Genomic DNA, 57,671 nt, shown 5'->3' with positions numbered 1-57,671 from the left:
CACCGCCAGCGCCGCGAGCGCCGAGGACTTCAGGTCCTTGTTGACCGTGAAGATCGCGACGAACAGCAGGCCCGGCAGCACGGTCTCCACCATGCCCCGCACCCCGCCGAACGCCTCGAACAGCGCCGCCTCGGTGACGGCCCGGCTGTCCGCCTCCGGGCCCGTCGGCACACCGGGCGCCGGGCCGTCGGACGGCTCGGCGGTGTGCACCGCGGCGGGCGGGTGGTTCGGGGATGCGTCAGTGGTCGGTCGATCGGTCGACGTCACCGGCTACTCCTGTCCGAGCGGTCGGAGTTCGTACTTCGGATTGAAGAGCACCCGGCGCCCGTGACTCATCGAGACACGGCCCGAGGCGATCAGCTTGCGGCCCGGTTCTATACCGACGATGGAGCGGCGGCCCAGCCACACCACGTCGAGGGCGGCCGAGCCGTCGAACAGCTCCGCCTCCAGCGCAGGCACCCCGGCGCGCGGCCGCAGCGTCACATGGCGCAACGTGCCGGTGACCTTCACGATCTGCCGGTCGTCGCAGTCGGATATCCGGGTGCAGCCCGTCGCCTGTGTGTCCTCCCGCAGCTCGGCGGACTGCAGCTCCTCCTCGGAGGAGGACAGTCTGTCGAGCATCCGGCGGAAGCGGCCGGCCGGCTTCTCGGATCGGGTCCCAGCACTCATGAACCCAGCGTACCGGTGCCCACCGACACCGCTCACGGCATGCACACACCCGTTCCCGCCGCCCCGCCCGGGACCACGCCACCCGCACGGGGCGCCCCGGACCGGCTACGGCTCGAAGCGGTACCCCATGCCCGGCTCCGTGACGAAGTGCCGCGGATGCGACGGGTCCGCCTCCAGCTTGCGGCGCAGCTGCGCCATGTAGACCCGCAGATAGTTGGTCTCCTTGCCGTACGACGGCCCCCAGACCTCCTGGAGCAGCTGTTTCTGGCTCACCAACCGGCCCGCGTTGCGCACCAGCACCTCCAGCAGATGCCACTCGGTGGGCGTCAGCCGGATGTCGCGGCCCCCGCGGTTGACCTTCTTCGCCGCGAGATCGACGGTGAACCCCGGCGTCTCGACGACCACGTCCGCCTCCGCGGGCCCCGTCGGCTCCGCCCGGCGCACCGCCGCCCGCAGCCGCGCCAGCAGCTCGTCCATCCCGAACGGCTTGGTGACGTAGTCGTCGGCGCCCGCGTCCAGCGCCTCGACCTTCTCGTCCGACGTCTGCCGGGCGGAGAGCACCAGGATCGGCACCCGCGTCCAGCCCCGCAGCCCCTTGATCACCTCGACGCCGTCCATGTCCGGCAGGCCCAGGTCCAGCACCACGACATCGGGATGGCGGGCCGCGGCCAGCTTGAGGGCCGTGGCCCCGTCGGGGGCCGCGTCGACCTCGTACTTGCGCGCCTTCAGGTTGATCACGAGGGCCCGCACGATCTGCGGCTCGTCATCCACCACGAGCACCCGGTTCACTGACGTTCTCCTCGCGATGTCGGGACCCCGGGCACGTGGCCCGGGAAAAGGATGGGGATACCGGCGGCGACGGCGCCGACCGGACGGTGCGGAACGGGGACGGCTTCCCCGGGCGAGCCACGTCCCTCGGGCCACCCGCCTCTCCCGCTCATGTGAAGGCCCCGGCCGTCGAGGACCGGGGCCCGGCGGCGGGCGGCCGGTCCTCCGCCGCCCGCAGCGTGAGCACCATCGTCATCCCGCCACCCGGGGTGTCCTCCGCGGCGAGCGTGCCGCCCATCGCCTCGGTGAAGCCGCGCGCCACGGCCAGCCCCAGGCCCACGCCCGCACCGCGCGGCGCGTCGCCGTACCGCTGGAACGGCTCGAAGATCCGGTCCTTCGCCTCGTCCGGGACGCCCGGCCCCCGGTCGACGATGCGCAGCTCCACCCGGTCGCCCAGCGCACTCGCCGCCACCAGCGCCTGCGCCCCCTCGGGGCTGTACTTCACGGCGTTCTCCACCAGATTGGCGACCGCCCGCTCCAGCAGCCCCGGATCGACCGCGACGATCGGCAGCGCCTCCGGGATGTCCAGCGTCACACTGCCGTCCGGCACCCCGCCCAGCGCCATCGGCACCACCTCGTCCAGGTCGATCTCCCGGATCAGCGGGGTGACGGTGCCGGTCTGCAGCCGCGACATGTCCAGCAGATTGCCCACCAGGTGGTCGAGGCGGTCGGCGCCCGCCTCGATGCCCGCCAGCAGCTCCGCCTCGTCCTCCGGCGACCACGCCACGTCATCCGAGCGCAGCGACGTCACCGACGCCTTGATACCGGCCAGCGGGGTGCGCAGATCGTGGCTGACCGCGGCCAGCAGCGCCGTCCGGATGCGGTTGCCCTCCGCCAGTTCCCGGGCCCGCGCCGCCTCGCCCATCAGCCGCTGCCGGTCCAGGACGACGGCCGCCTGCGCGGCGAACGCCGCCAGCACCCGGCGGTCCTCGGCCGGCAACACCCGGCCGCTCAGCGCCAGCGCCATGTGGTCACCGACCGGCATGTCGACATCCGCGTCCTCCGGGCGACGCAGCGGCGCACCCTTGGCCGGTTCGCCGACCTGCCCCGCGCACGTCCACGGATCGACGTCGCTGTGCCGCTCCAGCAGCGCCACCGCGTCCATCGCGAACGTCTCCCGCACCCGCTCCAGCAGCGCGTCCAGACTGGTCTCGCCGCGCAGCACGCTCCCGGCCAGGAACGACAGGATCTCCGACTCGGCCCGCAACCGCGCCGCCTGCTGCGTACGGCGCGCCGCCAGGTCCACCACGGACGCCACCGACACGGCCACCGCGAAGAAGATCACGATGGCGACGATGTTCTGCGGATCGCTGACCGTCAGGGTGTGCGTCGGTGGCGTGAAATAGAAGTTCAGCAGCAGCGACGCGACCGCCGCCGACGCCAGCGCCGGCAGCCGCCCGCCCAGCAGCGCGGCCATCACCGTCAGGAAGAGGAACAGCAGCACGTCGTTGGCGAGCCCCGGCCCGTCGTTGGCGATGCCCGGCCCGTTGTCTACGCGGTACAGCAGCAGCGACAGCAGCATCGGCGCCACCACCCCGACCAGCCACCCGGCCACGATCCGCGCCCGTCCCAGCCGCGCACCACGCGCCACCGGCAGCCCACGGCCCTTCGCGACCTCGTCGTGCGTGACGATGTGGACATCGAGGTCCGGCCCCGACTCCCGGGCGACCGTCGCCCCCACCCCCGGCCCGAACACGTACTGCCAGCTCTTGCGGCGGCTGGAGCCCAACACGATCTGCGTGGCGTTCACCCCTCGCGCGAACTCCAGCAGCGCCGCCGGGATGTCGTCCCCGATGACGTGGTGAAACGTCCCCCCGAGGTCCTCCACCAGGGTGCGCTGCACGGCCAGTTCCTTCGGCGACGCGGACGTCAGCCCGTCGCTGCGCGCGATGTAGACGGCGAGCACCTCGCTGCCCGAGCCCTTGGCCGCCATCCGGGCGGCGCGGCGGATCAGCGTACGGCCCTCGGGACCGCCGGTGAGACCGACGACGATCCGCTCCCGTGCCTGCCAGGTGCTCCGGATGGAGTGCTCGGCGCGGTACTGCTGCAGATACTCGTCCACCCGGTCGGCGACCCACAGCAGCGCCAGTTCACGCAGCGCCGTCAGGTTGCCGGGGCGGAAGTAGTTCGACAGCGCGGCATCGACCTTGTCCGGCTGGTAGATGTTGCCGTGCGCCATGCGGCGACGCAGCGCCTGTGGCGACATGTCGACAAGCTCCAGCTGCCCGGCGCGCCGCACCACCTCGTCCGGAACGGTCTCCTGCTGCCGGACGCCGGTTATCGACTCGACGACATCCCCGAGTGACTCCAGATGCTGGATGTTGACGGTCGAGATCACCTCGATGCCCGCCTCCAGCAGCTCCTCGATGTCCTGCCAGCGCTTCTCGTTACGCGAACCGGGCACATTGGTGTGCGCCATCTCGTCGACCAGCGCGACCGCGGGACGCCGTTCGAGCACCGCGTCGACGTCCATCTCAGTGAAGGTGGCGCCGCGGTACTCCATCTCGCGGCGCGGCACCTGCTCCAGACCGTGCAGCATCACCTCGGTGCGCGGGCGACCGTGCGCCTCCACGAACGCCACGACGACATCCGTGCCGCGCTCCACACGCCGGTGCGCCTCGGACAACATGGCGTAGGTCTTGCCGACGCCGGGCGCCGCACCGAGATATATCCGTAGCTTGCCGCGTGCCATGGCCCCATTGTCTTACGTCAAGCCCGCCCCCACCGGGCTGAGCCTGCTCCCGACAGTACCCACCACCCACCCCCCGACGGCCCCGGGAACGGGCCCGGGCGCCGGTTTTGACGGGACCCTGATGGGCGAGACGGGCGTGTCGGACGTGACGGGGCACGGGCACGGTTCAGCTGCGGACGTCGGCGGGAGCGCCGGGGTACCGGCCCGGTCCCGGGACAGCCCCACGACCGCGATCCGGCACCGGACACGCTTCAGCAGCCTGCGCCGGGCGAACCGGGGTCACGCGCTCGGCGGCGTGCATGCCCTCCTTCCCGGCAGCTGGACACTGCGCCGCGGCTACGGGGAAGCCATGGCCATCCGTACTGACCGAAGCAGCCGGGACCACGGCGCGGCGGCGGGCGGAGGACGTGGCACCGATGCCTGGATCTCCCGGCGATCGCCTCGGAGCAACGTGCCCCTCGTCAGCGGCGGGGAAATCACCTCTCCGCTTCACCAAAAAGCGACAAAGCGATACGGCACTCAGCTCAGCCAATGCCCAGGGCGCAGCAACGTCGACGGAATCCGGGTCATGGCATTCCCTTTCGCGGCATCGAGCTGCGCCTGCGTGAGGAACAGACAATCGGTGAGGTCCGCGTCCCGTATATCGGCATCGCGGAAGTCCGCCCCGATCACATCCGCCATCCGCAGATCGGCACCCGAAAGATCGGCGGCGATGAGATACGCGCCTCTGAGGCTGGCGCCCCGCAACCGTGCCCCACGCAGCCGCGCGCCGATCAGGTCGGCACCACGGTGATCCTTCTTCCGCCCGGGCACCTCGGCTCGTACCAGCTCGCTCGTCCGTAGCAGCAGGCCGTTCGCCCGCTGCCGAATCGCCGCCACATCGGCCCGGGTGATCTCCTCCGCGCTGCCACGCGTGAGCCCGTCGATGTCGTCGAACGCCCGGCGCAACTCGCCCCGCATCGTTCGTGCCTGCGGCCGGGCCAGCGCCTCGGTCAGATACCGCAGCACCTCATGGAGCTGCCGCATGACGGGGAACACCGCGAACATCCGGCGAGCCGTCTCCGGACTCTCCCGCCAGTCCCGACCCGCGAAGGTCACCTGCGAGACCTTCTGCCCCGCACCGAAACAGTCGAAGACCGTGCATCCGGCGAAGCCACGCTCACGGAGCTGATGGTGGATGCCGCAACGGAAGTCCTCCCGCAGGTTGGCGCAGGGTGTGCCCGCTGCCTTGCCGACCGCGAAGTCGGACGAGGTCTCGAACGGCAGGGCGACACAGCACAGCCCGAAACAGTTCGCACAGTCCGGCTTCAGCCCTGCGGCATCCGCGTCCAGCACCGGCAGTTCACGCTTCTCGGACACCGTCCGCCATCTCCCACCACAAGAAGGCGTCACCGATCGCCACGCCGAGGAGCGGGCATTGTTTCCGAACCGAGGGGTGGCACGCCTCTGCTTTTCCTTCGGGGCCCTCCCCCTCCCCCTCGCCCACCCACCACCACCGCCACGAAAGCGCAAAGACGAAGCGCCACCACAGTTCACAAGACCAAGCTCAGCAGGTCACGAGGCACCACCCACGAACACAACCCGCACATCACCGACGCGGATACCGCCCCCCCCCGACCCACCAACTCACGCCCCGCCCTCACACGCGCACCTCAACTCACGCCCGCTGCCCGCCACTCCCCATCACCCGGCATTCCACGGCCAGGCCGACCCCTCGACGTCCTTCGACGCCCCACCGACTTCCCGGGTCCGCCCTGGTCGGACGCCGCCTACTGCTCGGCCCCCTGGCCGCCCGCCTTGATCACCCCATCACTCAGCTCAAGCACCCGATCCGCCAGACCGACGAGGTGCGGGTCATGGGTCGCGACCAGCGCCGTCACGCCCTCGCTGCGGACCACGGCCCGTAGCAGCTCCATCACCTCTCGCCCGGTCTCGGCGTCCAGTTGCCCGGTGGGTTCGTCCGCGATGAGGAGAGACGGCTGGTTGGCGAGCGCCCGGGCGATGGCGACGCGCTGCTGCTGCCCGCCGGAGAGCTCACCGGGACGCTGCTTCATGTGATCGGCGAGCCCGACGAGGGACAGCAGCAGCTCCACCCGCTCCTCCCGCTCCCGCGACGCCATACGCCGCAGACGCAGCGGCACTCCGACGTTCTCGGCCGCGCTGAGGATCGGTATCAGCCCGAACGTCTGGAAGACAAAACCGATCCGGTCGCGCCGCATCTCCAGCAGTCCGCTCTCGTCCAGGTCGGCCAGGGCCGTCCCGTCCACGGTGACCTGCCCCGCGTCAGGGGTGTCGAGCCCGCCGATGAGGTTGAGGAGCGTCGTCTTCCCCGAACCTGACCGGCCGCGCAGGGCGACGAGTTCACCCCTCGGCACCTCGCAGGACACCCCACGCAGTGCGTGCACCGCTCCCGCGGCCCGCCCGTAACTCCGGTGCAGGTCCCGCACCACGACCATGGGCCGATCCGACACCTCGACCGCGGTCCCCGTCCCACCGACCGTCACCGCACCGGTGCCCGGCCCCGCATCACCGCTCCGCGCCAGGCCCTTGCGGAACTTCCCTCTCCCACTTCCGACCACCATCTCCACTCCCCCGTCCCCTCCACGCACTCCCTGCGCGCACGCCACTCGCCCTAAGCACCACCCGGGCCTTCCCCCAACAGGCCCCGGGCATCGGAACCTTCCCCGTCCGCAGCTCATCTCGCGACCCACGTCGCGGGGAGGCGGCCACCGACGGCGTCAGTATGCGTAGAGCGCGATCGGCAGGGCAACGCCTGTGGACAACTCACGCAACAGCCCGGACGAGGCACCCGAGTAGCGGCCACACGGACGAACCGCCCGACACGCCACCACGGAGTCACCCCGTCCTCACCGAGCCGAGAACAGCCCAGCCCAGGCCACCGCGCCTCCCCTCCTACCCTTGACCCTGACACCGTGTGAGGCCATGCACTGAGGGGCGTCATGTTCACCATCGGAGACTTCGCCCGGCACGGCCGCGTGTCCATCCGCATGCTGCGCCATTACGACGCACTCGGACTGCTGCGCCCCGCCCATGTCGACCCCGTCAACGGCTACCGCTTCTACGAGGCGGCCCAACTCGCCCGCCTCAACCGTGTCCTCGCACTGAAGGACCTCGGCTTCACGCTCCACCAGGTCCAGGAAATCCTCGACGAGACCGTGAGACCCGAGCAGTTGCGCGGGATGCTGCGGCTACGGCAGGCAGAGCTGGAGGCAGCCATGACGGCGGCAGCGGCACGGCTGGTACGCGTCGAGACGAGGCTCCGGTCGATCGAAAGCGAAGGACATATGAGCCCCGACGAGGTAGTGGTCAAGCGCACTCCGCCGGTACGCGTCGCCGAACTCAGCGCCACGGCCGACAGCTTCGCCCCGGAAGCCATCAGTCCCGTCGTAGGACCGCTCTTCGACGAGCTGTGCCAACGACTCGACCACGCAGCCGTGACACCCGCCGGCCCGCCGATCGCCTACTACGAAGCGGCCCCCGGTTCCGGTGAGGCGGTACTCGTACACGCCGCGATCCCCGTCACGGTTGCACCCGGCGGCCCGCACGGGTTGACCGTCGTGGACCTGCCCGCGATCGAGAACGCGGCCACCGTCGTGCACCGCGGATCCATGGACGCCGTCCTGCCCACGGCCCAGACACTGGCCCACTGGATCGACGCCAACGGCTACCGCTCCACCGGATACGCCCGCGAGCTCTATCTCGCATGCGACGACGACCCCGCCCACTGGGTCACCGAACTCCAGGAACCCATCACCCGTCGCTGACAGCCGCCCGTCGCTGACAGCGGCAGCAACGGTGACAGTCACCTCACCGCCGACCGACATCAGGACACCACCCACCGACAGTGACTGCACCAGCAACAGCCACACGTCGCACACACGCAGTGACGCAGTAACACCAAGCCGATATATCGACTCTGCGCCCCGCGCCCCTCCCCAAGCCGCGCTCCCTCCGAACGCACGGATGCCCGTGCCCGCACCCTCTCGGGTGCGCTCACGGGCATCCGTCTCTCCGCGCTCAGTCGCAGCGACCACGCAGCCGGGGCGCAGGCAGCCCCCCGGCCCGGTCGGCCTCGCGGTCAGCGGATCTCGGTGATCTCCGGGCCGCGCTCCAGGCGCTCCACCCCGCCGCCGAAGCGGGAGCCCTCGGCCGGCTCCTGCTGTACGCCGTCCGGCACCATCTGGGCGTCGTCCGGAAGCTTCAGGACGATGGGGTCACGGGGCGCCATGGGGGCGTCACCGCGGATGACGACGGTGTCCTGGAAGATGTGCTCCAGCACGCTGGCGGCCTCCGGCTGCACCGCGCCCTGGCCGGAGATGACACCGCGCAGGAACCACCGCGGGCCGTCGACGCCGACGAAGCGCACGACCTGCACACCGTTGGTGCCGTCGGGCAGCTGCACCGGAACCTGGGCGCGCAGTTCCCAGCCGAGGGGACCCTCGACCTCGTCGATGACGCCGCCCTGCTGCGTGATGCCGGAGGCGATCTCCTCGCGGACCTCGCCCCAGATGCCTTCGTTCCGGGGTGCGGCGAACGCCTGCACCTGCACGGCGCTGTCCTGGAGGACGACGGTCGCGGCGACGATCGCGTCACCGGCGACCTCCACCCGCAGCTCCATGCCGTCGACCCCGGGGACGAAGAGTCCTCCCAGGTCGACGCGGCCCTCGCCGGGGTTCTTGACCTCGGAGACGTCCCAGGGGCCGTCGGGACGGGGCGCGGGCGGCAGGGCGACTCGCTCGTCGTCCGCGTCCGCGTCGGTCTCGCTCACCGCGGTCTCGTCGGCGAGTTCCGTGTCCTCCGCCGGCTCGTGCGCGCTCTCGTTCTTCTTGCGACGTCCGAACACGTCACTGTCCTTCCCAGTCGGCACCGACCGATGCGTATTCATTCCCGCCCGTGGAGCCGCCCACCGCCGCGTGACCGCCGGTGGAACCGAATCCCCCCTCGGCCCGCGCCGAGCCGGGAAGTTCCGCCACCTCGTGGAAGCGCACCTTCTCGACCTGCTGGACGACCAATTGGGCGATCCGGTCGAACCTCTCGAACCGCACGCTCTCGCGCGGATCCAGATTGACCACGATCACCTTGATCTCTCCACGGTACCCGGCATCGACCGTCCCAGGGGCATTCACCAGCGCCAGTCCGCACCGGGCGGCGAGACCGGACCGGGGGTGCACGAAGGCGGCGTACCCGTCGGGCAGGGCGAGGGAGATGCCGGTGGGCAGAACGGCGCGCTCACCCGGGGCGAGGTCGGCGGCCTCGGTGGTCACCAGGTCGAGGCCCGCGTCGCCGGGGTGCCCGTACGAGGGGACGGGGACCTCGGGGTCGAGACGGCGCAGCAGCACGTCGACGGGGTTGCGGCGTTCGCTCACGGGTTCACCTCGAAGGCGCGGGCGCGCCTGATCTGGTCCGGGTCCTCCATGGCGGCCCGGATCTCCTCGCTGCGGCCGTTGTCGATGAAGTGGTCGACCTTGACCTCGATGAAAACGGCGTCGGCGCGTACGGCGACGGGGCCGTCGGGGCCGCCTATCCGGCCGACGGCGGTGGAGTAGATCTTGCGGCCGTGGACGGCGGTGACGCGCGCGTCCAGGTGCAGGACGGTGCCCAGGGGCACGGGGCGCAGGAAGTCGGTCTCCAGGCGGCCGGTCACCGCGATCACGCGCAGCAACCAGTTCAGCGAGCCCAGGGTCTCGTCGAGCGCGGTGGCCAGCACGCCGCCGTGGGCCAGGCCGGGAGCGCCCTGGTGGGCCTCCTTGACGGTGAACTCGGCGCGGACGCTCACGCCCTCGCCGGCGCGGGCTTCCAGGTGGAGGCCGTGCGGCTGCCCCTCGCCGCAGCCGAAGCAGCGGTCGTAATGGGCGCCGAGGAGTTCGCCGGGGGCCGGTGCGTCGGGGTGCCGGACCGGGGCGGCGGCGCCTTCCGGGGGCGTCAGCCGCGTCCTGGGTTCGTCAGTTCCACTCACGAGGGGAGACCCTACCCGCGCGCGCCGAGGGCCTGCGCCGCCGTGCCAAGCTTGGTGCATGCAGTCGTACGAAGAACGTCTCACCGCGCCCCGTTCCTGGTGGCTTGTCGCCGCGCTGATCGGTGTGGCCTGTGCCCTGATGCTGCTCCCGGTGGGGACGCTGCCGATGCTCGGCGGGCTGATCGGCGGGGGTGCGCTGTCCGCCGTGGTGGTGAGCGCGTACGGGTCGGTGCGGATCCGGGTGGTCGGTGACGCGCTGATCGCGGGGGACGCGAAGATCCCGGTGGCGGCGCTGGGTGAGGCGCAGGCGCTGGACGCCGAGGAGGCGTTGGCCTGGCGGATGCACAAGGCCGATGCGCGGGCGTTCATGCTGCTGCGCAGCTACATCCGGACCGCGGTGCGGGTGGAGATCGTCGATCCGTCGGATCCGACGCCGTACGCGTATCTGTCGACGCGGGATCCGGAGCGCCTGATGGCGGCGTTGGCGGCCGCGCGCGTCTGACGAGCGGCGGAAGGCTACGCGGCGTCCTGCGGCCCGGGGAGCGGGCCGGGGGCCGCGGCGCCGGGGAGGGCGTCCCAGGAGATCTGGTGGGCGCGCAGGTCCTTGCGGACGGTGTCGGCGAGCTTGCCCGTCTCGCGGCGGTTGAGGAACGCGCCGACCGCGGCGCCGACCATGAACGGTGTGAGGTTGGGCAGATTGCGCAGCGTGCGCTTCATGATCTGCTGCCGCAGCTCGCGTTTGGCCTGGCCACCGAGGGCGAGGTTGAGCGTGGCGGGCCGGGCGACGTCGATGCCGCGCTCCTCGGTCCAGGAGGTCAGGTAGGCGAAGCCGCGCTGCCGGGCGGTGCCCTGGGCGCGTCGGCCGTAGACCTCGTGGAGCTCGGCGATGAGTTTGATCTCGATCGAGGCGACGCCGACGATCTCGGCGGCCAGCTGGGTCGGCATCGCCGGTGGTACGGGCAGCACGGCGGCCGCCCCGACACCGGCGCCGACGGCAGCGGTGGCCCTGGTGGCGCCCGCGACGAGTTTGTCGGCGAGTTCCTCGGGGGTCAGGCCGGGGAACTGGGTGCGCAGGGTGGCGAGGTCGCGGACGGGGATCCGCGGGGCGATGGCGATGAGCCGGTCGGCGAGTGCGGCGAGCTGGGCCCGGGCGCTGCCGCCACCGCGTACGGCGCCTTTGCCGATCGTGGCGGCGAGCGAGGCCACCCGGCCCCGCTCCTGCGATGAGCCGGCCGTCCGCTCCGTGGGGAGGGCGGTGGGGTCGGCGGGCACGGGCGCGTGTTCTCCACGTGGTCGTGCGCCGGCCGCCGGTCCTTTCCCGCCCTTGAGGCCCTTACGGAACGGGTTCACGCCTGCCACGGCGCCGACCGGACTCAGGCCGCGCAGTCGCGGCAGATCGGGTTGCCGTTCTTGTCCTCCGCCGCGAGCTGGCTGCGGTGGTGAACCAGGAAGCAGCTCATGCACGTGAACTCGTCCTGCTGCTTGGGCAGGACCCGTACGGCGAGCTCCTCGTTGGACAGGTCGGCGCCGGGGAGTTCCAGGCCCTCGGCCTGCTCGAACTCGTCGACGTCGACGGCCGAGGCGGACTTGTCGTTCCGCCGCGACTTCAGTTCTTCGATGCTGTCCTCGTTGAGGTCGTCATCGGTCTTGCGTGGGGTGTCGTAATCCGTAGCCATGTCGCTCTCCCCCTCTGGGTGTCTGCGGTGTCTCAGCGCTCGTAACGCGTGAGAGGCCGGACTTGTGCCCGACCTGAGGCGGAGATTTTGCCTCACATCAAGGTCTGTTACTCAATCGACACCCAACCGCACCCGGAAGGGGTGATCGGTTTGGATGGCGAACTGGACCGTACACGGTCCGAATGCCGCATCGCGCGGATGCCAACCCGTGTACTTCCCGTGATCAGGGCTCCGGGAAACCCGGATTTTCCCGGCTTTTTGCCGGGCATTTCGATCACGGAGAGTGGAGGGACGGAATGCGACCGCTGTGAGCGATCACACATGGAAAGGGCGGCAGGCAGGCCGTCCGAATTCCGCGCAAAGCGAACTCGGCGAAGGATGACCGCCCCGCCCTCGTTCCGTCAAACCGCGCTTCGCCCTTATGGCGCTGTACGGCCGCCCAGCGGGCGTTCGTACACGCATACGCCCGATGAGGTACGGGAGCCCCCGTCCGCGCCCCAGCGGGCCGCACAGGCCGCCCGCGCCGCCCCGCAGGTCCACCGGGGCGGCGGTCACCTCACAGCGGGAGTACGACCCGCATCGTCAGGCCGCCGCCCTCACGCGGCTCCGCCGTGATGGTGCCGTCGTGCGCACGGGCCACCGAGCGCACGATGGACAGCCCCAGACCGACACCCTTGTCACTGCCGGTCCGCTCCGTACGGAGCCGCCGGAACGGTTCGAAGAGGTTCTCCACCTCATAGGCGGGGACCACCGGGCCCGTATTGGAGACGATCAGTACCGCACAGCCCGGCTGCGGCTCGGTGGCGACCTCCACCCAGCCGCCCTCGGGGATGTTGTAGCGCACGGCGTTCTGTACGAGGTTGAGCGCGATCCGCTCCAGAAGGACGCCGTTGCCCTGGACGAACACCTGATGGCGCGCCCCACGGAACTCGATGCCCTTCTCCTGCGCCTCACCACGGGCCTGGTCGACGGCCTGGGAGGCGACCTCGGCGAGGTCGACGGGCTTTTTGTCGACAATCTTGTTCTCACTGCGGGCGAGCAGCAGCAGTCCCTCCACGAGCTGCTCACTGCGCTCGTTGGTGGCCAGCAGCGTCTTGCCGAGCTGGGTCAGCTCCGGTGACGCGTCCGGGTCGGCGAGCTGCACCTCCAGGAGGGTGCGGTTGATCGCCAACGGGGTGCGCAGCTCGTGCGAGGCATTGGCGACAAAGCGCCTTTGTGACTCGAAGGCCCGGTCGAGACGGTCCAGCATCTCGTCGAAGGTGTCCGACAGCTCCTTCAGCTCGTCGTCGGGCCCGCCCAGCTCGATCCGGCGGTGCAGATCGGAACCGGCCACCCGCTGCGCGGTGCGGGTGATCCGCCCCAGGGGCGACAGGACCCGCCCCGCCATGGCGTACCCGAAGGCGAACGCGACGACCGTCAGGCCGAGCAGCGCCAGCAGCGAGCGGTTGAGGAGGGTGTTGAGCGCGAAGGCGCGCTGGTGCTGGATGCACTCGCCGACCGCGCGGTTGAGCTGCTCGACATCGGCCACCGACGACAGACCGCTACAGGTGCTGCTGGAGATCCGCAGGCTCTGCGCGTCGATGATCTTGAACGGCAGTTGGTTGCCCGCGCCCAGGGCGTCGGCCGCGAGGATGTAGATGATCGTCAGCAGCACGATCCCGGCCATCAGGAACATGCCGCCGTACAGCAGCGTGAGCCGTATCCGGATGGTCGGCCGCAGCCAGGGGAAAGGCCGGACGTTGACCGGTTTCGGGTCCCAGGTCGGCTTGGGCGGGGTGGGGGGTGGCGTGGGGGTCGCCTTGGAGAAGGGAGGCATCTGCTCAGATCCGGTATCCGGAACCGGGGACAGTGACGATCACGGCTGGTTCACCCAGCTTGCGGCGCAGCGTCATGACCGTGACGCGGACGACGTTGGTGAACGGGTCGGTGTTCTCGTCCCACGCCTTCTCCAGCAGCTGCTCCGCCGAGACCACCGTCCCCTCGCTGCGCATCAGCACCTCCAGGACCGCGAACTCCTTGGGCGCGAGCTGCACCTCCCGGCCGTCCCGGAAGACCTCGCGGCGATTGGGGTCGAGCTTGATCCCGGCCCGCTCCAGGACGGGCGGCAGGGCGACGGTCGTACGGCGCCCCAGGGCGCGCACCCGGGCGGTCAGCTCGGTGAAGGCGAACGGCTTCGGAAGGTAGTCGTCGGCGCCGATCTCCAGGCCCTCCACCCGGTCGCTGACGTCACCGGAGGCGGTGAGCATCAGGACGCGGGTGGCGATGCCCAGCTCCACGACGCGGCGGCAGACGTCGTCACCGTGCACGAGCGGCAGGTCACGGTCGAGGACGACGACGTCGTAGTCGTTCAGCTCGATCCGCTCCAGGGCGGCTGCGCCGTCGTAGACCACGTCGACGGCCATGGCCTCCCGGCGCAGTCCGGTGGCCACCGCATCGGCGAGCAGTTGCTCGTCCTCGACGACGAGAACACGCACGTCGCAATCCCTTCCGCAAAGCCCCGCCAGGCAGGGCACAACAATGTCTCAGAGCCCTTCCATCCTGCCCCGAAGAGCCATAAACCGGCGGTAAGGGGGGCTCGCGGGGCGCGCGGACCCGGATTCGCCGGATTCGCGGGCGGGTTGAGGTTTCCCTGAGGTGGGGCGGGGGGAGGACGACTGCACACCCTCGATCACGCCCCGCCGGGCCTCTCTTGACGACCCTCCGCAGGGACATGTCGTGATCGACCCACCCGTCGGCACATCAGTGCCAACCCGGACCCACGACGAGGGGGCGCACCATGGACGCGTTCACCGCAGGCATTCTGCAGCGCATACGGAACACCGAAGCCGTTCTGGACCGGGCTCGTGCGTCGGGCGACGACTACCTCGTCGACGTCGAGCAGGCGGAGCTCGAGGACCTGCAGCGCCTGGCCAGCGAGTACGGAGTGGAGGTCGGCGCGGTCCGCGCCTGACGTCCACCGCACGCCACCGCGCCCCGGTCACCGCAAGGTGCCGGGGCGCAGTCGTGCGCGGCGCCGTCAGTCGTGCCAGGCGCCCAGTTCCTCCAGCAGCGGCTGCAGCACGCCGAAGACCTCGGGCGACGCGGCGACGGTCAGCTCCTGGGAGGCGGGCTCGCCGGGGCGGCCGCCGGTGAGCGCCCCGGCCTCGCGGGCGATGAGTACTCCGGCCGCCAGGTCCCACGGGTTCAGGCCACGCTCGTAGTAGGCGTCGAGGCGGCCGCACGCCACATCGCACAGGTCGATGGCGGCCGAGCCTCCGCGCCGGATGTCGCGGACCTGCGGCACCAGCGCGCGCACCACCTCGGCCTGCCCGATACGGCGCTCGGTGAGATAGCCGAAGCCCGTTCCGACCAGGGCCTGGGAGAGCGGGGGCGCGGGCCGGTGGCGCACGCGCTCCCCGTTGTTGAACGCGCCGCCTCCCAGGACGGCGTGGTAGGTCTCCCCGCGCATCGGGGCGGCCACCACGCCGACGACGGTCTCGCCGTCCTTCTCCGCGGCGATGGACACCGCCCAGGAGGGCAGTCCGTAGAGGTAGTTGACGGTGCCGTCGACGGGGTCGATCACCCAGCGCACCCCGCTGGACCCGGTGACGCTGGCGCCCTCCTCGCCGAGGAAGCCGTCGTGCGGCCGGTGCTCGGTGAGGAAACCGGTGATCAGCTTCTCGGAGGCGATGTCCATCTCGGTGACGACATCGATGGGGCTGGTCTTCGTGGCGGCCACACCGAGGTCGGCGGGGCGACCGTCGCGCAGCAGTCGGCCGGCCCGGTCGGCGGCCTCCAGGGCCAGCTGGAGAAGTTCGTCGTACAGCGGATCGGACACGGGGCTCCTTGCTCGGTCGAGCGGCAGGCGGGGGCGGACGGCGGCGTGGCGGCGCCCTTGTGGGGCGCTGCGCCGCACGGAGGGCTGGCCGTGGCGGGGCGGGCGTGCCCTAGGGGGCGACGGCGCCGGTCCAGTCGGCACCGGCGGCCGCCGGGCGGGGGGCGCGGGCCGGGCAGCAGCCGACGGGGCACAGGTCGTGGGAGGCGCCCAGCGCGCCCAGGGCGCAGCGCCGGGGGTCCTGGCCGCGTTCGGTCGCGGCGCGCTCCAGGACGAGGTCGCGGACGGCGGCGGCGAAGCGGGGGTCGGCCCCGACGGTCGCCGACCGGGTGACGGGCAGGCCCAGCTCAGCGGCCTTGGCGGTGGCCTCGGTGTCGAGGTCGTACTTGACCTCCATGTGGTCGGAGACGAACCCGATGGGCGCCATCACGACGGCCGGAACGCCCTGCCGGTGCTGTTCCTCCAGGTGATCGCAGATGTCGGGTTCCAGCCACGGGATGTGGGGGGCGCCGCTGCGCGACTGGTAGACGAGGCGCCAGGGGTGGTCGATACCGGTCTCCGCACGCACCGCGTCGGCGATCACCCGCGCCACGTCCAGGTGCTGGGCGACGTACGCGCCGCCCGCCCCGTCGGAGGTGTGGTCGGCCGGGGTGCCCGAGGTGTCGGCGGCGGCGGTGGGGATGGAGTGGGTGGTGAAGGCGAGGTGCGCGCCGTCCCGGACCTCCTCGGGGAGCGCTGCGAGAGAGGCGAGCACGCCGTCGATCATCGGGCGGACGAAGCCGGGGTGGTTGAAGTAGTGCCGGAGCTTGTCGACCTGCGGGACGGCCAGCCCCTCGGCCTTCAGGGTGGCGAGCGCGTCGGCGAGGTTCTCGCGGTACTGGCGGCAGCCCGAGTACGAGGCGTACGCGCTGGTGGCGAGGACGGCGATACGGCGGTGGCCGTCGCGGACCATGGCGCGCAGGGTGTCGGTCGTGTGCGGCGCCCAGTTGCGGTTGCCCCAGTAGACGGGCAAGGCCAGGCCGTGATCGGCGAAGTCCTTGCGCAGCGCGTCCAGCAGGCCGCGGTTCTGGGCGTTGATGGGGCTGACGCCGCCGAACAGGAAGTAGTGCCGGCCCACCTCCTTGAGACGCTCACGGGGGATGCCGCGGCCGCGGGTGACGTTCTCCAGGAACGGGACGACGTCGTCGGGGCCCTCGGGACCACCGAAGGAGAGCAGCAGCAGGGCGTCGTAGGGAAGGGGATCGCACTGTTCGGGCATGCCTCGATCCTGCCACCCTTCGCCGCGACACGACGGGCAGGTCCCGTGGCCCCGGGTGCGGCACGGGGCCGCGTGGCCCCGTGGGTGACGCGGCGCTCTCCGCCCGGTACGGCGGGGCGTCACAGCGGCGTGTCCCGGGGGTGCCGCACGGAGGTCGCCCCTCCCATGGGACGGACGGAATCGGGGCCGCACCGGGCGGCGTCGGTCGGGGCGAAGGGCCGGAAATACGGAGGCGACCGCTCCTCCGGCCCCCGTAAGCTGTATCGGCCACATACATCCCTTACCGATCTTCGGTCCTCACCCGGCGGAGCACCCTCGTTGCCCAGTCCCTACCGCGCCATCTTCGGCCCGCCCGGCACCAAGTCCTTCTCCGCCGCCGGACTCCTGGGGCGGATGCCGCTGTCGATGCTGGGCATCGGCGTGGTGACCATGGTTTCGCAGCTGACCGGCCGCTACGGCCTCGCCGGGGCACTGTCGGCGACCCTCGCCCTGTCCGCGGCGCTCCTGGGGCCGCAGATCTCCCGGCTCGTCGACCGCCACGGACAACGCCGGGTGCTGCGCCCGGCGACGCTGGTGTCGGTGACCGCCGTCGCCGGACTGCTGCTCAGCGCGCAGCAGCGGTGGGCCGACTGGACCCTCTTCGTCTTCGCGGCGTGCGCGGGGTGTGTGCCGAGCGTCGGCTCGATGGTGCGGGCACGGTGGGCGGCGCTCTACCGCGGTTCACCGCGCGAGCTGCACACCGCGTACTCGTGGGAGTCGATCGTCGACGAGTGCTGCTTCATCTTCGGTCCGATCCTCTCGATCGGGCTGTGCACGGCCTGGTTCCCGGAGTCGGGACCGCTGCTGGCGGCTGTCTTCCTGGTGGCCGGTGTCTTCTGGCTGACGGCGCAGCGCGCCACGGAGCCGGTGCCGCATCCGCGCGTCGCCCACACCGCGGGATCGGCGCTGCGGTCGCCGGGGTTGCGGGTGCTGGTGGTGACCTTCGTGGCGACGGGTGCGATCTTCGGCTCGATCGACGTGGTGACCGTCGCCTTCGCCGAGGCGGACGGCCGCAAGGGCGCGGCCAGCCTCGTCCTCGCCGTCTACGCACTGGGCTCCTGCGTGGCGGGCGCCGTGTTCGGACTGCTGCACCTGAAGGGGCACGCATCCCGCCGGTGGGTGGTGGGCGTGTGCGTCATGGCGCTGAGCATGGTGCCGCTGCAACTGGCGGGAACGCTGCCGCTACTGGCCGTCGCACTGTTCATCGCGGGCCTGTCGGTCGCACCGACGATGGTGACGACGATGGCACTGGTCGAGGAGCACGTCCCCCGGGAGAAGCTGACCGAAGGCATGACGTGGACGAGCACCGGCCTCGCGGTGGGTGTCGCCCTCGGCTCGTCCGCCGCCGGCTGGGTGGTGGACGCCGCGGGCGCGAGCCACGGCTACCTCGTACCGTGCGCGGCCGGACTCCTCGGCGCCGCGGTGGCCCTACTCGGCTACCGCCGCCTCCGCCCGACGGCCCCAGCGGCTCACCCTGCCGGGTCTGCCGGGGTGGTGCAGCAGGGCGGGGCTGAGGGGGGCGCGGAGCAGTCGGATTCGGGTGGGGAGCGGGTGTTGTAGGGGGTGGGACCTCGGGATGGGGTGCTCGGGGGCAGGAGTTTGCTTCGGGGCGTTGTGGGTGTGACTGGGTGACGGGTGGCTGGCGGTCGGGCGACTGTCACTTTCGCGTAAGTCGCTTTGTCGATAGCGATGCGCAGCGGCCTGACTGGCACACCTGACACCCATGCAATGCCGTGCACGTACAGCGGCGCGCAGCGTACGGAGGCAGGTCAGCGACAGCGACAGCGACAGCGACAGCGACAGCGACAAAAGGCAACCCTCACCGGAAGGCCGTGTCGACAATCCCCCACCACCAGTGAGACGGCGGCGACAGTCGCTCACCTAGGGAAGCCACACACAACGCCGCCCCAGGAAAGCCCACCTCCGCCGACACATCGACACAGTCACCACGCCACCTCATGACGCACAAGCCGACGCAACATGTCCGGGAGGCGACAGCTTCCACCCATTCCACATCATGTGATTCCCGTCACCTCCCCTGAGCTGACCAGTAACGACTGGCATCATGCGCTCAACTCAGACCGACGGCGGCCCCGTTGAGGGACTGCCCGCGCAGGGGAGGGGACGTCACCATGGCAGGCAGCAACACCCTCAGCGGCTCAGGAGGACGCGGCAGCGGAACGCCGTGGCGGAACTGGGCGGGGAACGTCACCGCCCGGCCCGCCCGCACTGTGGCACCGGCGAGTTCCCAGGAGTTGGCGGCCGCCATTCGGTCCGCCGCCGAGGACGGGCTGACCGTCAAGGCCGTCGGCACCGGCCACTCCTTCACCTCGGCAGCCGCCACCGACGGACTACTGATACGCCCGGAGCGCCTGTGCGGGATACGCGACGTCGACCGCCAGGCCGGGACGGTCACGGTGGGGGCCGGTACCCCTCTGCATCAGCTGAACCGCACGCTGGCCGCGCACGGACTGTCGCTGACCAACATGGGCGACATCATGGAGCAGACCGTCTCCGGGGCGACCGCCACCGGTACACACGGCACCGGTCGCGACTCCGCCTCTCTCGCCGCGCAGATCACCGCGCTGGAACTGGTCACCGCCGACGGGTCGGTGCTGCAGTGCTCGGCCGAACAGAACCCTGATGTCTTCGCCGCGGCCCGGCTCGGTCTGGGGGCGCTCGGCGTCGTCACCGAGCTGACCTTCGCGGTGGAGCCGGAATTCCTGCTGACCGCCCGCGAGGAACCGATGCCGTTCGACGAGGTGACCGACCGCTTCGAGGAGTTGACCACCGAGAACGAGCACTTCGAGTTCTACTGGTTCCCGCACACCGGCAACTGCAACACCAAGCGCAACAACCGCAGCCAGGGGCCGGCCGCACCGCCCGGGAAGGTCAGCGGCTGGATCGACGACGAGTTGCTGTCCAACGGCGTCTTCCAGGCCGCCTGCACTCTGGGCCGCGCCGCGCCGGTCACCATCCCCACCGTCGCCAAGCTCGCCAGCCGCGCCCTGTCGGCGCGGACGTACACCGACATCCCGTACAAGGTGTTCACCTCACCGCGCCGGGTGCGGTTCGTGGAGATGGAGTACGCGCTGCCCCGTGCGGCCGCCATCGATGCGCTGCGCGAGCTGAAGACTCTCGTGGACCGGTCGGACTTCAAGGTGTCGTTCCCGGTGGAGGTGCGGTGTGCACCGGCCGACGACATCGCTTTGTCGACTGCGTCCGGGCGCGACACCGTGTACATCGCGGTGCACATGTACCGGGGCACCTCGTACGGCGCGTACTTCGCGGCCACCGAGCGGATCATGACGGCGCACGGCGGCCGTCCGCATTGGGGCAAGCTGCACACCCGGGACGCGGCGTATCTGTCCGGCGTCTATCCGCGGTTCGGTGAGTTCACCGCGGTACGTGACCGTCTCGACCCGGAGCGACTGTTCGGCAACGCCTACCTGCGGCGGGTACTGGGCGAGTGACAACGCGGCCGCGGCTGCTCACCGGGGAGGGAGAGCAGGCCGCGGCCGCGTCGGGTGGGTGCTGTCAGGAGGGGTTCGGGTCAGGCTCCTGGGCGGCGGGCTTACCTCCGGCGTCCTGGCCGGTGCTGCCCGCGTCTCCGGCGCCGCTCTTGTCCCCGGCCGGCCCCGTCGGGTCGGGTGTGGTGGGCTCGGTCGAAGGGGTGGCGCCGTCGGACGGCGTGGGCGCGGGGGTGGTCGCGGACGATCCGTCGTTCGCGTCGCCGCCCGGGCTCGGCGTGCTGCCGTCACCGGGGCCGGTGGTGGCATCCGGCGCACCGGTAGGCGTACCGCTGTCGCGCTCCGTGCCGTGGGAGTGATCCGGACGGGGCGAAGCCGGGGCGTTGTCGGGAGCCGTACCGTGCTGGCTGCCACCGGTGTAGGTGAGGCGGCCCAGGGTGGTACCGGAGCCGCCGCTCGCGGTCTCCCCCGTGAGCAGTTCGACGCCGGTGACCACACCCATGGCGAGCACGAAGACACCGACCGCGCCGAGGACCGGCCGACGCCAGCCGCGCAGCCGGGTCCCGTACGTGGCGGTGACGGTCTCGTCACCGGGGAACGGCTCCGCCTCGGCGCCGTCGGCAGGGCCGTCGGGTGAGGTCGCCGCCCTCAGGGCAACGGTGCGCTCGTCGAGACGCGGCACCAACTGTGTACGGTCCGTGGCACCCGCCGGGCGCCCCGTGCACAGGGCGCGGGTCGCCTCGTCGGGCGGAGTGGCCGCTCCGGGGTGGAGCAGACGGGTCGCCGCGTCGTCCCCGGTGGGTGGTGTGGCATCCACCCGGGGCAGCAGTTGGGTGCGGGCCCCGTCCACCGGGGCAGCGGGTTCCGCGGAGACGGCAGTGACCGCGTCCGGTGCCCCGTCCCGGTCGAAGGTCGGCAGCACCATGGTGGCCGCGGCATGCGGGCCGTCCTTCCGGCCGGTGCGGGTGCCACGGGGCCGGGGGCGAGTGGTGATCGTCGCCTCCTTGATCTGCTCCCCCGTGCGCCGGAACAGATGCTGGAAGATCGAGCCACCGGTGGTGGCCACGACACTGACCACACCGGCACCGATGATCGTTCCGTAAACGCCGAGCTGACCCGCGAGGAAGGCGGCGACGGCCGCTGCGAGAGCACTGCCCGCGACCTGAGGAACGCTCAGGTCGATCCGTTTCTCCTTACCCTTCGGGTCGGTTTTGGTTTCTTCGTCCATCTCCAGCCCTTGATCGGTATTTCGATCCGTCTTGCACTCCAAAGATACTTTTGTGCGAAGTGAATGGTTCCGGATCTGGCGATTCTGTGAACCTTGCCACCTGTCGCTGTGGTAGAGAGGTCGACAAGGCGACTCAACTCCGTTGTCGCACCACAACTTCAGCGGCGCGGCGGTGCACTTCAGTGGCCCGAATGGAGTACTGTGGCGAGCCCTGGCCCCGGGATCCCGTCCGGCTGCCCGGACTCACGGGGAGAGGGGCCCAACTGGTGGCACCCGCCCTGGAGCGCCGCCGCTCGGCACGGGTGATCGGTCCCAGGGCAGGCGATACGGACACCGGCGTTGCGAACAGGTAACCGTCTCGCTTCGGCGTTTACGGACTCCGGTCCGATCCGCCGGGCAACTCGACAATGTTGTGGCAGGCTGCACCCCGGGCAGGCCACACTCGACCAGCGGAAGCAGCGACGCACGTGACGTCGGCAGGCACCACCCGGGAGGTCCCCATGCCCGAACTGCGTGTCGTGGCCGTCTCCAACGACGGCACACGGCTGGTGCTCAAAGCTGCGGACAGCACCGAGTACACACTGCCGATCGACGAGCGGCTGCGCGCCGCGGTCCGCAACGACCGCGCGCGCCTGGGCCAGATCGAGATCGAGGTCGAGAGCCATCTGCGGCCACGGGACATCCAGGCGCGGATAAGAGCAGGTGCGTCCGCCGAGGAGGTCGCCCAGCTCGCCGGGATCCCCGTCGAACGCGTCCGCCGCTTCGAGGGGCCGGTTCTGGCCGAGCGCGCCTTCATGGCCGAGCGGGCCCGTAAAACTCCCGTCCGGCGCCCCGGGGAGAACGCCGGGCCGCAGCTCGGTGAGGCGGTGGCGGAGCGGCTGCTGCTGCGCGGTGCCGACAAGGACAGCGTGCAGTGGGACTCCTGGCGCCGCGACGACGGCACCTGGGAGGTGCTGCTGGTCTACCGCGTCGCCGGTGAGCCGTTCTCCGCGGCATGGACGTACGACCCGCCCCGGCGGCTCGTCCAGGCCGTCGGCGAGGACGCGCGGGCGCTGATCGGCGAGGCCGACGACACGCCCGAGCCCAGCTTCCCGTTCGTCCCCAGGATCGCGCGGCTGCCGCGTGACCGGCCGCTGGACCGCGCCCTGGACCGGCAGACGCCGGACCGCGGCGAGCGTGCGGAGCGCGTCACCCCCGCCGAGGAGGAGACCGAACCGCAGGTCGCCGAGGAGGCCACCGCTGAGCGAGAGCGGGATTCGCTGACCAGCCTGCTGGAGGCGGTGCCGAGCTTCCGGGGCGACATGGTCGTACCGGACAGCGTCACGGCGCCGGTCGACGAGCCGATGGACGACGAGGTCGAGGAACCGGCCGCACCGGCGGCCAGTGCGGGCGCCGGGTCCGCGTACGCCGATGTGCTCATGCCACGTGCGGTCGCCGGGCACCGTGACCGGCTGACCGGCACCACCGACCGGCAGGCCGAGGCCGACGGTGTCCGCCCCGGGCGCCGGGCCGCCGTGCCGAGCTGGGACGAGATCGTCTTCGGCACCCGGCGCAAGAAGCAGGAGTAGCGCCACCACGCCCCACGATCCGCCCGCCCCGTGCACACGACGGGGCGGGCGGATCGCTACGTGGTGGCTCAGCCGGGCTGTGCGCCGGTGGCGACGGGGCGGGACGAGTCCGCGGTCCAGCCGCTCCACGAGCCGATGTACAGCGCCGCCGGGACGCCCGCGAGCGACAGGGCCAGTACCTCCTGGGCGCCGGAGACGCCGGAACCGCAGTAGACGCCGACCTCCGCGTCGCTCTTGGCACCGAGTGCCGCGAACCGCTTGGCGAGTGCGGCGGCCGGGCGGAAGGTGTGGTCCTCGGTGACGTTCTCCGTCGTCGGGGCGGAGACGGCGCCGGGGATGTGGCCGCCGACGCGGTCGACGGAGGCCGCCTCGCCCCGGTAGCGCTCGGCGGACCGCGCATCCAGCAGGACGCCGCGACGGGCCAGGGCGGCCGCCTCGTCCGCCGTCAGCTGCGGCAGGCCGCCGGGCTCGGGCGTGAAGTCGCCTTCCTGCGGCTGCGGGATCTCCGTCGTGACCGCCCCGCCGGACGCCGTCCACGCCGCCAGTCCGCCGTCGAGCACCCGCACATCGCGGTGCCCGGCCCAGCGCAGCAGCCACCAGGCCCGCGCCGCGGCCCAGCCCAGTCCGGCGTCGTAGGTGACGACGGGGCGGTCGTCCCGTACCCCGGCGCGGCGCATGGCGGCGGTGAAGACGGCGACGTCGGGCAGGGGGTGGCGGCCCTCGTCGCCCGCCGGGCCGGCGAGGTCGGCGTCGAGATCGATGAAGACGGCGCCGGGCAGGTGCCCCGCCTCGTAGTCGGGGCGGCCGTGCGGTCCCTGGAGCTGCCAGCGGACATCCAGGAGGACGGGCGGGTTGTCGCCCGCCGACTCGCTCGCGAGTTCGGTAGCGGTGATGATGTCATTCATGGCACTCATCCTTGCGTAGGGACGGCTACGTACGGAAGGCGGACGCACACCCTCCGTATGACGGAGGAGGCCCCGCCCGCTCCCGCCACGGTATCGGGGTAACACCGCCGAAATCGGGCGTTCTCCGGAACGGAACGGCCAGTCACGGCGCGGTCGGAGGGGCCCCCGGGGCGCCTGGTGCGAGCATCTGCCTCGGGTCCCGCGCCCGTCCCATGGCCACCACCGCGATGGACCGAGGAGTGAGTGACGATGACGACCGAGGCAGCGACCCGGCGGTTGACCGGTGCGCCCTGCTGGGTGAGCCTGCTGACACACCGCCTGGCCGCGACGCAGGAGTTCTACGGGGCACTGTTCGGCTGGGAGTTCCGCCCGGGACCGCAGCACCTCGGACCGTACCGTCACGCCGTTCTGGACGGGCGGGAAGTGGCCGGGCTCGGCGAGCCCGCGGCCGACCGCCGGTTGCCCGTCTCCTGGACCACCTATCTGGCCACCGAGGACGTGGACGCGACCGCGGAGCGGATCCGGTACTGCGGCGGGACGGTGGGCGTGGGGCCGCTGGACACCGGGGGCGCCGGGCGGATGGCTCTCGCCTGTGACCCGCAGGGCGCGGTCTTCGGCATCTGGCAGGGCCGTGCGGCGACCGCCACCGCGGCCGCCGGAGAACCGGGCACCCCGGTGTGGAACGAGCTGATCACCCGCGAGACCCACTCCGCCGGACCGTTCTACGAGCATGTCTTCGGCTACGAGTCCCAGGCAGTGGTCTCGGCCGACTTCGACTATCTGACGCTGCGCCTGAAGGGCCACCCCGTGGCCGGCCTCCACGGGGTGGGCAACGCGCTGCCGCGTGAGGCGGGCCCACGGTGGATGACGTACTTCGCGGTGTCGGACACCGACGCCGCGGTCCGACGGGTCGAGGGGCTCGGCGGCCATGTGGTCCGGCCGCCTCGCGACTCCCCCCATGGCCGGTTGGCCACGGTGACCGACCCCGGGGGCGCCGCCTTCACCGTCATCCGGCCCGCACCCGAGGGTATTGGGGCGGATACCTACGAGTGAGGCGTGGGTTCGGGGTTGGCCATGCCTCCGGGGCTCGCGCCCTGCGTTCGTCGACTATCCGTCGGTCAGTGGTCAGCGATCAGCGACAGGCAGGAACCATTGCGGCCGGAACCGCCCCGGGCTGGGTCGGGGCCATACCTTCCTGGGCGCGTCGCATGGGGCGGGGCGGTCACCAGGCGGCGTTGCGCAGGAGCGCCAGGGGCGACGGCAGGGGCATGATGCGGATGATGAAGGCGTAGAGCACTGCCGCCGAGCAGAACAGCGACCGCGAGGCTGAAGCCGATCTACTTCATCTTCGTCTGGTGCAGCAGCATGAAGCTGGCGATGACAGTGACCATCACGACGGCGGCGCTGGTGACCGCATTTGCCGATTTGTCGACCCCGTCGAGAACCGCCCACCCAGCGAGTACGGCGTCCATCGCCGTCTCCTTGATGCGACTGACGACGAAGACCTGGTAGCCCATCGACAGGCCGGAGAGGATCGGGAAGAGGAACAGTCGCCCCCGGGAGCCGACCGCGTAGCTGGCGCCCTCCCCGAAGCCGAACACCGTGGAGGCCCAGCCCCACGGGGCGGAGACGACCGGCAGCTTGCCGTTCTGGTGGGCAAGGTAATCGGCGCCCTGCGCGACGAGGCCGGTGGCAGCGTCGGAGACCGTCAGATCAACTGCGGCATGGCGGAAGGCCCCGTCCCCCTCCAGGCGACGCCCCCAGAGGTCCCGCGGACCGGCAGACTCCGGCAGTACGGTCAGGCCGGGTCCACCGGCAAGACGTCCGGGGAGAGGGCGTCCGCGTGTGCGGCGGCGCTGGTCACCCGGCGCAGGTGGTGGCGGCGGCAGAGCACCTCGTAGCCGATGTCGCCCGCGTGCTGGTTCACGTCGCCGACGACGACCTGCTCGCCCTCGACGACCATCTCGCCGCCCACCGTGCGGGCGTTGTGGGTGGCACGCGCGCCGCACCAGCACATCGCCTCGACCTGGAGCGCCTCGATCCGGTCGGCCAGTTCGATCAGCCGCTGGGATCCGGGGAAGAGCCGGGTGCGGAAGTCGGTGGTGATGCCGAAGGCGAAGACGTCCAGCCCCAGGTCGTCGACGACACGGGCGAGTTGGTCGATCTGCTCGGGGTGGAGGAACTGCGCCTCGTCCACGATCACGTAGTCGACCTTGCCGCCCTTCGACATCTCACCGACGAGATGGGCGTAGAGGTCCATGTCCGGGGCCGCCTCGACGGCGTCGGTCACCAGCCCGAGCCGGGAGGAGAGTTTGCCCGCGCCCGCCCGGTCGTCGCGGGTGAAGATCACGCCCTGCAGGCCGCGCGCCGAGCGGTTGTGGCCCATCTGGAGCGCCAGGGTGCTCTTCCCGCAATCCATGGTGCCGGAGAAGAAGACCAGTTCGGACATGGGGAGAGGGGGACCTTTCGGACGGGCGGGGTGCGGTGGGCGGCAGGCCGGAACGGGGCGCCGCGCCGGTCCGCCCGGCGCCCCGGAGGGACACCGGCCCGGGCACGCCTGAGTGCGGGCCCCTCGGGCTCGCGACGGCAGGGCGGGGACGGGAGCGGCGCGGCGGAACGTCGCGGATCGGACGGGGACTTCGCAGGTCAGGTGCGGACTTCCAGCAGCGGGACGAGCTGCTCCACGGGCGTCATCGACCCGTGCATACCGACCATCCTCGACTCACCGGGCTCACGCTCACTCGCGATGATCACCATGTCGGCGTGGGCGGCGGCGACGACATCGCCGATACGGCCGCGTACCCGGTCGTCGATGTGCGGCCCGAACCAGCCCGCCGCGATGGCCTCGTCGCGGCTCGCCACCCACATCTGCTCGCCGACGACCTCCCGCCACACGGCGAGAACGTCGCCCGCGGCGCCCGGGTGGGCGTAGACGTGGCGGGCGCGGCCCTCGCCGCCCAACAGGCGGACACCGGCGCTCAGTTCCCAGTCCTCGTCGAAGTCGATACGCGACTCCGGGTCGAAGGGGATGTCGATCATGCCGTGGTCGGCGGTGATGTAGAGGGCGCTGCGCGGCGGGAGTTGTTCGGCGAGGCGCTGGGCGAGCCGGTCGACGTACATCAGCTGACCGCGCCAGGCGTCGGAGTCCACGCCGTAGCGGTGGCCGTTGCCGTCGACCTCGGCGTAGTACGTGTAGACCAGCGCGCGGTCGGCCGCGGCGAGTTGGGCGGCGGCGAGGTCCATGCGCTCCTCGCCGCTGAGGCGGCCGTGGAAGGTGCCGCCGCTCAGCGCGATCTTGGTCAGCGGGGTCTGCGCGAAGTGCGGCGCGGAGACCTGGCAGGTGTGCACGCCCGCGGCGTCGGCCAGCTGGAACACCGTCGGATACGGCTGCCAGGCGTACGGGTCGGTCCACGGCTGCCAGCGCAGCTGGTTCATCAGCGCGCCGGAGGACGGGTCCTCGCAGGTGTAGCCGGGCAGACCGTGGGCGCCCGGCGGCAGGCCGGTGCCGACGGAGGCGAGCGAGGTGGCGGTGGTGGAGGGGAAACCGGCGGTGAGCGGGCGGCCGGTGCCGTTGCAGGAGGTGTCCAGGAGGGACGTCAGGAACGGCGCCTCGTCCGGGTGGGCGCGCAGCAGCTCCCAGCCGAGACCGTCGATGAGGAAGACGCAGGCCCGGTCGGCGGGCGCCAGCTCCATCGACGTCGGCGGGCCGGACACGCCCTGACCTGCGACGACAGCGGGCAGCAGATCGGCGAGCGAGCCGGTGCCGTAACGGGGCAGCGGGGCGGTCAGCGGGTCGAGCGGCTCGGGCTCCGGCCAGGCGGGGGCGGTGTACCCCATCAGCGGGCGCTCGTGGTGGCCGCGGTGGCCTCGGAGAGCGCCTGCGCGAAGGTCAGCGTCTCGCGGACGGAGTCGGGGCCGTCACCGGCCTCGCTGACCCGCAGCGAGAGATCGTCGGCGGTGGAGGAGCCGGTGTAGCCGTGGTCGGCCTCGCAGTTGGGGTCGCCGCAGGTGGCGGGCTCCAGGTCGAGGCGGGCGACGGCGCCCCAGCCGATGGTGAGCACGACCTCGCGGGGCAGCTGGCCCGGGGTGTACGACTCCGGGTTGGCCACCACGCGGCTGAGCACCACCGAGGAGATCCGCCCCAGCTTCACGGACTCGGTGGAGGTCGTGGCGTACGGGGACGGGGAGGTGGCGTCGGCGGCCTGCTCATCGGTGTGGCTGACGATGAAGCGGGTGTCGGTGAGGACGAGGACGGTCACATGGCGGCGGACCTCGTTGGCGTCGAAGGTCGTCTCCTGGTGCACCAGGTACGCCGCGACCGGCTCACCGCCGACGGCGGCCTGCACCGCCTCGGCCACGAGGGCCGGGTAGTAGCCGCTGCGCTCGATCGCCGCGCGCAGCCCCTGGGTCGTCGTACCGGTCTTAGCCATGTCCTCCATCTTACGGGCCCCCAAGGGGGCAGCAGGACGCCCGGGACGAGCCGGTCCGCGCCCGCGCGGAGCGGACCCGGCGCGGGCGGTCAGTAGACGGGCAGGCGGCGGGGGCCGAGGTCGGTGGTGGCGGGCGGACGGGCGAGGCGGACGGAGGCCCCGAGGACGGACAGGCCGTGCGGGGCGACGACGACCGGCTCCAGATCGACGCCCACCACCTCGGGGTGGTCGTCGACCAGCCGGGAGACCCGCAGCAGCACATCGGCCAGCGCGGCGGTGTCGACCGGCTGCGAGCCGCGCCAGCCGAAGAGGAGCGGGGCGGCGCGGATCGACCGGATCTGGGCGTCGACGTCGCGGTCGGTCACGGGGATGAGGCGGTGCGCGATGTCGCCCAGCAGCTGGGAGGGGGCGCCCGCCAGGCCGAACGAGAGGACGGCACCGGCCGCCGGGTCGATGGCGGCGCGCACCACGGTGTCGACACCGCGCGGCACCATCTTCTGCACCACGGGCGCCAGCTCCTCCGGGGTGCCGAGGGCCGCGGTCAGCTCGCCGTAGGTGCGGCGCAGGTCCTCCTCGTCGGCGATGTCCAGACGGATGCCGCCCAGGTCGCTGCGGTGGCGGAGGTGGGGGGCGGTGGTCTTGAGGGCGACGGGGTAGCCGAGCCGGGCGGCGGCGCGGACTGCGGCGTCCGGGCCGGGGGCGGGCAGGGACGGTTCGGTGGGGATGCCGTAACGGGCGAGCAGGGCGGCGGCGTCCTCGGTGGGCAGCGGGACGGAGCGCCCGGCGGGCGGGTCGAGGTGGTCGAGCAGCCGCGCGATGTCGGCTCCGGCCGCGGCCTCCTGTATGTCGTCGTACGCGGGGACCCGGCCCGGCTCGGCGGCCTCCCGGCGCCAGGCGGCGTACCGCACGGCCTCGGCGAGGGCCCGCACGGCGCGCTCGGCAGCGGGGTACGCCGGGAGCGGGACGCGGGCGGAGGGGTACGGGGTGGCGGGATCCGTGGCGGGCGCCGGGTCCGCAGGGTGGGCGCCCGGGGGCGCGTCCTCGGCCGGGGGCGCCGCTTCGGCCGTCCCCGGGGCGGCCAGGGCCATGGCGAGCGCGTCCATGGCCAGGTGGGCGACGGCAACCGGCTTGGCGGGGCCCGCGGCGGCCGCCGAGCGCAGCGCCGTCGCCAACTCCTCGACCTCCCCCTGGGTGGCCGCCTCGCCCTCGGCGACCCAGGGGATCGCGGTGACGACGACCGCGTCGCAGCTCTCGCGTGCCAGTTCCTCGGCGAGGGCGGTGTGGAAGTCGTGCGCGGTCGCCGCGGAGGGCAACACCCGGGGGCGGCGCGGGCGCAGGCCCTCGGTCAGACAGGCGTCGTAGGCGAGGAGGGAGAGCGCCTCGGAGTTGCCGAGGACGGCGACGCGGGCGCCCGCGGGGAGCGGCTGGGAGGCGAGCAGCAGTCCGGCGTCGAGGAGTTCGGTGACCGTGTCGACGCGGATGACCCCGGCCTGCCGCATCAGGGCGGCGACGGTGCTGTCCGGGATGCGGACGGTGGGGACGGTGTGCCCCAGGGGCGCGGTGCCGTGGTGGCGGGCGCCCTTGGCGACGACGACCGGTTTGACGGCGGCGGTGCGGCGGGCGAGGCGGGTGAACTTGCGGGGGTTGCCGATGGATTCGAGGTAGAGGATCGCGACGTCGGTGTCCGGATCGTCGTACCAGTACTGGAGCAGGTCGTTGCCGGAGGCGTCGGCGCGGTTACCGGCCGAGACGAAGGTGGAGATCCCGGCGGGCGAGCCGTCCCCGGGGCCGCGCTCGTGCAACCCGCTGAGCAGGGCGATGCCGATCGCGCCGGACTGGGTGAAGAGCCCGATGCGGCCGGTGGCGGGCATCTGCGGGGCGAAGGAGGCGTTCAGCCGGACGTCGGGGGCGGTGTTGATCAAGCCGAAGGCATTCGGGCCGATCAGCCGCATGCCGTACGAGCGGGTGCGGCGCAGCAGGGCGCGCTGGCGCTCGCGCCCCTCGGTACCGGCCTCGGCGTACCCGGAGGAGAGGACCAGGACGCCCTGGACGCCGTGTTCCCCGCAGTCGTCGATCACCTCGGGGACGTGGTCGGCGGGGACGGCGATGACCGCGAGGTCGACCGGGCCGTCGATCTCCCGCAGGGAGCGGACGGCGGGCACGCCCTCGGGGTCGAGGCGGTCCGTCCCCTCGGGGAAGGCGTGGTTGACGGCGTGGACGCGGCCGGTGAAGCCGGAGTCGAGGAGATGGCGCAGCGCGGTACGGCCGACGCCGCCGGGGGTGCGGCCGGTGCCGATGACGGCGACCGAGCCGGGGGCGAGGAGGCGCTGCATGGAGCGGGCCTCGGCGCGCTGCTCGCGGCCGCGCATCACGGCCATGGACTGCTCGGTCGGTTCGAGATCGAATTCCAACCGGACGACGCCGTCCTCGAAGGTCCGTTGCTGGGTGTACCCGGCGTCCGTGAACACCTTGATCATCTTGGTGTTGGCGGGGAGCACCTCGGCGGCGAACCGGCGGATGCCGCGCTCACGGGCGACGGCGGCGATGTGCTCCAGCAGCGCGGAGGCGACGCCGCGGCCCTGGTGGGCGTCCTGCACCAGGAAGGCGACCTCCGCCTGGTCGTCCCCCGGGTCCTTGGCCGGCAACCCCCGGTGGTCGATCCGGTCGTAGCGGACGGTGGCGATGAACTCGCCGCCCACGGTGGCGGCGAGGCCGACCCGGTCGACGTAGTCGTGGTGGGTGAAGCGGTGCACGTCGCGGTCGGAGAGACGCGGGTAGGGCGCGAAGAAGCGGTAGTACTTCGACTCGTCCGAGACCTGTTCGTAGAAGGCGACCAGGCGCTCGGCGTCGTCCGGGGTGATCGGGCGGATCCGGGCGGTGCCGCCGTCGCGCAGCACCACATCGGCTTCCCAGTGGCTCGGGTACGCATGATCGGGCGGCTGCTGCATGCGGACAGCGTACGACCGGCCACCGACAACCGGCCCGGTGCGCGCGGGGCCGGGCGCACGGCGGGCCACGGGCGGGCGAACGGCGGCACCGGCGGACCCGCCCGGACGTGGTGCGGAACACCGGAGGTGGGGCTTCCGGAGCACCGGGGACCGCGTGAGAGACTGGTCTAGACAACCGTTACGACTTGAAGGGCAACACCATGGCTGAGCGCCGCGTCAATGTCGGTTGGGCCGAGGGGCTGCACGCCCGTCCCGCCTCGATCTTCGTCCGTGCGGCCACCGCCGCCGGCGTTCCCGTGACGATCGCCAAGGCCGACGGCAACCCCGTGAACGCGGCCTCGATGCTCGCGGTGCTGGGCCTGGGCGCCCAGGGCGGCGAGGAGATCGTGCTCGCCTCGGACGCCGAGGGTGCCGAGGCCGCGCTGGAGCGTCTGGCGAAGCTGGTCGCCGAGGGGCTCGACGAGCTGCCGGAGACCGTCTGAACCGGGACGCCCCCGCCTCCCCGTATCCGGGGAAAGGCCCCGCCGCCACGACCGGAACCGGTCACCGCGGCGGGGCCTTTCGCGTACCCGGCGACGCAATGCCGCCCACCGCGCGCCGCGGCGGCGCCACTCCCCCACCCGTAATTCCCCGGCCCCATCGGCGCCCCACGGCCGAATAGTTGAATACGCCGCCACGCGGTGCGGGCAATTCCCGGATGGCGTGTTTTATCGGAACCCGATTCCGTGATTTCCCGTACGGGCCGAAAGGATTCCGCCATACGTCGGCCGCGCCCCTCACGCGCCCTGGGCGGAGCGCACGCGCCCGCTGCCGACGGGGCGCGGCCCGGGGCGCGCCGCGGTCTGCCGGTGCCGTGGGCGGTAGGCCGGGAGGGACCGCGCCACGTGCGAGGCCATCAGGGCGCGTGCCGCCTCCGCGTCGCCCCGGGCCACCGCGTCGAGCACCGCGCCGTGGTCGTCCCAGGTCTCCGCGTACCGCGCCGGACGCTCGACGACATACATCCAGTCGATCTTCCGCCGCACCTGGGTCAGCAGCGCGGTCAGCCCCGGATTGCCCGCCGCGCGGGCCAGCGTCTCGTGGAACCAGCCGTCGAGCCGGGGCAGGTCACCCGGGCAGTCACGGTGGGCGCGCTCCCTGCCGAGCCGCACCACGCCCCGGAGGACCTTCAGCTGCGCGTCGGTGCGGCGGGCCGCCGCGCGGGCGGCACCCATCGGCTCCAGGAGTGCCCGCAGGTCCAGCAGATCGGCCGCCTCCTGGGCGGTGGGCGCGGCGACGCAGGCGCCCGCGTGCCGCCGCGCGGTGACGAATCCCTCCGACTGCAGGGTCCGTAACGCCTCACGGACCGGCACCCGGGAGACGCCGTACCGGGTGGCCAGAATGTCCTCGACGAGTCGGCTTCCGGGGATCAGCGTGCCGGAAACGATGTCGTCGCGAATCGCCGTGGAGATACGCTGCACGGAAATCTCGCCTTGCGTCATCGTGGGCACCTCCACCGTCCTCCCCGGAAAACGCCGGTGCACGGCGCCTTTTCCGCGACTCTATTCGACGGTGGCGGCTCCTTTACCGCCTTCACACATTCATGGAAATCTTTTGGTGAGTGCGTTCCCCTGCCCCGGGAAATCCGGCCATCCGCCGTACGGCACCGGACACGACGGAGCCCCGGACACCCTGTCAGGGCGGTCCGGGGCTCCGGGAAGTGCGGGGTCAGACGTTGACGCCGTGCGCGCGCAGATAGGCGATCGGGTCGATGTCCGAGCCGTAGTCGGGGCCGGTGCGGGCCTCGAAGTGCAGGTGCGGGCCGGTGACGTTGCCGGTCGCGCCGGACAGCGCGATCTGCTGATTGGGCATCACCTGCTGGCCGACCGAGACACCGATCTGCGACAGGTGGCCGTACTGGGTGTACGTACCGTCGTTCATCTTGATGACGATGTTGTTGCCGTACGCACCGCCCCAACCGGCCTCGACGACGGTGCCCGCGCCGACAGCGTGCACGGTGGTGCCGGTGGCGGCGTGGAAGTCGATACCGGTGTGGGTGCCGGAGGACCACAGGCCGCTGGACGCCTTGTAGGCGGTGGAGACGTACGAACCGGTGATCGGGGCGACGAAGGCGTTGAGGCGCTTGCGCTCCTCCTCGCGGGCGGCGCGGACCTCGGCGTCGTGCCGCTTGTCGGCCGCCGCCTTGGCCGCCTGCGCCTGCTTCACCGCGTCGGCCTCGGCCTTCGCCTTGGCCTCGGCCGTCTCGGCGACGGCCTGCTGCGCATCGGCCTGCGCCTGGACGCGCTCGGCGACCTCGTCACCGAGGACGACGGCGCGCTGCAGACCGGTGTCGTGCGCGGCGCCGGAGGTGGCGGCCATCGCGGGAGAGGAGACGGAGGCGACGACGCCGGTGGCGGCGAGACCGGCGATGCCGGCGATGTTGCGGGTCGTCCGGGCGCTGCGGCTCGGACGGCGGTGCTTCCCGGTGGCACGGGTGAACGCCATGTGCTGGCTGGTCCTTTCCTTCCTTCTCGCCTACCGGGTTAGCTGACGGGTTCGGAGCAGGAAGGTCTCCTACGGGTTCCTCCGGAGAGGTACCCGATTCACCCCAGGGGACGTGTGGGTCCCCGGCTCCCCTGGCTCGCGCCGTACGGGGACTCGGCGATGACTGTCCGGTGCCGCGGTTGCGGCGTGCTGCTGACGGACAGCGCGCTCGACGCTAATCGCGGAAACTTTCAATCGGCAAACAGAATCGCCATATTGTGCGTTACACCACACCGGATCCACGGAACCGGAAGTGGACATTCCGCAGCACAAAGGGGATTCTGAGGACGCTTCCACGCCCTCGGAATCCCCTTTTGCCCCGCTGTGCCGGGTTACTGCGACGGCCGGACCACGCCGCCGCCCCACGGTCCGTCAGCCGCTGACGACCGTCACCTCGCCGATGCCCAGCGCCCGGACCGGCTCGGCGATCTGCGCCGCGTCACCGACCAGCACCGTCACCAGCCGGTCGGCCGGGAAGGCGTTGACCACGGCGGCGGTCGCCTCGACCGTGCCGGTCTCGGCCAGCCGCGCGTACAGCTGCGCCTGGTAGTCGTCCGGCAGATGCTGCTCGACCTGGTCGGCGAGGGTGCCCGCGACCGCCGCCGCCGTCTCGTACTTCAGCGGCGCGACGCCGACAAGGTTCTGCACCGCGACGTCCCGCTCGGCGTCGGTCAGCCCCTCCGCCGCCAGGGTGCGCAGCACCTTCCACAGGTCGTCGAGGGCCGGGCCGGTGGACTCGGTGTCGACCGAACCGCTGATCGCCAGCATCGAGGCGCCCGTGGAACCGCCGGGCGCGTCCGGCGCCGACGACCGCAGCACCTGACCGAAGGCCCGCACCCCGTAGGTGTAGCCCTTCTCCTCGCGCAGCACCCGGTCCAGACGCGACGTCAGCGTGCCGCCCAGGCAGTACGTGCCGAGAACCTGCGCGGGCCACTGGCGGTCGTGGCGGTCGGCGCCGATCCGCCCGATGAGCAGCTGCGTCTGCACCGCGCCGGGGCGGTCGACGATCACGACACGGCCGGTGCCGTCCGCGGTGATCGGCGTGACGGCGACCGGCTCGGCGGCCGAGCCCTGCCAGGCGCCCAGCGTGTCGGCGAGCGCCGCGTCCACGTCGACGCCGGTGAAGTCACCGACGATCACGGCGGTGGCCGCCGCGGGCCGCACATGCGCGTCGTAGAACGCCCGGACGGCCGCCGCGTCGATGCGCCCGACGGTCTCCTCGGTGCCCTGCCGGGGCCGCGACATCCGGGACGACGCGGGGAACAGCTCCTTGGAGAGCGCCATCGCGGCGCGGCGCCCCGGGTTGGCCAGCTCGTGCGGGATCTCGTCGAGGCGGTTGCGCACCAGGCGCTCCACCTCGCTCTCGGGGAAGGCGGGGGCGCGCAGCGCGTCGGCGAGCAGCCCCAGGGCGCGCGGCAGCCGGGAGGCGGGGACCTCCAGGGAGACGCGGACACCGGGGTGGTCGGCGTGTGCGTCCAACGTGGCGCCGCAGCGCTCCAGTTCGGCGGCGAACTCCTCGGCGTCGTGCCGGTCGGTGCCCTCCGACAGCGCCCGCGCCATGATCGTGGCGACGCCGTCCAGGCCCGCCGGCTCGGTCTCCAGCGGCGCGACGATGTCGACCTCGACGGCGACGACCTGCTGGCCGGGGCGGTGGCTGCGCAGCACCGTCAGGCCGTTGGGCAGCGCACCGCGCTCGGGCGCCGGGAAGGCCCACGGCCTGGGCGCCCCGCCCCGGGGCTGCGGGTGGAAGGTCATCTCGCTCATGGCCAGGTCCTCGCGGGTGGTGGCGTCGCTCACCGGTCCGCCTCCTCGTCGTTGTCGGCGCTGTCGTCGGCGGCGGTCGGCTCGTACACCAGCACCGCGCGGTTGTCGGGGCGCAGCCGGGCCTGGGCGACGGCCTGCACCTCCTCTGGCGTGATGTCCAGAACACGCCCCACGGCGGTCAGCGCCAGCTGCGGGTCACCGAACAGGACGGCGTAGCGGCACAGTTCGTCGGCGCGGCCGCTGACCGTCGCGAGGCGGTCCAGCCACTCGCGCTCCAGCTGGGCCTGCGCCCGCTCCATCTCCTCCGGGGTCGGCCCCTCGGCGGCGAACCGGGCCAGTTCCTCGTCGACGGCGCTCTCGATGTCCGCGACCTCCACGCCACCGGACGTCTTGACGTCCAGCCAGCCCAGGGACGGCGCACCGGCCAGCCGCAGCAGGCCGAACCCGGCGGCGACGGCGGAGCGGTCGCGGCGCACCAGGCGGTTGTAGAGGCGCGAGGACTCGCCGCCGCCCAGGACGGTCAGCGCGAGATCGGCGGCGTCCGCCTCCCGGGTGCCGTCGTGCGGCAGCCGGTAGGCCGCCATCAGGGCACGCGAGGGCACCTCCTCCTCGACGACCTCCCGCAGCTGGCCGCCCATCGTCACCGGCAGCTCACCGCTGCGCGGCGGCCGCTTGCCGTCGTGCGAGGGGATCGACCCGAAGTACTTCTCGATCCAGGCGAGCGTCTGCTCGGGATCGATGTCGCCGACCACCGACAGGACGGCGTTGTTCGGCGCGTAATAGGTACGGAAGAACGCCCGCGCGTCCTCCAGGGACGCCGCGTCCAGATCGGCCATCGACCCGATCGGCGTGTGGTGGTACGGGTGACCCTCCGGATACGCCATGGCCGTCAGCTTCTCGAAGGCCGTGCCGTAGGGGACGTTGTCGTACCGCTGACGGCGCTCGTTCTTGACGACGTCGCGCTGGTTCTCCAGCGACTCGTCGTCGAGCGCGGTCAGGAGGGAGCCCATGCGGTCCGCCTCCAGCCAGAGCGCCAGCTCCAGCTCATGGGCGGGCATGGTCTCGAAGTAGTTGGTGCGCTCGAAGCTCGTGGTGCCGTTCAGCGACCCGCCGGCGCCCTGCACCAGCTCGAAGTGACCGTTCCCCTTGACCTGCGCGGACCCCTGGAACATCAGGTGCTCGAAGAGGTGAGCCAGGCCCGTACGGCCCTTGACCTCGTGACGGGAGCCGACGTCGTACCAGAGGCAGACCGCTGCCACCGGTGTCAGAGGGTCTACCGAGAGCACCACGCGCAGGCCGTTGGCCAGCCGGTGCTCGGTCGCTGTCAGGCCGCCGGAGCCGGCTTTTTCTGTGGCCGTGTGACCCATGGGCATGTACGTCCCTTCGATCCGCTTGCGAAGAAGTCCTGTCACTGTATGCAACCGCGTCGGCATCTGGCGAAGTTCCCGTCCGACCGCCCCCGTACGAGCGTCGGGCGGCGCGCCACGGCCCCTGGGAGGGGAGTCGCGTCCGGCGTTGTCGGTGGGGCGGTCCACAATGGTCCGCGTCGGAGTCAGCAGACTCACCGGTCGATCCCCCACCGGTCGGACCGGCAGCTGTTCACCAACGGCTGGTCGACCCACACATCGGTAGTAGACGCAGCAGAAGGAGCCGCAGCCGCGATGGCCCGCCGCAGCACGAAGACCCCGCCGCCGGACGACTTCGAGGAGAGGATCCTCGACATCGACGTCGTCGACGAGATGCAGGGTTCCTTCCTCGAGTACGCGTATTCGGTCATCTACTCCCGCGCCCTGCCGGACGCCCGGGACGGCATGAAGCCCGTACAGCGCCGCATCCTCTACCAGATGAACGAGATGGGGCTGCGCCCCGACCGCGGCTACGTCAAGTGCGCCCGCGTCGTCGGCGAGGTCATGGGTAAGCTCCACCCCCACGGCGACGCCTCCATCTACGACGCCCTGGTGCGCATGGCGCAGCCCTTCTCGATGCGGCTGCCCCTGGTGGACGGCCACGGCAACTTCGGCTCGCTCGGCAACGACGACCCGCCCGCCGCGATGCGGTACACCGAGTGCCGGATGGCGTCCCCGTCGTCCCTGATGACGGAGTCGATCGACGAGGACACCGTCGACTTCGCGCCGAACTACGACGGCCAGGAGCAGGAGCCGGTCACCCTCCCGGCCGCGTACCCGAACCTCCTGGTCAACGGCGCGTCCGGGATCGCCGTCGGGATGGCGACGAACATGCCGCCGCACAACCTCGGCGAGGTCATCGCCGCCGCGCGCCACCTCATCAAGCACCCCAACGCCGACCTCGAGACGCTGATGCGGTTCGTACCGGGTCCCGATCTGCCCACCGGTGGCCGGATCGTGGGGCTGGGCGGGGTGCGTGACGCGTACGAGAAGGGCCGCGGCACCTTCAAGATCCGCGCCACGGTCGCGGTCGAGAACGTCACCGCGCGCCGCAAGGGCCTGGTCGTCACCGAACTGCCCTTCAGCGTCGGCCCCGAGAAGGTCATCTCGAAGATCAAGGACCTGGTCGGCTCGAAGAAGCTCCAGGGCATCGCCGACGTCAAGGACCTCACCGACCGCGAACACGGTCTGCGTCTGGTCATCGAGATCAAGAACGGCTTCAACCCGGAAGCCGTCCTGGAGCAGCTCTACAAGCTGACGCCGATGGAGGAGTCCTTCGGCATCAACAACGTCGCCCTCGTCGACGGCCAGCCGCTCACCCTGGGCCTCAAGGAGCTGCTGGAGGTCTACGTCGACCACCGCTTCGAGGTCGTACGGCGGCGCAGCGAGTTCCGCCGCGGCAAGCGCCGCGACCGGCTCCACCTGGTGGAGGGCCTGCTCACCGCCCTTGTCGACATCGACGAGGTCATCCGTCTGATCCGCTCCAGCGAGAACAGCGCCCAGGCCAAGGAGCGGCTGATCGAACGCTTCTCGCTGAGCGACATCCAGACGCAGTACATCCTGGACACGCCGCTGCGTCGGCTCACCAAGTTCGACCGCATCGAGCTGGAGTCGGAGCGCGACACGCTGCGCAACGAGATCGAGCAGCTGACCCGCATCCTGGATTCGGACGCCGAGCTGCGCAAGCTGGTCTCCGGCGAACTCGCCGCCGTCGCCAAGAAGTACGGCACCGAGCGCCGCACGGTGCTGCTGGAGTCCGCCGGTACGTCGGTGGCCGCGGTGCCGCTGGAGGTCTCCGACGACCCGTGCCGGGTGCTGCTGTCGTCGACGGGGCTGCTGGCCCGGACGGTCGGCGGGGACACCCCGTTCGACGCCGACGCCAAGCGCGTCAAGCACGACGTCATCGTCTCCGCCGTGCCCGCGACCGCGCGCGGTGAGGTCGGCGCGGTGACCTCGACGGGACGGCTGCTGCGGCTGCCGGTGATCGATCTGCCGCAACTGCCGGAGACGGCGGCCGCCCCCAGCCTCGCCGGTGGCGCGCAGCTGTCGGAGTTCCTGACGCTGCAGGACGGCGAGACGCTGATCTGCCTGACCACGCTCGACGAGTCCTCACCGGGCCTCGCGCTCGGTACGGAACAGGGCATCGTCAAACGTGTGGTGCCCGACTACCCGGCGCACAAGGACGAGTTGGAGGTCATCTCCCTCAAGGAGGGTGACCGCATCGTCGGCGCCGTCGAACTGCGCACCGGTGAGGAGGACCTGGTCTTCATCACCGACGAGGCGCAACTGCTGCGGTACCCGGCCTCGCAGGTCCGCCCGCAGGGCCGCCCGGCGGGCGGTATGGCGGGCGTCAAGCTCGGCGCGGGGGCCAAGGTGCTCTCCTTCGCCGCCGTCGACCCGGCGGCCGACGCGGTGGTCTTCACCGTCGCCGGATCCCACGGCATGCTCGACGACTCGCTGACGACGGCCAAGCTCACACCGTTCGACCAGTACCCGCGCAAGGGCCGCGCCACCGGCGGCGTCCGCTGCCAGCGCTTCCTGAAGGGCGAGGACTGTCTCACTCTCGCCTGGGTCGGCGCGGCCCCCGCCCGCGCCGCCGACGCCAAGGGCGCCCCGGTCCCCCTCCCGGAACCGGACCCCCGCCGCGACGGCTCCGGCGTACCACTGGCGAAGAAGGTGACGGCATTGGCGGGCCCCGCGTAGGGGCGCCCGGCACAGCCGGTGGCTCGGCTGCTGGCTGCTGGCTGCTGGCTGCTGGCTGCTGGCTGCTGGCTGCTGGCTGCTGGCTGCTGGCTGCTGGCTGCTGCATAGGGTCGGCGGCGTTGCTGAGCCGCTGAGGCGACAGTCACGTTGAAGGGGCGCTCCCACTCCGTGCGGGTGGGGGCGCCCCTTGTGCTGTACGGGTGAGGTGGCTGTGCGGAGGCGAGGGGCGGGGCGGGCGAGTCGTCGCTGCTGCTGTTGCGCTTGGGGGTTGTTGGTTCTTCTTCGTGGCGGTCGTTACGCCTCTTGGCCGTCCTGGTCATCGCGATCGGCTACGTAACGCAGGACGCCCCACATGGCGCGTTCCAGGAGGTCGTCGTGGGCGGAGGTCGCGGACGCGGGTGGTGTGGAGGCGGGTGGTGTGGTGTGAGGCGGCGGTGCGGTGACAGTCACTGCTTCCGTCATCCTGCACGCACTCAACTCACCCTGCAGTGACTCCGCGTCGATACCGCTGCCGATGAGAACAAGCTGTGTGCAGCGTTCCTCACCACGCTCCCAGGACGTCGGGTAGAAGCGGAGAAAGTCCCCCACCGCGTGCACCCCGAACTTCTGCCTGCTCCCCGGGACATCGAAGTGCACGAACCCCTTGATGCGGTACAGACCTGCCGGGCGACTGTCGAGGAAGTCCATCAGCCGACGCGGGTGCATGGCGACGGACGAGGTGAACTCCACACTCTGGTAGCCACTGTGCAGATGCTGCCCGTGGCAGTCACCCGAGCAAGGTTCACCGTCGACGTGGCCATGCACCTCATGGGACTGCGACTGTCGCTGGCCCTCGGACAACTCGTCATACGCACGCGCGCTGCTGTCTCCCGCCGCCACCAAGTCATGCGGAGGTTCAGGAAGGTGGCTGTCACGGGACGCTGCGCCCGGCTGGTAGTCACTCTGCGAACCACTACGCGTCACTGCTTCCCCGCCACGTTGCTGCGCAGCGCGGTAGTCGGCCGTTTCGCGCAACAGGTCTTCGAACGACAGCTGCTTCACCGCGGGGTCACAGTCATCTCCCGGACCACGGTCGAAGAACATCTCCGGGGAAATACGTCCGTACGCCGCACAGATCACGGGCCGCCCCGGTGCCAGCTCGCCCAAGGTGGTGGTGAGCCGTCGGCGCTGCTCGTCACCGATGCGGTCAGCCTTGTTGAGGACGACGAGGTCGGCGATGCCTACATGCCGGTCGAGTTCGGGATGGCGGCTGCGTGTTGCATCGAACTCGGCGGCATCGACGACCTCGACCAGGCCGCCGTAGACGATCCGGGTGTTCTCGCTGGCGAGGATCATGCGAATGAGTTCCTGGGGCTCGGCCAGGCCGCTGGCCTCGATGACGATGACGTCGATACGGGCTGCGGGCCGTGCGAGACGCTCCAGGTACTCATCCAGCTCACTGGTATCGACCGCGCAGCAGAGGCATCCGTTGCCGAGCGAAACCATCGAGTCCACCTGGCCGGCGACCGTCATCGCATCGATCTCGATGCTCCCGAAATCGTTGACGATCGCGCCGATGCGCGTGCCGTCCCCTGCCGCCAGGAGATGGTTGAGCAACGTGGTCTTGCCCGATCCCAGAAAACCGGCGAGGACGACAACCGGAATCTGCTGCGTGGCCAAGGGGGCGCCTCCATGGTTCGGAGGCCGGACCGCGACACGGTGGCGGACCGAGCGGACCGGCGGAAATCAGGCTGCCGATCGTAACGGACCCCAGCACTGCACCCAGGCGACGCATCTCGACCGACGACGCGAAGACACCGCATCCGCCGTCATCAGCTGAACCCTCTGCGGCCCGTGTTTTCTCTCCACGGCCAGCGACAAGGCAAGCGGGCCGATGCTCCCAGCTCTCAGCGGAAACCAAACCCGCAGGTCAAGCCAGACCACAGCTCCCATGGCCGCGGTTGCCCGCAGCCTGAAGCTGGGTGTTCCCGTCCTGGGAAGTACCGCCCCGGTCACCGCTGGCGGAAGTAGACGGCACTCCCCTGCCCGTAGAACTGCCGCTGAGTCTCTGGGCCTGCCGCCGGGCTCCCAGATCGCTCTGGGCACTGTGCCGCCCAGAGACCAACCGGCGCCCTCCCAGTCCTATCGCCGCCCCGTCCGGCGAGACCGCCCGCTGCCCTTCCGCCCCGGTCCGCCGGCAGGCCGCGCTGCGCCGCGTGGCCCCATCGTGGCGGCCGACTTCCTGTGATGCCTCCGAGCATCGCTCTTCGTCCGGTGGGGACGGCCGTCGCTCACCTGCCCGTCGAGCGGCCCACCATCTTCGTCCGCTCCTCCCGCATCTGCTTCCCGTTCTCCCGCCAGCACGTTGTCCGGATCACCCTCTACCTCAGACAGGTTAGGCTTACCTTCGTGAGCACCTGCACTCTTGCTTCCCGCGAAGGCGCCGAGCCCCTCGCCGGAACCGCGGCCGCCGCCCGAACCTGGCTGCTCATCGAGCAGCCGGGCCCCTGGGGAGCCGAGGCGCTGACGAACAGCCACCTCGACCCGGACCTCGGAAGAGCCTTGAAGGCCGCTACCGACGGGACCGACGTCCGCGTTGCGCTGATCCGCCGCCCCGGCCCGTACAGCAGAAGAGGCACCATGCTCCGGCGCCGAGTGTTCCTCGCCCATACCGCACCCGGACGCTCCTGGATCCGCACCACCACGCTCGCCGACCCGAAGAGCCTGCTTCGACTGGACTTCACCGCCGCGGGCGCCGGTCATCACGATGGGCTCTGGGATGCCTACACCGGCTCCCCTCTCGCCCTGGTCTGCACGAACGGCAAACGGGACCGGTGCTGCGCCGTCCTCGGGCGCCCCCTCGCCGCCGACCTCGCCAAGAGCGGCACCGAGGCTTGGGAGGTCACCCACATCGGTGGCCACCGCTTCGCGCCGACCCTTGTCGTACTGCCCTACGGGTACGCCTACGGTCGTGCCTCGGCCGACCTGGTCAGGCACGCCGTCGAGGCGGCCGACAACGGCCAGATCCTGCTCGACCACTGCCGGGGACGCTCCACCTGGGACCGCCCCGCCCAAGCCGCCGATCTCGCCGTCCGGGACATGCTCGGTGAGCACCGCACGGACGCACTCGACGTCGTACGGGCCGACGCGGTGCGGTCCGAAACGGTGCGGGCCGACCATCCGGCCGCCCCCCGAGCCGCTGCCGCGGAGCCCCTCCCTGCGTGGTCCGTTACTGTCGCCCATTCCGACGGCCGTATGTGGCAGGTGCTGGTCGAACAGCGGACCGATGGTGCTCCTGCGCCCGCGAGCTGTGGCTCGTTGCTCGGCCCACCTGCGCGTATGGCCGTTACGGCCATTACTCGGCTCAGCTACGACTCGCCCATGAGCCTGGAGAGCGGTCGCCTCGTCGCGACGTCCTGACGTACTTGCGGCAGGACCCCGGTCCTGCCGACGAGGAGTTCCCCTCACTTCCCGATCCGGAACTGCCTCCTGCTGGCCCCCCTTTGCGGAAGGCCCCGCCCGAAAGGTCAAAGCCACCGCGACGGCGATGCCGATTCCGAGGATGGGCCACGCCAGACACGCCCCTCGCCCACCGCACGGCTTGGGCGGTGTCCCCTGCCCAGTACGGCCTCGCGTTACTGCATTCATCCCTTGTCTCCCCCCGCTCGCTGCGTCACGCGGTCACGCGCAAGACTTCAGGCACTCACGGCCTTCTCCGTCCAGGCCCAGCGGTTCCGGCACCGCCGCCTGCCTCTCTTCGCGAGGTTAGGACCGCACAATCCACGACCGAAAGCCCTGTGGATAACTCTGCAGTCGCAGCTCCTGACCACCCCGTAGTCCCCTCCGCTATCGCGCGAGCACAAGCTCTACGAAGGTCCGCTTCGCGCTACAAGGGATTACCGAGGTGGCAGCGACCGCCCTTAATGTTCGTCCACATGGGTGATCCGGAAAGACCAAGGTTTCCGACTCCGAGTGCTGAAAAGCCCTCGGGGCCCACCACTCTGCCCAGAGCACCAAGCACCGAAGACGGCCACGGCACACCCCTGCCCGGGGCCGATACGCACCGCAAGCCGACGCCACACCGGACAAGACGAATCACCACCACTGACGTCTCAGCCACCCGCCACTGGTGGCAACGACCCCGTCTCCACTGGCCGCGTCGCGTCTTCGCTCAAGTCCTGCTGGTGCAGTTGGCCATCGCCACCGGTGTGACAGCACTCGCCACCGGCCTCTTCCTCGCCCCGCTCAGCGTGGAACTCGACAACCAGGCGATGCACCGTGCCCTGTCCATCGCCCAGACCACCGCTGCCGAGCCCCGGCTGGACAACGCGCTGGAGAACTCACGCCCCACCCGTCACGGCCCCGTCCAGCGAGCAGCCGAGCGAATCCGCAATGCCACCGGCGCCGAATACGTAGTGGTCATGAACAGCCACGGCGTGCGCTGGTCCCACACCGACCCGAACGAGATCGGACGGCGCGTCTCCACCGACCCCAGCCTGGCCCTCGCCGGTCACGAGGTCATGGAGATCGATGACGGCACCCTCGGTCGATCGGCCCGCGGCAAGGTGCCGCTGCGTAATGACGACAAGGAGATCATCGGCGCCGTCTCCGTGGGCATCGCTTACGAGAGCGTGCACGAGCGACTTCTCTCCACCGTCCCGCAACTGCTCGCTTACGCGGGCGGCGCTCTGGCCGTAGGAGCCCTCGCCGCCTATCTGGTAGCCCGCCGCTTGCAACGTCGTACGCATGACCTCGCGTTCTCTGACATTTCCGCCCTGCTCAGCGAGCGGGAAGCAATGCTGCACGGCATCCGGGAAGGCGTCCTCGCCCTCGACGAAAGCGGGCGGATCCGTTTGCTGAACGACGAGGCGCAACGCCTGCTGGACCTGCCGTCCGAGGCAACCGGGAAGGTGGTGGACGCTGCTCTTCCTCCTGGCCGCACAGCGGACGTACTGGCCGGCCGCGTGTCAGGAGCGGATCTCCTGACCGTCAGCGGTCAGCGCGTCCTCGTGGTCAACCGGATGCCCACCCACGACGGCGGGGCGGTGGTCACGCTGCGGGACCGCACAGAACTGGAGCGGTTGGGGCGGGAACTGGACGGCACCCGCGGACTCATCGACGCACTGCGCGCCCAGGACCACGAGCATGCCAACCAGCTCCACACGCTCCTCGGCCTACTGGAGCTAGGACTTCACGAGGAGGCCAGCTCCTTCATCACCCATACAGTCGGTGCCCATCGAGCAACGGCTGAGCAAGTCACGGAGCGCATTCACGATCCGCTCGTGGCATCTCTTCTTGTCGGTAAAGCGACTAAGGCCACCGAACGCGGTGCTTCACTCACCATTTCTTCCGGCACTCACCTCCCTGACCGCCTCATCGATCCCCATAGCCTGCTCACCATTCTCGGCAACCTGGTGGACAACGCCCTGGACGCCACAGCCTCGGTTCCCGACGCGCAATTGGAGGTGCAACTCCACACGGACGGCCGGACAGCGATCATCCGCGTCAGCGACAACGGCCCCGGGGTCCTCACGAGTCACCGCACCTCGGTCTTCACCGACGGGTGGACAACAAAGGAACCACCGCCCCACGGGCGGCGTGGCATCGGCTTGGCGCTGGTGCGGAGGCTGACCGAACGCTGCGGCGGCACCGCAGTGGTCGACGAACGCCCCGGAGGTGGTGCTGTATTCACCGTCACGCTCCCTGATGCGTTGTCCGATGAGTTGCCCGAAGAACGCTCAGCTGTGCTAAGGGAAGTAGCGCCAACCGGTGCCCCAGCGCGCGACGACACCGCCGCGAATGTGTTCCCCGGCGAGGCGACAGGAGTCAATCAGTGATCAATGTCGTAGTGGTGGACGATGACATTCACGTAGCGAAAATCAATGCTGCCTACGTCGACAAAGTGCCAGGATTCCAGGCCAGTTGCCTCGCCCACACGGCAGCCCAGGCGCACGAGGCGCTGCGCACCCACACCGTCGACCTGATCCTCCTGGACCACTACCTTCCCGATGGCACGGGGCTACAACTGGTGAGCAGCCTGCGGAGTCGCGGCATACCGACAGACGTCATCATGGTGACCGCGGCACGTGACATCGCGACGGTTCAAGCAGCGATGCGCCACGGCGCTCTGCAGTACCTCGTCAAACCGTTCACGTTTGCCGGTCTGCGCTCCAAGTTGGAGGGGTACGCCGCCTTGCGCCGCACTTTCGAGGATGGCGGACAAGCCGAACAGTCGGAGTTGGACCGGATCTTCGGAGCGCTGGGCTCAGCAGGCAACACTGCGGCAGAGCTTCCCAAGGGCCACTCCGCCGCCACAGCCGACTGCGTGCGCTCCGTCCTCCGTACCGCCGAGGGACCTTTGTCCGCTCAGGATGTTGCTATACGGGCCGGGCTCAGCCGCCAAACGGCACAACGTTATCTGAAGCTCCTGGAGCGGGCGGGACGTGTTCGCCTCACTCTCCGCTACGGCGAGACGGGGCGCCCCGAGCATCGCTATGCATGGGTATGAGCACCTGGGCCAACGCCGGGGAGGCGCGCGCCGGGGCTACCGGAGACCGCCGGGGAGAGGACCGTCAGGGTCACAGCCAGGATTCAGGCCTCCGTAGCGGACCGCACCGGCTCCACGGGTCGTGAACTGTCGGCAGAAGAGCGTGTAGAGCAGCATCGGCAGGTTGGCCGAGGCGGCGACGGTGAAGGCCGGGCCAATGAGAAGGCGACGTTCATTTCCTGCGCGAGGAGCGAGAGGGCGATGGCTCTTACGCCGACAGCGCCACTCGAGCAACGACCGCGTCGCATTGTCGACTCCGTGCCGTGATGTGGCCACGGCTGCGTCGCAGCGAGGCATCGGGGTCGTGTGTGACCGCGGCGGATGGACAAGAGAGACACCAGTCGCCACGGCAAGGACCGTGGCGAACTCGACAGCGACCCCCATTTTCTCCAGAGGGGAGAAGAAGCGGCCACCCGTCTAGGACTCCCAACCACAGACGTGCATGACGGGCATACCCCCAGTGAGGAAGGCCCCGAGTACTGCCCCAGGGCCGCCAGCAGAGCAATGTTGAGCGAGCGAGCCGACAACAGGGGAAGCCACAGATCGGAGGCGACAGTCGCGGTAATGACGTAGGCGAGGTACCAGCGGAGGAAGAGCAGGGTGACGGGGGAAGACGAAGCCGCGGTAGCAGCGGCGCACCTTTTGGAAGGCGGCGCTGTGCTGAACGGTGCAGTACGCCACGTCGCGACCAGCAACTCGCGAGCTCGGCAGTTGATCACGTGGGTTGGATAGTCGCCTTGTCGACTCCTCGATATCCCAAGAGGTTCAAGGCGGTGAGCGTCTCCCCCACGCACTGTCGCTTCACCCGAACCACCCCGCCCAGGGTCGGTTGCCCCGCTCCAGGCAGCGGGCATAGGGAACTGCCTTCACACGGTGCGGCCGTACCGCTGGTCCACCGAACACTCCCTGTTGCACCGACCCGTTGGCCGGTCGCGTCAAGGAAGAGTGGACAGGCGCGACACCTGGTCTTGCCTACGCCCCGTCCACTCCATCAGGTGGGATTACCACCAGGCGGCTGCGCCAAGCCATGCCGGTACGCGTAGTGGATCGCCTGCGCACGGTCACGCAGTCCCGCCTTGCCGAAGAGATTGTTGATATGTGTCTTTACCGTCGCGGTGGAGACATGCAGCGTGCGCGCGATCTCCGGGTTGGAGAGCCCTTCGGCGACGAGTTGCAACACCTCGACCTCGCGGGCGGTCAGTCCGTCCGGCGGTTCCGCAGGCCCCTTGTGTGACGGCGGCGCGGGCGCGGCGACGCGTTCCAGCAACCGCCGCTGGATTCTGGGGGACAGCCCGGCTTCGCCGGAGAGGACTCCGTCGATGGCACGGACGATCTCGTCGCCGTCCGCGTCCTTGGTCAGATAGCCGCGGGCGCCGGCTTGGAGGGCGGGGAAGAGCGAGTCGTCATCGGCGTAGGTGGTGAGGACCACCACCTGGGTGCCCGGGTGGTCGGCCCGGATGCGCCGGGTGGCCTCGACACCGTCGCAGCGCGGCATACGCAGGTCCATCAGGACGACATCCGGGGCAAGTTCGGCGACGAGGCGGACGGCTTCCTCGCCGTCCGGTGCGGAGCCGACGACTTCGATACCGGGCAGGAGGCCCAGCAGCATCACGATGCCTTCGCGCACCACGGTCTGGTCGTCGGCGACGACCACCCGCTTCGCCGGTCCGTCCGTCATGCCGGCACCTGCAACCGCACCACGAAACTCTGCCCTTCAGGTCCTGACTCCAGCGTGCCGCCGAGGAGTTCGGCGCGCTCGCGCATGCCCACCAGACCGTATCCGGAGCCGCTGGACGCCAGTGCTCCGGGCTCGGTGTGCCCCAGCGTGTTGCGTACCTCCAGCCCGATCGTCTCCTCCGTGTAGGTGAGGTGGACGTCGGTGCGGGCCCCGGGGGCGTGTTTGCGGACGTTGGTCAGTGACTCCTGCGCCACGCGGCGTACCGCCAGCGCAGCCTCCGGGATGAGCCCGCGCCGCTCCCCCGTGATCTCCAAGCGGGCGCCTTCGGCAGCCGCCAGTTCCCGCAGGTACTCCTCGACGGGGCGCATCTCGCCGCGCAGCGCCGACAGCGCCTCGCGGGTGCCGTCGAGCCCCTCGCGCGCCATGCCGCGGCAGGCCGTCACCCGTTCGAGAAGCTGGGCGCGATCGGCTTCGAGGTCGGTGCTGCGTTGGATGAGCAGCCGGGCCGCCTCCAGGTGGACGAGTTGGGCGCTCAGGCTGTGGGCGAGGACGTCGTGGATCTCGCGGGCGATGCGGCCCCGTTCCGCCAGCGCGGCGCTCTCCGCCTCGGCGTTGCGGGCGGCGCGTTCCTGGGCGAGCAGCCGTTGCACGGTGCCGCGCGCCTCCGCGTCGAGCCGCACCACGTAACCGGCGAGGGCGAGTCCCGCCGCGGTCGTCGCCGTCGTCAGCCAGTTGTCGTCGTTCACGAGGGCGAAAGCGCCGAGCGCGGCGGCCGCGCAGGGCAGGGCGGCGGCGAGTGGCAGCCGTTCCAGGGCGACGACGGCGCAGCCGCACCAGAGCACGACCGCGGGGAGCGACGCACCGACCGCGTGGAAGGCGAACGCGCCACCTTCCATGGCCAGAAACAGTCCGATGGAAAGCCACAGTCGCTGTTGCAGCGTGATCCGGAAGAAGCTGTGGAAGGCCACCACGGTGAGGAGCACCGCGGCGGCTCCGGCCACGCGCCACCAGCCGTGGAATGGTGACCGGGTGAGTGTGGCCCACAGCAGCAGCCCCAGGAGGAGGGTGCGGACGGCTCTGCCGATCCACCGCCGGGTCTCGTTCATCCCCTCGTGGGCGAGCGCCTCCCGCAGGGGCCAGCGCGTCCAGACGTTCTGCGGCACTCGGTGTCCTTCCCTGTGCGGCGGTGTTTCTCAGCCACCCACGGGGACACGGTACGCGGGCTGTACGGACCGGGCCCTCCAGAGGGTGACGCCGCTGCGCGACAGCAGCATCGCGGCGATCGACAGCATCATGGTGCCCGTCCCCTGGTGAACGCCCCAGAGGTGCCCCACGCCGCCGAGCCCGAGGCGTACCGCCATGCCGCAGAGCCAGACCACCGCGGTCCGCAGGCCGCCCTTCGTCCAGACGGTGCCGTCCGCTTCCGTCCACATCGTGGTGGTCCAGGCCCATCCGGCGCCGCTCGCGAGCCCCAGCAGGGTCCCGGCGGCCAGCAGTACGGCCGCCGCCGTCGGGTGGGCGGCGTCCAGGAGGTGCGGTTCGCGCAGCGCCATTCCGCCCAGAATCGCCGGAACCAACCAGATGTTGCTGCCGCGTGACGACAGCGGCTGCGCGCTGAACTGGCGGATGAACACGTACGCGACCACCGCGATGATCACAACGGTGTTGAGCAGGCCGCTCATGGCCCTGGCCTCCTGCGACGACGGGAACGTTGACGTCTTCGACGCTACGGAGCGGGCGCCGACGGCGGATCGGCCGACGGGTGGGGGCCGGGTGGAAAGACGAGGGGGTGTTCCTCCACCCCTGGGTGGAGGAACACCCCCTCGGTGCGCCCGGTGGGGCTCAGGTGTCGATGCGCGAACGGTCCAGCGTGGAGGCGGAGTTGGTGATGAACTCCTTGCGCGGGGCGACCTCGTTGCCCATCAGGAGGTCGAAGGCGCGCTCCGCCGCTTCGAGATCGCTGATGTTGATCCGGCGCAGGGTGCGGTGGCGCGGATCCATGGTGGTCTCGGCGAGCTGGTCGGCGTCCATCTCACCGAGGCCCTTGTAGCGCTGGATGCTGTCCTTGTAGCGGACCTTCTTCCGCTCCAGTTCGAGCAGCGTCTGGCGCAGTTCGTTGTCGGAGTAGGTGTAGAGGTACTTCTCCTGCCCCTTCTTGGGGTTGATCAGCTCGATGCGGTGCAGGGGCGGCACGGCGGAGAAGACCCGGCCTTGCTCGACCATGGGCCGCATGTAGCGCTGGAAGAGCGTGAGCAGCAGGCACCGGATGTGCGCGCCGTCGACATCGGCGTCGGCGAGGAAGATGACCTTGCCGTACCGGGCGGTGTCGATGTCGAAGGTGCGGCCGGAGCCTGCTCCTATGACCTGGATGATGGCGCCGCACTCGGCGTTCTTGAGCATGTCCGAGACGGACGACTTCTGTACGTTGAGGATCTTGCCGCGGATCGGCAGCAGCGCCTGGAACTCGGAGTTCCGGGCGAGCTTGGCGGTGCCGAGCGCCGAGTCACCCTCGACGATGAAGAGTTCGCTGCGCTCGGCGTCGTCGCTGCGGCAGTCGGCGAGCTTGGCCGGCAGCGAGGAGGACTCCAGAGCCGTCTTCCGGCGCTGCGCCTCCTTGTGCTGACGTGCGGCGATACGGGTACGGGCGGCGGCGACGACCTTCTCCAGGACGGCGCGGGCCTGCTGCTTCGCGTCACGCTTGGTGGACGTCAGGAACGCCTTGAGTTCCCGGCCGACCACCTGGGCGACGATACGGGAGGCGGCGGAGGTGCCGAGCACCTCCTTGGTCTGGCCCTCGAACTGGGGCTCCGCGAGCCGCACGGTGACGACGGCGGTGAGCCCCTCCATGGCGTCGTCCTTGACGACGTCGTCCTCGGCGACCCGGAGGAGCTTGCTCGATCGCAGCACCTCGTTGACGGTCTTGGCGACCGACCGCTCGAACCCGGAGACGTGGGTGCCGCCCTTGGGGGTCGCGATGATGTTGACGAACGACCTGACCGTCGAGTCGTAGCCGGTGCCCCAGCGGAGGGCGATGTCCACGCCCAGCTCGCGGGTGACCTCGGTGGGGGTCATGTGGCCGCGGTCGTCCAGGACGGGGACGGTCTCCTTGAAGGTGCCCTGTCCGCTCAGCCGCAGGACGTCGCAGACCGCCTTGTCCTGGGCGAGGTACTCGCAGAATTCGCTGATGCCGCCGTCGTAATGGAAGGTCTCTTCCGTGGCGGCGGCACCGTCGATGCCGCGTTCGTCGCGGACGACGAGGGTGAGGCCGGGGACCAGGAAGGCGGTCTGCCGGGCTCGGGCGTACAGCGTCTCCAGGGAGAGCCGGGCGTCCTTGAGGAAGATCTGGCGGTCGGCCCAGTAGCGGACCCGGGTGCCGGTCTTCGTCTTGGCTACGCGCTTGCCCTTGACCAGGCCGTTGCCCGGCTCGAAGGAGGCGTCCGGGCCGGACGCGGTGAAGGTCCCTGGGACGCCGCGGCGGAAGCTGATCGAGTGCGTCTTGCTGTTCCGGTCGACCTCGACGTCGAGGCGGGCGGAGAGGGCGTTGACGACGGAGGCGCCGACGCCGTGCAGACCGCCGGAGGCGGCGTAGGAGCCGCCGCCGAACTTTCCGCCGGCGTGCAGCTTGGTCATGACGACCTCGACGCCGCTGAGGCCGGTCTTGGGCTCGACGTCTACGGGGATGCCGCGGCCGTTGTCCCGGACCTCGACGGAGCCGTCGGCGTGGAGGAGCACCTCGATGCGGTCGCAGTAGCCGCCGAGCGCCTCGTCGACGGAGTTGTCGATGATCTCCCACAGGCAGTGCATCAGGCCGCGACTGTCCGTGGAGCCGATGTACATGCCGGGGCGTTTGCGGACGGCCTCGAGTCCCTCCAGGACGAGCAGGTGCCGCGCGGTGTAGTTGGAACCGTCCCGGTCAGCCCCGGTCAGCACTGCGGTGGACGGCACGGACATCTCGGCGGTCACGCGGTTCGCTCCTCGCTGAATTTCTGGCAGTCCGCATTCCGCGGACTCGGTTGTGGCGGTAACGCCGGTCAAGAGCGTACCGAGGCCAGGTAGAGCCGATGTGACGCCACCCGTCAGCACGCTCATGGTAGTAGAATTTCGATCGCCAGTTCGATCCCTCGAAGGGGTGAGGCGGACGTGACGCGAACATCACGTTCCCTTCGAGGCATGAACCATTTAGGCTCCGGGCACGTCCTCATCAACGACCGGCAAGCCAGCCGGGAGGACACACCCAGCAACCGTGAATCGAACCACCAAGCAATACGGCTCATTCGCCGCCACCCGGCAGCACCCGGCCAACCTCTCGAAGATTTTTTTCGAGGAAAAGGCACGAGCGGGAACGTTTTCGGCCTGGTTGGATGTTGACCCTGGTACGACAGCTCGTCGAGCTAGAGAAGAGGCGACGTGACTACTGTTCTGACACCCGCGAGCCCGCTGACGGCCGCTGACCGCTGCGACCGCTGCGGCGCCCAGGCATACCTGCGCGTCGTCCTGATGTCCGGCGGAGAACTGCTCTTCTGCGCCCACCACGGTCGCAAGTTCGAGCCAGAACTCAAGAAGATCGCCGCGGAAATACAGGACGAGACGGAGCGGCTGACCGCCTCTCCGGCGTCTGCGCCCGAAGAGGAACGCTGACACATCGCATCCACGACGACGAGCGAGTAGCGGCCCAGGCCGTGCGGCGGGCGGTCTCCCCGGGTACCACCGGGGAGACCGCCCGCACTCGTGTTTTCCGGCCCCTGGCCGCGCCCAGCCGCCCTCAGCCCGCGCCGTGCAGCTCGACGGCCGGGATCAGCGCGGACGCCCGCGTGTAGACCCCGGGGCTCCCCGGCTCCCCGCAGCCGGCACCCCACGACACCAGCCCCACCAGGCGCCCCTCGACGACCAGCGGGCCGCCGGAGTCCCCCTGACAGGCGTCCCGACCCCCTTGCGGTTCACCCGCACAGAGCATCGTGGCGGCGTGGTACGCGCCGTCGGCCGTGCCCGGGTACGCGCGGGCGCATGTGTCGTCGGACAGGATGTTCACCGCCGCCGACCGCAGTCGCGTCGCGTAGGCGCCCCGGCCCGTGGTGTCGCCCCAGCCGTACACCACGGCCGAGGTGCCCTCGTCGTACGCCCCCGAGCCCTCGGGGGCGATCGGGATGGCCCGGTTGGTGACGGGCATCGGCAGGGTGATGACCGCCATGTCCCCGGCGTTCGTCCGGCTGTCGTAGCGCGGATTGACCCATACCTTGGCCGGTTTCAGCGCCTGTCCCCCGGTACCGGCGAGATCTTCGCGCCCGACGAGCACGCGCAGGTCACGGACCTGCTGCCAGGGCACCCCCAGCACCTGGGTGCTCAGGCAGTGCGCGGCGGTCACCACCGTTCTGCGGCCGACCAGGACGCCGCCGCAGAACTGACCGGACCGTTGCCTGCCGAAGCGGTTCTGGGAGGCGAGGGCCACCACCCAGGGACTCTCCACGACCTGTACGGGCTGTCCCCCGACCACCGATGCGTCAGCCACGGCCACGGACGGTGCGGCGAGGGCCATGGCGAGGGCTCCGGGTACGGCGCGGAAGATCGGGCGCATACGGACTCCTGACTCCGAGGCAGTGATCGCCCACCCAGCGTGACCCAAACGGATGCGTTGCGCACCCGGACGGCCGCGGGCCCGGTCCCCCGAAGGGGGCCGGGCCCGCTGAAACCGTGTTGCCGTGTCCGCTAGTCGAGGTAGTCGCGCAGCACCTGGGAGCGCGACGGGTGACGCAGCTTCGACATGGTCTTGGACTCGATCTGACGGATCCGCTCACGCGTGACGCCGTAGACCTTGCCGATCTCGTCCAGCGTCTTCGGCTGGCCGTCGGTGAGACCGAAGCGCATCGAGACGACACCGGCCTCGCGCTCGGAGAGGGTGTCCAGCACCGAGTGCAGCTGCTCCTGCAGGAGCGTGAAGCTGACCGCGTCGGCCGGGACGACCGCCTCGGAGTCCTCGATCAGGTCACCGAACTCGCTGTCGCCGTCCTCGCCCAGCGGGGTGTGCAGCGAGATCGGCTCACGGCCGTACTTCTGGACCTCGATGACCTTCTCGGGGGTCATGTCGAGTTCCTTGGCCAGCTCCTCCGGGGTGGGCTCGCGGCCCAGGTCCTGGAGCATCTGGCGCTGAACGCGCGCGAGCTTGTTGATGACCTCGACCATGTGGACGGGGATACGGATCGTCCGGGCCTGGTCGGCCATGGCGCGGGTGATGGCCTGGCGGATCCACCACGTCGCGTAGGTCGAGAACTTGTAGCCCTTGGTGTAGTCGAACTTCTCGACCGCACGGATCAGACCGAGGTTGCCCTCCTGGATGAGGTCCAGGAAGAGCATGCCGCGGCCGGTGTACCGCTTGGCCAGGGAGACGACCAGACGGAGGTTGGCCTCCAGCAGGTGGTTCTTGGCGCGGCGACCGTCCTGGGCGATGATCTCCAGCTCACGCTTGAGCTTGGGGGCGATCTTCTCCTCGGTGGCCAGCTTGTCCTCGGCGAACAGACCGGCCTCGATGCGCTTGGCGAGCTCGACCTCCTGCTCGGCGTTGAGGAGCGGGACCTTGCCGATCTGCTTGAGGTAGTCCTTGACCGGGTCGGCGGTGGCGCCGGCCGCGGCGACCTGCTGCGCGGGCGCGTCGTCCTCGTCGTCGTCGGACAGGACGAAACCGGCGGCCTCGGCGCCTTCGGTGGCCTCGGGCGCATCGCCCTTGCCGGGCGCCGCGGTCTCCTCGGTCACCTCGTCGTCGAGCAGTTCGTCGACGTCCTTCTTGGCCGCCGTCTTCTTGGCGGTGGTCTTCTTGGCCGCGGTCTTCTTCGCGACCGTCTTCTTGGCCGTGGCCTTCTTGGCCGCCGCCTTCTTGACGGGCGCGGACTCCGCCTCGGCGGACGCATCGCCCAGGGAGGCGGCCGTGGTCTTCTTCACCGCGGCGGTCTTGGCCGCGACGGTCTTGGTGGCGGTGCGCTTCGCCGGACTCTTCGCTGCGACGCTCTTGCGGGTGCGCTTGGGCGCCTCTGCGGCACTGACCATCAGCGTCACACCCTCCTCGTCGAGGATCTGGTTGAGGCTGCGCAGAACGTTCTTCCACTGGGTTGGCGGAATCTGGTCAGCCTCGAAGGCCCGACGCACGTCATCGCCGGCGATCTGCCCATCAGCCTTTCCCCGCTCGATGAGCGCCATCACAGACTCGGACTCGGCGATCTCCGGCGGGAGCGTACGGGATGTGCTGGCCGACACGAACAACCTCTCGGAACGATGGAAACGGCTTCCGACCCCGTCCTGTGTGGATCGGAGCCGACGACCGCCGGAGGGGATGGCCGGCGGCGCAGGGGTAACCGGGGAGTTGAACAGCGTCGTCGACGCCGTCCGTATTCCCTCCTCGGCTATCACCTCTTAAGTCATCGCGCTTCCCCGACGAGCGTTACGCCCAATCCGCGTGGCCCGAGTCACACCTCATAACGAGACATTCCCCGTCATATGACATGCAACCCTGCCGAAGCCCGCCGCCGGATCCGGATGACGCCCGGATCCGGCGGGCTGCGGTCACGCTGCCGTGCGGCGCCCCGGCCTTCGGGGTACGCGCCGCCGGACCGACCGCCTCAGGGCCTGTGGCGGGTGCGCGGGAGGTGGCGCCGTCAGTGCTCGCGAGGGGCGGGCACGACGTGGTCCGCGGGCGCCCCGGGGGTCTGGCCGCCGCTCTCGCCGTGGGCGGCGAGGAGCTGGCGCATGGCGCTCTCGGCGGCCCCGGCGTCCCCGGCGGTGATCGCGTCGACGATCCGCATGTGCTGCCCGACGGACGTTTCGGCAGGCCGCTCACAGCCGCCCGACGTACCGCCGGAGACATGGAGGGCGGAGGAGACGATGCCGGAGAGGTGGTCGAGCATGCGGTTGCCGGCGAGCTGGAGCAGCAGGGCGTGGAACTCGGTGTCGGCGCGGGCGAAGTTCATGGTGTCGCCCTGGGCCGCGGCGTGCCCCATGACGTCGACCATGTCCGCGAGGCGCTGCTGGACGTCCTCGCGCCCCTGCCCGGCGGCGAGGCGGGCGGCGAGCGGTTCGATGGTCCAGCGCAGCTCGCACAGCTCGCGGCGCTGGGCGTCGCGCTGCGGCCCGTAGGCGCGCCATTCGATGATGTCGGGGTCGAGGAGGTTCCAGTCGCTCACGGGGCGCACCCGGGTGCCCACGTTGGGTCGCGCGCTGACGAGACCCTTGGCCTCCAGCACCCGCAGCGACTCACGGACGACGGTGCGGGAGACCTCGAATCGCTGTCCGATCTCCTCGGGGACGAGTGGGCGGTCGGCGCCGAGGTCGCCGGAAACGATCATCTGGCCGAGCTGTTGGACGAGTTGGCCGTGCAGGCCCCGGCCACGGCTGCTGGCGGTGCGGCGGCCGGCGCGGGCGATATCGGACTCGGCTCCGTCCCACGCCGGTGCGACGCGGTCCGGGGCGCTGTTGACGGCGGCGCCGTAGGGGTAGCGGTCGAGCTCGCCCGGGCCTGCGTGGCCGGCATCGGCGGGGCGAGCCGCGGTCATCATGGTGTGCGCAAGGGTACTCACGCATCCTTTGTCGGCGGCGTTCCGAACACCCTTGAGGTCTTTGGTGAAAAGCACACGAAAGGGTGATCGCCCGGTACCTCATAATTGACGCTTTATCGGAAAGAAATGCGCGCTCCAGGGCGAGTTGTGGACAGCGAGCGCCCCAGGGGCACACGCCACACCCGTACGCGACGGTCAGCGCACCCGGCTCCGGAGCGCCGTCAGGCCATAAGCGCAGACCAGCGCGGCGACGGACAACGCCAGTGCGCCACCTACGGGTTGAGTCACCCAGCGCACGACAACGGAGGCGCCGTGATCGATTCCGGACGGCCACCGAACGGGACCCGACGCCCGCAGCCTCGCGGTGAGCCCTGCCAGCGAACGGCCCGCCTGTTCGGCCAGTACGTACCGCAGGGCCGGGACGACGAGCACCGGGACGGCGAGGACCGCCGCCAACCCCATTGCCGTGGAACGGAACAGCCCGGCGGCCAGCACGCCCGCCCAGGCACAGCCGATCAGGAGCCCCGCCCAACCGACCACGAAAACCGGGACGTCGGGGAGCCCGGCCAGTCCGTCGACCCCGAACACCAGCCGGACGGCCGCCTCGTCGGCCAACAGAACGACCGCGCCGAGCAGTAACGCGCAGGCTCCACTGACCACCAGTTTCGCGACCAGTAGTCCCAGTCGGCGGGGAACGGCGCCACGTTCATGCCCCAGTGCGGGAAAGCGGAACTCCTGCCCGAACGCCAGCGATCCGACCAATCCCGCGCCGAGTGCGGCGGGCGGGAAGGGGAGTTGGCGCGGCCATCCGCTCAACACACGCGACAGCGGAGCGGCACCGTGACGCGCCAGGAGGAGCGCAGGCACCAGCGACACCAGGAGCGAGATGACGGCGACCAGGACGACGGTGCGGTCGCCCACCGTGCGGCGGACCTCGTAACGCAGTGGCCAGGCGGGGCCGGGGCCCGGTAGGCGGGGGATGTGCAGTTGGGGGGAGGGGGCCGCCCTAGGGGGGTGTGCGGCTGTCTCTTATAC

48 protein-coding genes and 1 riboswitch (1 of these 49 running past the window's edge) are annotated in these 57,671 nt (G+C 70.9%); of the genes, 13 read left to right on the top strand and 35 right to left on the bottom strand.

The features are described from left to right. From IF23_RS0119255 to IF23_RS0119230, 6 genes are all read right to left on the bottom strand, one after another. Nucleotides 1-267, bottom strand: the beginning of a protein-coding gene (locus IF23_RS0119255; RefSeq protein WP_030285298.1) for a DUF3159 domain-containing protein. It extends 570 nt beyond the left edge of the window; only the first 267 of its 837 coding nucleotides appear in the window; its start codon is at nt 265-267; the stop codon falls past the left edge of the window. Nucleotides 268-270: 3 nt separating this feature from the next. Further along, nucleotides 271-669 carry an OB-fold nucleic acid binding domain-containing protein gene (locus IF23_RS0119250; RefSeq protein WP_078654088.1) on the bottom strand — a complete coding sequence of 133 codons (399 nt, stop codon included), beginning with the start codon at nt 667-669 and terminating at the stop codon, nt 271-273. 105 nt (nt 670-774) lie between these two features. Next, complete coding sequence (locus IF23_RS0119245; RefSeq protein WP_030285294.1) at nt 775-1,458, bottom strand: response regulator; 684 nt, start codon at nt 1,456-1,458, stop codon at nt 775-777. 148 nt (nt 1,459-1,606) lie between these two features. Next, nucleotides 1,607-4,189: a sensor histidine kinase gene (locus IF23_RS0119240; RefSeq protein ID WP_030285292.1), complete on the bottom strand. Its 2,583-nt coding sequence runs from the start codon at nt 4,187-4,189 to the stop codon at nt 1,607-1,609. A gap of 519 nt (nt 4,190-4,708) precedes the next feature. Then, nucleotides 4,709-5,548, bottom strand: coding sequence for a pentapeptide repeat-containing protein (locus tag IF23_RS0119235; protein ID WP_078654087.1), 840 nt, complete (start codon nt 5,546-5,548; stop codon nt 4,709-4,711). A 410-nt stretch (nt 5,549-5,958) separates the two neighbouring features. After that, nucleotides 5,959-6,645, bottom strand: a complete 687-nt coding sequence (locus IF23_RS0119230) for an ABC transporter ATP-binding protein (protein ID WP_051739713.1) — start codon at nt 6,643-6,645, stop codon at nt 5,959-5,961. Nucleotides 6,646-7,149: 504 nt separating this feature from the next. On the opposite strand from IF23_RS0119230, the gene IF23_RS0119225 reads away from it, so the two are divergent. Next, nucleotides 7,150-7,974, top strand: a complete 825-nt coding sequence (locus IF23_RS0119225; protein ID WP_030285287.1) for a MerR family transcriptional regulator — start codon at nt 7,150-7,152, stop codon at nt 7,972-7,974. A 314-nt stretch (nt 7,975-8,288) separates the two neighbouring features. On the opposite strand, the gene IF23_RS0119220 is transcribed toward IF23_RS0119225, so the two are convergent. From IF23_RS0119220 to IF23_RS0119210, 3 genes are read right to left on the bottom strand one after another with little or no spacing between them, the layout of a single operon-like run. After that, nucleotides 8,289-9,053 (bottom strand): DUF3710 domain-containing protein, encoded by a 765-nt coding sequence (locus tag IF23_RS0119220; protein ID WP_030285285.1) that lies wholly within the window; start codon nt 9,051-9,053, stop codon nt 8,289-8,291. Nucleotide 9,054: 1 nt separating this feature from the next. Further along, on the bottom strand, nt 9,055-9,576 hold the full coding sequence (dut, locus tag IF23_RS0119215) for a dUTP diphosphatase (RefSeq protein ID WP_030285283.1): 522 nt from the start codon (nt 9,574-9,576) through the stop codon (nt 9,055-9,057). Then, the gene (locus IF23_RS0119210) at nt 9,573-10,166 is read right to left on the bottom strand and encodes a PaaI family thioesterase (protein WP_030285281.1); all 594 of its coding nucleotides are present in this window, start codon (nt 10,164-10,166) and stop codon (nt 9,573-9,575) included. The genes dut and IF23_RS0119210 overlap by 4 nt, the downstream gene beginning before the upstream one ends. A gap of 58 nt (nt 10,167-10,224) precedes the next feature. Here IF23_RS0119210 and IF23_RS0119205 point away from each other — a divergent pair, with 58 nt between their 5' ends. Continuing rightward, complete coding sequence (locus IF23_RS0119205; RefSeq protein WP_030285280.1) at nt 10,225-10,668, top strand: DUF3093 domain-containing protein; 444 nt, start codon at nt 10,225-10,227, stop codon at nt 10,666-10,668. 14 nt (nt 10,669-10,682) lie between these two features. On the opposite strand, the gene IF23_RS0119200 is transcribed toward IF23_RS0119205, so the two are convergent. The 4 genes from IF23_RS0119200 to IF23_RS0119185 form a co-directional block, all read right to left on the bottom strand. Next, complete coding sequence (locus IF23_RS0119200) at nt 10,683-11,525, bottom strand: hypothetical protein (protein ID WP_425423855.1); 843 nt, start codon at nt 11,523-11,525, stop codon at nt 10,683-10,685. A gap of 14 nt (nt 11,526-11,539) precedes the next feature. Continuing rightward, nucleotides 11,540-11,842, bottom strand: coding sequence for a DUF4193 domain-containing protein (locus IF23_RS0119195; protein WP_016575747.1), 303 nt, complete (start codon nt 11,840-11,842; stop codon nt 11,540-11,542). Nucleotides 11,843-12,398: 556 nt separating this feature from the next. Further along, on the bottom strand, nt 12,399-13,658 hold the full coding sequence (locus IF23_RS0119190) for a sensor histidine kinase (RefSeq protein ID WP_030285277.1): 1,260 nt from the start codon (nt 13,656-13,658) through the stop codon (nt 12,399-12,401). 4 nt (nt 13,659-13,662) lie between these two features. Continuing rightward, nucleotides 13,663-14,316 carry a response regulator transcription factor gene (locus tag IF23_RS0119185; RefSeq protein ID WP_030285276.1) on the bottom strand — a complete coding sequence of 218 codons (654 nt, stop codon included), beginning with the start codon at nt 14,314-14,316 and terminating at the stop codon, nt 13,663-13,665. 302 nt (nt 14,317-14,618) lie between these two features. Here IF23_RS0119185 and IF23_RS34475 point away from each other — a divergent pair, with 302 nt between their 5' ends. Continuing rightward, nucleotides 14,619-14,792: a hypothetical protein gene (locus IF23_RS34475; RefSeq protein WP_169750012.1), complete on the top strand. Its 174-nt coding sequence runs from the start codon at nt 14,619-14,621 to the stop codon at nt 14,790-14,792. Between the two features lie 66 nt (nt 14,793-14,858). Here IF23_RS34475 and IF23_RS0119175 read toward each other — a convergent pair whose 3' ends face one another. Together IF23_RS0119175 and IF23_RS0119170 are read right to left on the bottom strand one after the other, a co-directional pair. After that, nucleotides 14,859-15,659 carry an inositol monophosphatase family protein gene (locus IF23_RS0119175; RefSeq protein WP_030285273.1) on the bottom strand — a complete coding sequence of 267 codons (801 nt, stop codon included), beginning with the start codon at nt 15,657-15,659 and terminating at the stop codon, nt 14,859-14,861. Nucleotides 15,660-15,768: 109 nt separating this feature from the next. After that, nucleotides 15,769-16,914, bottom strand: a complete 1,146-nt coding sequence (locus IF23_RS0119170) for a ferrochelatase (protein ID WP_030285271.1) — start codon at nt 16,912-16,914, stop codon at nt 15,769-15,771. A gap of 318 nt (nt 16,915-17,232) precedes the next feature. On the opposite strand from IF23_RS0119170, the gene IF23_RS0119165 reads away from it, so the two are divergent. Together IF23_RS0119165 and IF23_RS0119160 are read left to right on the top strand one after the other, a co-directional pair. After that, on the top strand, nt 17,233-18,513 hold the full coding sequence (locus tag IF23_RS0119165) for an MFS transporter (RefSeq protein WP_030285269.1): 1,281 nt from the start codon (nt 17,233-17,235) through the stop codon (nt 18,511-18,513). Between the two features lie 572 nt (nt 18,514-19,085). Beyond that, on the top strand, nt 19,086-20,426 hold the full coding sequence (locus tag IF23_RS0119160) for a D-arabinono-1,4-lactone oxidase (RefSeq protein WP_030285267.1): 1,341 nt from the start codon (nt 19,086-19,088) through the stop codon (nt 20,424-20,426). Nucleotides 20,427-20,490: 64 nt separating this feature from the next. Here IF23_RS0119160 and IF23_RS0119155 read toward each other — a convergent pair whose 3' ends face one another. Then, on the bottom strand, nt 20,491-21,651 hold the full coding sequence (locus IF23_RS0119155) for a hypothetical protein (RefSeq protein WP_030285266.1): 1,161 nt from the start codon (nt 21,649-21,651) through the stop codon (nt 20,491-20,493). Between the two features lie 500 nt (nt 21,652-22,151). On the opposite strand from IF23_RS0119155, the gene sepH reads away from it, so the two are divergent. Then, a complete protein-coding gene (sepH, locus tag IF23_RS0119150) occupies nt 22,152-23,219 on the top strand; it encodes a septation protein SepH (protein WP_030285264.1) in 1,068 nt (355 codons plus the stop codon). Nucleotides 23,220-23,287: 68 nt separating this feature from the next. Here the strand turns inward: sepH and IF23_RS0119145 are convergent, their stop codons facing one another. Then, nucleotides 23,288-24,124: a sulfurtransferase gene (locus IF23_RS0119145; RefSeq protein ID WP_030285262.1), complete on the bottom strand. Its 837-nt coding sequence runs from the start codon at nt 24,122-24,124 to the stop codon at nt 23,288-23,290. Between the two features lie 249 nt (nt 24,125-24,373). Here IF23_RS0119145 and IF23_RS0119140 point away from each other — a divergent pair, with 249 nt between their 5' ends. Continuing rightward, nucleotides 24,374-25,177, top strand: coding sequence for a VOC family protein (locus IF23_RS0119140; protein ID WP_030285260.1), 804 nt, complete (start codon nt 24,374-24,376; stop codon nt 25,175-25,177). A gap of 284 nt (nt 25,178-25,461) precedes the next feature. Here the strand turns inward: IF23_RS0119140 and IF23_RS34070 are convergent, their stop codons facing one another. The 5 genes from IF23_RS34070 to IF23_RS0119115 form a co-directional block, all read right to left on the bottom strand. Further along, a complete protein-coding gene (locus tag IF23_RS34070) occupies nt 25,462-25,725 on the bottom strand; it encodes an MMPL family transporter (RefSeq protein ID WP_030285258.1) in 264 nt (87 codons plus the stop codon). 197 nt (nt 25,726-25,922) lie between these two features. Continuing rightward, the gene (locus IF23_RS0119130; RefSeq protein ID WP_030285256.1) at nt 25,923-26,573 is read right to left on the bottom strand and encodes a thymidine kinase; all 651 of its coding nucleotides are present in this window, start codon (nt 26,571-26,573) and stop codon (nt 25,923-25,925) included. Nucleotides 26,574-26,770: 197 nt separating this feature from the next. Then, complete coding sequence (locus IF23_RS0119125) at nt 26,771-27,961, bottom strand: alkaline phosphatase family protein (protein WP_030285254.1); 1,191 nt, start codon at nt 27,959-27,961, stop codon at nt 26,771-26,773. Beyond that, nucleotides 27,961-28,554, bottom strand: coding sequence for a DUF5998 family protein (locus IF23_RS0119120; protein ID WP_030285252.1), 594 nt, complete (start codon nt 28,552-28,554; stop codon nt 27,961-27,963). The genes IF23_RS0119125 and IF23_RS0119120 overlap by 1 nt, the downstream gene beginning before the upstream one ends. Nucleotides 28,555-28,643: 89 nt before the next feature. Next, nucleotides 28,644-31,502, bottom strand: coding sequence for a bifunctional acetate--CoA ligase family protein/GNAT family N-acetyltransferase (locus IF23_RS0119115; RefSeq protein WP_030285250.1), 2,859 nt, complete (start codon nt 31,500-31,502; stop codon nt 28,644-28,646). A gap of 200 nt (nt 31,503-31,702) precedes the next feature. Between IF23_RS0119115 and IF23_RS0119110 the strand changes: the two genes are divergently transcribed. Then, nucleotides 31,703-31,984: an HPr family phosphocarrier protein gene (locus IF23_RS0119110; RefSeq protein WP_030285249.1), complete on the top strand. Its 282-nt coding sequence runs from the start codon at nt 31,703-31,705 to the stop codon at nt 31,982-31,984. A 294-nt stretch (nt 31,985-32,278) separates the two neighbouring features. Here the strand turns inward: IF23_RS0119110 and IF23_RS0119105 are convergent, their stop codons facing one another. From IF23_RS0119105 to IF23_RS0119090, 4 genes are all read right to left on the bottom strand, one after another. Then, nucleotides 32,279-32,980 carry a GntR family transcriptional regulator gene (locus IF23_RS0119105; protein WP_030285246.1) on the bottom strand — a complete coding sequence of 234 codons (702 nt, stop codon included), beginning with the start codon at nt 32,978-32,980 and terminating at the stop codon, nt 32,279-32,281. 226 nt (nt 32,981-33,206) lie between these two features. Continuing rightward, nucleotides 33,207-33,983: a M23 family metallopeptidase gene (locus IF23_RS0119100; protein ID WP_030285245.1), complete on the bottom strand. Its 777-nt coding sequence runs from the start codon at nt 33,981-33,983 to the stop codon at nt 33,207-33,209. A gap of 12 nt (nt 33,984-33,995) precedes the next feature. Beyond that, nucleotides 33,996-34,152: riboswitch (cyclic di-AMP (ydaO/yuaA leader) on the bottom strand. Nucleotides 34,153-34,394: 242 nt separating this feature from the next. Beyond that, nucleotides 34,395-35,777 (bottom strand): M16 family metallopeptidase, encoded by a 1,383-nt coding sequence (locus tag IF23_RS0119095; protein WP_030285243.1) that lies wholly within the window; start codon nt 35,775-35,777, stop codon nt 34,395-34,397. A gap of 38 nt (nt 35,778-35,815) precedes the next feature. Next, nucleotides 35,816-37,153 (bottom strand): M16 family metallopeptidase, encoded by a 1,338-nt coding sequence (locus IF23_RS0119090; protein WP_030285241.1) that lies wholly within the window; start codon nt 37,151-37,153, stop codon nt 35,816-35,818. Between the two features lie 294 nt (nt 37,154-37,447). On the opposite strand from IF23_RS0119090, the gene IF23_RS0119085 reads away from it, so the two are divergent. After that, on the top strand, nt 37,448-39,895 hold the full coding sequence (locus IF23_RS0119085; protein WP_030285239.1) for a DNA gyrase/topoisomerase IV subunit A: 2,448 nt from the start codon (nt 37,448-37,450) through the stop codon (nt 39,893-39,895). A gap of 294 nt (nt 39,896-40,189) precedes the next feature. Here the strand turns inward: IF23_RS0119085 and IF23_RS35040 are convergent, their stop codons facing one another. After that, a complete protein-coding gene (locus IF23_RS35040) occupies nt 40,190-41,554 on the bottom strand; it encodes a CobW family GTP-binding protein (RefSeq protein ID WP_030285237.1) in 1,365 nt (454 codons plus the stop codon). 729 nt (nt 41,555-42,283) lie between these two features. On the opposite strand from IF23_RS35040, the gene IF23_RS0119075 reads away from it, so the two are divergent. The 3 genes from IF23_RS0119075 to IF23_RS0119065 all read left to right on the top strand — a co-directional run bounded on the left by IF23_RS0119075 (nt 42,284) and on the right by IF23_RS0119065 (nt 46,382). Continuing rightward, on the top strand, nt 42,284-43,294 hold the full coding sequence (locus IF23_RS0119075) for a ferredoxin family protein (protein WP_037678738.1): 1,011 nt from the start codon (nt 42,284-42,286) through the stop codon (nt 43,292-43,294). Between the two features lie 515 nt (nt 43,295-43,809). Continuing rightward, complete coding sequence (locus IF23_RS0119070) at nt 43,810-45,711, top strand: ATP-binding protein (protein WP_425423854.1); 1,902 nt, start codon at nt 43,810-43,812, stop codon at nt 45,709-45,711. Beyond that, on the top strand, nt 45,708-46,382 hold the full coding sequence (locus tag IF23_RS0119065; protein ID WP_030285231.1) for a DUF7342 family protein: 675 nt from the start codon (nt 45,708-45,710) through the stop codon (nt 46,380-46,382). Before IF23_RS0119070 ends, IF23_RS0119065 begins: the two co-directional genes overlap by 4 nt. Before the next feature lie 1,030 nt (nt 46,383-47,412). Here the strand turns inward: IF23_RS0119065 and IF23_RS0119060 are convergent. From IF23_RS0119060 to IF23_RS0119045, 4 genes are all read right to left on the bottom strand, one after another. Then, nucleotides 47,413-48,099, bottom strand: coding sequence for a response regulator transcription factor (locus IF23_RS0119060; protein ID WP_030285229.1), 687 nt, complete (start codon nt 48,097-48,099; stop codon nt 47,413-47,415). Further along, nucleotides 48,096-49,262, bottom strand: a complete 1,167-nt coding sequence (locus IF23_RS0119055; protein WP_030285227.1) for a sensor histidine kinase — start codon at nt 49,260-49,262, stop codon at nt 48,096-48,098. The genes IF23_RS0119060 and IF23_RS0119055 overlap by 4 nt, the downstream gene beginning before the upstream one ends. Nucleotides 49,263-49,292: 30 nt before the next feature. Beyond that, nucleotides 49,293-49,781 carry a hypothetical protein gene (locus IF23_RS0119050; protein ID WP_030285225.1) on the bottom strand — a complete coding sequence of 163 codons (489 nt, stop codon included), beginning with the start codon at nt 49,779-49,781 and terminating at the stop codon, nt 49,293-49,295. 160 nt (nt 49,782-49,941) lie between these two features. Further along, on the bottom strand, nt 49,942-52,062 hold the full coding sequence (locus IF23_RS0119045; RefSeq protein ID WP_030285224.1) for a DNA gyrase/topoisomerase IV subunit B: 2,121 nt from the start codon (nt 52,060-52,062) through the stop codon (nt 49,942-49,944). Nucleotides 52,063-52,506: 444 nt separating this feature from the next. Between IF23_RS0119045 and IF23_RS0119040 the strand changes: the two genes are divergently transcribed. Next, the gene (locus IF23_RS0119040) at nt 52,507-52,737 is read left to right on the top strand and encodes a DUF7455 domain-containing protein (RefSeq protein ID WP_030285223.1); all 231 of its coding nucleotides are present in this window, start codon (nt 52,507-52,509) and stop codon (nt 52,735-52,737) included. Between the two features lie 124 nt (nt 52,738-52,861). On the opposite strand, the gene IF23_RS0119035 is transcribed toward IF23_RS0119040, so the two are convergent. The 4 genes from IF23_RS0119035 to IF23_RS0119020 all read right to left on the bottom strand — a co-directional run bounded on the left by IF23_RS0119035 (nt 52,862) and on the right by IF23_RS0119020 (nt 57,557). Continuing rightward, a complete protein-coding gene (locus IF23_RS0119035) occupies nt 52,862-53,671 on the bottom strand; it encodes a serine protease (protein ID WP_030285222.1) in 810 nt (269 codons plus the stop codon). Nucleotides 53,672-53,802: 131 nt separating this feature from the next. Beyond that, on the bottom strand, nt 53,803-55,347 hold the full coding sequence (locus tag IF23_RS0119030; RefSeq protein ID WP_281179985.1) for an RNA polymerase sigma factor: 1,545 nt from the start codon (nt 55,345-55,347) through the stop codon (nt 53,803-53,805). Nucleotides 55,348-55,739: 392 nt separating this feature from the next. After that, nucleotides 55,740-56,711 carry a FadR/GntR family transcriptional regulator gene (locus IF23_RS0119025; RefSeq protein WP_078654086.1) on the bottom strand — a complete coding sequence of 324 codons (972 nt, stop codon included), beginning with the start codon at nt 56,709-56,711 and terminating at the stop codon, nt 55,740-55,742. A 120-nt stretch (nt 56,712-56,831) separates the two neighbouring features. Beyond that, on the bottom strand, nt 56,832-57,557 hold the full coding sequence (locus IF23_RS0119020; protein ID WP_078654085.1) for a hypothetical protein: 726 nt from the start codon (nt 57,555-57,557) through the stop codon (nt 56,832-56,834). Nucleotides 57,558-57,671 lie beyond the last annotated feature (114 nt).

The sequence above is a fragment of the Streptomyces catenulae genome, from assembly GCF_000718015.1.
In the GTDB taxonomy this organism is placed as follows: domain Bacteria; phylum Actinomycetota; class Actinomycetes; order Streptomycetales; family Streptomycetaceae; genus Streptomyces; species Streptomyces catenulae.
The sequence above is the reverse complement of the archived record's forward strand: the minus strand, read 5'-3'. Positions and strand labels throughout refer to the sequence as shown.

Bases quoted from the DNA above. Each gene is read 5' to 3' on its own strand.
- IF23_RS0119250 (WP_078654088.1), bottom strand. From the start codon at position 669: ATGAGTGCTGGGACCCGATCCGAGAAGCCGGCCGGCCGCTTCCGCCGG.
- IF23_RS0119240 (WP_030285292.1), bottom strand. From the start codon at position 4,189: ATGGCACGCGGCAAGCTACGGATATATCTCGGTGCGGCGCCCGGCGTC.
- IF23_RS0119230 (WP_051739713.1), bottom strand. From the start codon at position 6,645: ATGGTCGTGGTGCGGGACCTGCACCGGAGTTACGGGCGGGCCGCGGGA.
- IF23_RS0119225 (WP_030285287.1), top strand. From the start codon at position 7,150: ATGTTCACCATCGGAGACTTCGCCCGGCACGGCCGCGTGTCCATCCGC.
- IF23_RS0119205 (WP_030285280.1), top strand. From the start codon at position 10,225: ATGCAGTCGTACGAAGAACGTCTCACCGCGCCCCGTTCCTGGTGGCTT.
- IF23_RS0119195 (WP_016575747.1), bottom strand. From the start codon at position 11,842: ATGGCTACGGATTACGACACCCCACGCAAGACCGATGACGACCTCAAC.
- IF23_RS0119190 (WP_030285277.1), bottom strand. From the start codon at position 13,658: ATGCCTCCCTTCTCCAAGGCGACCCCCACGCCACCCCCCACCCCGCCC.
- IF23_RS34475 (WP_169750012.1), top strand. From the start codon at position 14,619: ATGGACGCGTTCACCGCAGGCATTCTGCAGCGCATACGGAACACCGAA.
- IF23_RS0119170 (WP_030285271.1), bottom strand. From the start codon at position 16,914: ATGCCCGAACAGTGCGATCCCCTTCCCTACGACGCCCTGCTGCTGCTC.
- IF23_RS0119160 (WP_030285267.1), top strand. From the start codon at position 19,086: ATGGCAGGCAGCAACACCCTCAGCGGCTCAGGAGGACGCGGCAGCGGA.
- IF23_RS0119155 (WP_030285266.1), bottom strand. From the start codon at position 21,651: ATGGACGAAGAAACCAAAACCGACCCGAAGGGTAAGGAGAAACGGATC.
- sepH (WP_030285264.1), top strand. From the start codon at position 22,152: ATGCCCGAACTGCGTGTCGTGGCCGTCTCCAACGACGGCACACGGCTG.
- IF23_RS0119145 (WP_030285262.1), bottom strand. From the start codon at position 24,124: ATGAATGACATCATCACCGCTACCGAACTCGCGAGCGAGTCGGCGGGC.
- IF23_RS0119140 (WP_030285260.1), top strand. From the start codon at position 24,374: ATGACGACCGAGGCAGCGACCCGGCGGTTGACCGGTGCGCCCTGCTGG.
- IF23_RS0119130 (WP_030285256.1), bottom strand. From the start codon at position 26,573: ATGTCCGAACTGGTCTTCTTCTCCGGCACCATGGATTGCGGGAAGAGC.
- IF23_RS0119125 (WP_030285254.1), bottom strand. From the start codon at position 27,961: ATGGGGTACACCGCCCCCGCCTGGCCGGAGCCCGAGCCGCTCGACCCG.
- IF23_RS0119120 (WP_030285252.1), bottom strand. From the start codon at position 28,554: ATGGCTAAGACCGGTACGACGACCCAGGGGCTGCGCGCGGCGATCGAG.
- IF23_RS0119115 (WP_030285250.1), bottom strand. From the start codon at position 31,502: ATGCAGCAGCCGCCCGATCATGCGTACCCGAGCCACTGGGAAGCCGAT.
- IF23_RS0119110 (WP_030285249.1), top strand. From the start codon at position 31,703: ATGGCTGAGCGCCGCGTCAATGTCGGTTGGGCCGAGGGGCTGCACGCC.
- IF23_RS0119105 (WP_030285246.1), bottom strand. From the start codon at position 32,980: ATGACGCAAGGCGAGATTTCCGTGCAGCGTATCTCCACGGCGATTCGC.
- IF23_RS0119100 (WP_030285245.1), bottom strand. From the start codon at position 33,983: ATGGCGTTCACCCGTGCCACCGGGAAGCACCGCCGTCCGAGCCGCAGC.
- IF23_RS0119095 (WP_030285243.1), bottom strand. From the start codon at position 35,777: ATGACCTTCCACCCGCAGCCCCGGGGCGGGGCGCCCAGGCCGTGGGCC.
- IF23_RS0119090 (WP_030285241.1), bottom strand. From the start codon at position 37,153: ATGGGTCACACGGCCACAGAAAAAGCCGGCTCCGGCGGCCTGACAGCG.
- IF23_RS0119085 (WP_030285239.1), top strand. From the start codon at position 37,448: ATGGCCCGCCGCAGCACGAAGACCCCGCCGCCGGACGACTTCGAGGAG.
- IF23_RS0119070 (WP_425423854.1), top strand. From the start codon at position 43,810: ATGGGTGATCCGGAAAGACCAAGGTTTCCGACTCCGAGTGCTGAAAAG.
- IF23_RS0119060 (WP_030285229.1), bottom strand. From the start codon at position 48,099: ATGACGGACGGACCGGCGAAGCGGGTGGTCGTCGCCGACGACCAGACC.
- IF23_RS0119050 (WP_030285225.1), bottom strand. From the start codon at position 49,781: ATGAGCGGCCTGCTCAACACCGTTGTGATCATCGCGGTGGTCGCGTAC.
- IF23_RS0119035 (WP_030285222.1), bottom strand. From the start codon at position 53,671: ATGCGCCCGATCTTCCGCGCCGTACCCGGAGCCCTCGCCATGGCCCTC.